Origin of the sequence: Dinghuibacter silviterrae, from assembly GCF_004366355.1 — a bacterium.
Classification (GTDB): Bacteria; Bacteroidota; Bacteroidia; order Chitinophagales; family Chitinophagaceae; genus Dinghuibacter; species Dinghuibacter silviterrae.
The window spans coordinates 2,528,345-2,586,015 of the sequence record NZ_SODV01000001.1 but is presented as its reverse complement, the minus strand read 5'-3'; the positions used below and the strand labels follow the sequence as shown (position 1 = coordinate 2,586,015).

46 protein-coding genes (2 of these 46 running past the window's edge) are annotated in these 57,671 nt (G+C 58.9%); 18 read left to right on the top strand and 28 right to left on the bottom strand.

The annotated features are described in order from the left end of the window. A protein-coding gene (locus EDB95_RS11395; protein ID WP_133993669.1) for a contractile injection system tape measure protein crosses the window boundary here: on the top strand, positions 1-1,542 show its 3' end. Its footprint begins 1,935 nt before the window's first position; only the last 1,542 of its 3,477 coding nucleotides appear in the window; its start codon lies off the left edge, out of view; the stop codon is at positions 1,540-1,542. Further along, positions 1,533-2,885 carry an ATP-binding protein gene (locus EDB95_RS11390; RefSeq protein ID WP_133993668.1) on the top strand — a complete coding sequence of 451 codons (1,353 nt, stop codon included), beginning with the start codon at positions 1,533-1,535 and terminating at the stop codon, positions 2,883-2,885. Before EDB95_RS11395 ends, EDB95_RS11390 begins: the two co-directional genes overlap by 10 nt. 11 nt (positions 2,886-2,896) lie before the next feature. Here EDB95_RS11390 and EDB95_RS11385 read toward each other — a convergent pair whose 3' ends face one another. Further along, positions 2,897-3,475 carry an eCIS core domain-containing protein gene (locus EDB95_RS11385; protein WP_133993667.1) on the bottom strand — a complete coding sequence of 193 codons (579 nt, stop codon included), beginning with the start codon at positions 3,473-3,475 and terminating at the stop codon, positions 2,897-2,899. 62 nt (positions 3,476-3,537) lie between these two features. Between EDB95_RS11385 and EDB95_RS11380 the strand changes: the two genes are divergently transcribed. Beyond that, entirely contained in the window at positions 3,538-3,921 is a 384-nt protein-coding gene (locus EDB95_RS11380; RefSeq protein WP_133993666.1) for a hypothetical protein, read from the top strand. Here EDB95_RS11380 and EDB95_RS11375 read toward each other — a convergent pair. The 6 genes from EDB95_RS11375 to EDB95_RS11350 all read right to left on the bottom strand — a co-directional run bounded on the left by EDB95_RS11375 (position 3,918) and on the right by EDB95_RS11350 (position 13,043). Continuing rightward, positions 3,918-6,689, bottom strand: coding sequence for a glycoside hydrolase family 2 protein (locus EDB95_RS11375; protein ID WP_133993665.1), 2,772 nt, complete (start codon positions 6,687-6,689; stop codon positions 3,918-3,920). The genes EDB95_RS11380 and EDB95_RS11375 overlap by 4 nt on opposite strands. A 165-nt stretch (positions 6,690-6,854) precedes the next feature. After that, positions 6,855-7,181: a hypothetical protein gene (locus tag EDB95_RS11370; protein WP_133993664.1), complete on the bottom strand. Its 327-nt coding sequence runs from the start codon at positions 7,179-7,181 to the stop codon at positions 6,855-6,857. Positions 7,182-7,349: 168 nt separating this feature from the next. Beyond that, positions 7,350-8,477 carry a hypothetical protein gene (locus EDB95_RS11365; protein WP_133993662.1) on the bottom strand — a complete coding sequence of 376 codons (1,128 nt, stop codon included), beginning with the start codon at positions 8,475-8,477 and terminating at the stop codon, positions 7,350-7,352. Positions 8,478-8,614: 137 nt separating this feature from the next. After that, entirely contained in the window at positions 8,615-9,325 is a 711-nt protein-coding gene (locus EDB95_RS11360; protein ID WP_133993660.1) for a LytR/AlgR family response regulator transcription factor, read from the bottom strand. Beyond that, on the bottom strand, positions 9,300-10,406 hold the full coding sequence (locus EDB95_RS11355; protein ID WP_133993658.1) for a sensor histidine kinase: 1,107 nt from the start codon (positions 10,404-10,406) through the stop codon (positions 9,300-9,302). Before EDB95_RS11355 ends, EDB95_RS11360 begins: the two co-directional genes overlap by 26 nt. 6 nt (positions 10,407-10,412) lie before the next feature. Further along, positions 10,413-13,043 carry a TonB-dependent receptor gene (locus EDB95_RS11350; RefSeq protein WP_133993657.1) on the bottom strand — a complete coding sequence of 877 codons (2,631 nt, stop codon included), beginning with the start codon at positions 13,041-13,043 and terminating at the stop codon, positions 10,413-10,415. Between the two features lie 155 nt (positions 13,044-13,198). Between EDB95_RS11350 and EDB95_RS27950 the strand changes: the two genes are divergently transcribed. Continuing rightward, the gene (locus tag EDB95_RS27950) at positions 13,199-17,644 is read left to right on the top strand and encodes a PKD domain-containing protein (RefSeq protein WP_133993656.1); all 4,446 of its coding nucleotides are present in this window, start codon (positions 13,199-13,201) and stop codon (positions 17,642-17,644) included. Here the strand turns inward: EDB95_RS27950 and EDB95_RS11340 are convergent, their stop codons facing one another. The 4 genes from EDB95_RS11340 to prpB form a co-directional block, all read right to left on the bottom strand. Next, positions 17,645-20,008: an ABC transporter permease gene (locus EDB95_RS11340; RefSeq protein WP_133993655.1), complete on the bottom strand. Its 2,364-nt coding sequence runs from the start codon at positions 20,006-20,008 to the stop codon at positions 17,645-17,647. Between the two features lie 98 nt (positions 20,009-20,106). Continuing rightward, positions 20,107-21,540, bottom strand: a complete 1,434-nt coding sequence (locus EDB95_RS11335; protein WP_133993654.1) for a bifunctional 2-methylcitrate dehydratase/aconitate hydratase — start codon at positions 21,538-21,540, stop codon at positions 20,107-20,109. Beyond that, positions 21,537-22,736: a bifunctional 2-methylcitrate synthase/citrate synthase gene (gene prpC, locus EDB95_RS11330; RefSeq protein ID WP_211352082.1), complete on the bottom strand. Its 1,200-nt coding sequence runs from the start codon at positions 22,734-22,736 to the stop codon at positions 21,537-21,539. Before prpC ends, EDB95_RS11335 begins: the two co-directional genes overlap by 4 nt. Continuing rightward, a complete protein-coding gene (gene prpB / locus EDB95_RS11325; RefSeq protein WP_133993653.1) occupies positions 22,684-23,574 on the bottom strand; it encodes a methylisocitrate lyase in 891 nt (296 codons plus the stop codon). The genes prpC and prpB overlap by 53 nt, the downstream gene beginning before the upstream one ends. A gap of 142 nt (positions 23,575-23,716) precedes the next feature. Between prpB and EDB95_RS11320 the strand changes: the two genes are divergently transcribed. Then, positions 23,717-26,077 (top strand): ABC transporter permease, encoded by a 2,361-nt coding sequence (locus tag EDB95_RS11320; protein WP_133993652.1) that lies wholly within the window; start codon positions 23,717-23,719, stop codon positions 26,075-26,077. A gap of 51 nt (positions 26,078-26,128) precedes the next feature. On the opposite strand, the gene EDB95_RS27870 is transcribed toward EDB95_RS11320, so the two are convergent. The 4 genes from EDB95_RS27870 to EDB95_RS11300 all read right to left on the bottom strand — a co-directional run bounded on the left by EDB95_RS27870 (position 26,129) and on the right by EDB95_RS11300 (position 33,340). Next, on the bottom strand, positions 26,129-27,004 hold the full coding sequence (locus EDB95_RS27870) for an RNA recognition motif domain-containing protein (protein WP_262710538.1): 876 nt from the start codon (positions 27,002-27,004) through the stop codon (positions 26,129-26,131). A 231-nt stretch (positions 27,005-27,235) separates the two neighbouring features. Continuing rightward, positions 27,236-29,608 carry a glycoside hydrolase family 127 protein gene (locus tag EDB95_RS11310; RefSeq protein WP_133993650.1) on the bottom strand — a complete coding sequence of 791 codons (2,373 nt, stop codon included), beginning with the start codon at positions 29,606-29,608 and terminating at the stop codon, positions 27,236-27,238. A gap of 17 nt (positions 29,609-29,625) precedes the next feature. Further along, complete coding sequence (locus tag EDB95_RS11305) at positions 29,626-31,008, bottom strand: APC family permease (protein ID WP_133993649.1); 1,383 nt, start codon at positions 31,006-31,008, stop codon at positions 29,626-29,628. Then, on the bottom strand, positions 31,001-33,340 hold the full coding sequence (locus EDB95_RS11300; RefSeq protein WP_133993648.1) for a glycoside hydrolase family 127 protein: 2,340 nt from the start codon (positions 33,338-33,340) through the stop codon (positions 31,001-31,003). Before EDB95_RS11300 ends, EDB95_RS11305 begins: the two co-directional genes overlap by 8 nt. A gap of 111 nt (positions 33,341-33,451) precedes the next feature. Between EDB95_RS11300 and EDB95_RS11295 the strand changes: the two genes are divergently transcribed. Continuing rightward, positions 33,452-34,867: an aldehyde dehydrogenase (NADP(+)) gene (locus tag EDB95_RS11295; protein ID WP_133993646.1), complete on the top strand. Its 1,416-nt coding sequence runs from the start codon at positions 33,452-33,454 to the stop codon at positions 34,865-34,867. A 13-nt stretch (positions 34,868-34,880) separates the two neighbouring features. Here EDB95_RS11295 and EDB95_RS11290 read toward each other — a convergent pair whose 3' ends face one another. From EDB95_RS11290 to EDB95_RS11280, 3 genes are read right to left on the bottom strand one after another with little or no spacing between them, the layout of a single operon-like run. Then, entirely contained in the window at positions 34,881-35,276 is a 396-nt protein-coding gene (locus tag EDB95_RS11290; RefSeq protein WP_133993644.1) for a hypothetical protein, read from the bottom strand. Between the two features lie 3 nt (positions 35,277-35,279). Beyond that, positions 35,280-35,789: a YceI family protein gene (locus EDB95_RS11285; protein ID WP_133993642.1), complete on the bottom strand. Its 510-nt coding sequence runs from the start codon at positions 35,787-35,789 to the stop codon at positions 35,280-35,282. Continuing rightward, on the bottom strand, positions 35,786-36,355 hold the full coding sequence (locus tag EDB95_RS11280; RefSeq protein WP_133993640.1) for a YceI family protein: 570 nt from the start codon (positions 36,353-36,355) through the stop codon (positions 35,786-35,788). The genes EDB95_RS11285 and EDB95_RS11280 overlap by 4 nt, the downstream gene beginning before the upstream one ends. Before the next feature lie 88 nt (positions 36,356-36,443). On the opposite strand from EDB95_RS11280, the gene EDB95_RS11275 reads away from it, so the two are divergent. Both EDB95_RS11275 and EDB95_RS11270 read left to right on the top strand, forming a co-directional pair. Then, the gene (locus EDB95_RS11275) at positions 36,444-36,887 is read left to right on the top strand and encodes a winged helix-turn-helix transcriptional regulator (RefSeq protein WP_133993638.1); all 444 of its coding nucleotides are present in this window, start codon (positions 36,444-36,446) and stop codon (positions 36,885-36,887) included. Between the two features lie 331 nt (positions 36,888-37,218). Continuing rightward, positions 37,219-37,668 carry a helix-turn-helix domain-containing protein gene (locus tag EDB95_RS11270; protein WP_133993636.1) on the top strand — a complete coding sequence of 150 codons (450 nt, stop codon included), beginning with the start codon at positions 37,219-37,221 and terminating at the stop codon, positions 37,666-37,668. A gap of 2 nt (positions 37,669-37,670) precedes the next feature. Here EDB95_RS11270 and EDB95_RS11265 read toward each other — a convergent pair whose 3' ends face one another. Genes EDB95_RS11265 through EDB95_RS11225 form a run of 9 tightly spaced genes read right to left on the bottom strand, consistent with a single transcriptional unit; the run spans position 37,671 to position 45,099 of the window. Then, complete coding sequence (locus tag EDB95_RS11265) at positions 37,671-38,366, bottom strand: SDR family oxidoreductase (RefSeq protein ID WP_133993634.1); 696 nt, start codon at positions 38,364-38,366, stop codon at positions 37,671-37,673. 60 nt (positions 38,367-38,426) lie between these two features. Further along, positions 38,427-39,305, bottom strand: coding sequence for a helix-turn-helix domain-containing protein (locus EDB95_RS11260; protein WP_133993633.1), 879 nt, complete (start codon positions 39,303-39,305; stop codon positions 38,427-38,429). Beyond that, positions 39,302-39,625, bottom strand: coding sequence for a metal-sulfur cluster assembly factor (locus EDB95_RS11255; protein WP_133993631.1), 324 nt, complete (start codon positions 39,623-39,625; stop codon positions 39,302-39,304). Before EDB95_RS11255 ends, EDB95_RS11260 begins: the two co-directional genes overlap by 4 nt. After that, positions 39,622-40,050 (bottom strand): SufE family protein, encoded by a 429-nt coding sequence (locus EDB95_RS11250; RefSeq protein WP_133993629.1) that lies wholly within the window; start codon positions 40,048-40,050, stop codon positions 39,622-39,624. The genes EDB95_RS11255 and EDB95_RS11250 overlap by 4 nt, the downstream gene beginning before the upstream one ends. After that, a complete protein-coding gene (locus EDB95_RS11245) occupies positions 40,047-41,294 on the bottom strand; it encodes an aminotransferase class V-fold PLP-dependent enzyme (protein WP_133993627.1) in 1,248 nt (415 codons plus the stop codon). The genes EDB95_RS11250 and EDB95_RS11245 overlap by 4 nt, the downstream gene beginning before the upstream one ends. Continuing rightward, positions 41,269-42,564, bottom strand: a complete 1,296-nt coding sequence (sufD, locus tag EDB95_RS11240) for a Fe-S cluster assembly protein SufD (protein ID WP_133993625.1) — start codon at positions 42,562-42,564, stop codon at positions 41,269-41,271. The genes EDB95_RS11245 and sufD overlap by 26 nt, the downstream gene beginning before the upstream one ends. Next, positions 42,561-43,313 (bottom strand): Fe-S cluster assembly ATPase SufC, encoded by a 753-nt coding sequence (gene sufC, locus EDB95_RS11235; protein WP_133993623.1) that lies wholly within the window; start codon positions 43,311-43,313, stop codon positions 42,561-42,563. Before sufC ends, sufD begins: the two co-directional genes overlap by 4 nt. 9 nt (positions 43,314-43,322) lie before the next feature. Beyond that, entirely contained in the window at positions 43,323-44,771 is a 1,449-nt protein-coding gene (gene sufB, locus EDB95_RS11230; protein WP_133993621.1) for a Fe-S cluster assembly protein SufB, read from the bottom strand. A gap of 1 nt (position 44,772) precedes the next feature. Further along, positions 44,773-45,099 carry a HesB/IscA family protein gene (locus EDB95_RS11225; protein WP_133993619.1) on the bottom strand — a complete coding sequence of 109 codons (327 nt, stop codon included), beginning with the start codon at positions 45,097-45,099 and terminating at the stop codon, positions 44,773-44,775. A gap of 137 nt (positions 45,100-45,236) precedes the next feature. On the opposite strand from EDB95_RS11225, the gene EDB95_RS11220 reads away from it, so the two are divergent. From EDB95_RS11220 to EDB95_RS11210, 3 genes are all read left to right on the top strand, one after another. After that, positions 45,237-45,626: a BlaI/MecI/CopY family transcriptional regulator gene (locus EDB95_RS11220; RefSeq protein WP_133993617.1), complete on the top strand. Its 390-nt coding sequence runs from the start codon at positions 45,237-45,239 to the stop codon at positions 45,624-45,626. A gap of 10 nt (positions 45,627-45,636) precedes the next feature. Further along, positions 45,637-47,706, top strand: a complete 2,070-nt coding sequence (locus tag EDB95_RS11215) for a M56 family metallopeptidase (RefSeq protein WP_133993615.1) — start codon at positions 45,637-45,639, stop codon at positions 47,704-47,706. Positions 47,707-47,797: 91 nt separating this feature from the next. Next, positions 47,798-49,669, top strand: a complete 1,872-nt coding sequence (locus EDB95_RS11210; RefSeq protein ID WP_133993613.1) for a M1 family metallopeptidase — start codon at positions 47,798-47,800, stop codon at positions 49,667-49,669. Positions 49,670-49,711: 42 nt separating this feature from the next. Here the strand turns inward: EDB95_RS11210 and EDB95_RS11205 are convergent, their stop codons facing one another. Next, positions 49,712-51,850 (bottom strand): S9 family peptidase, encoded by a 2,139-nt coding sequence (locus EDB95_RS11205; protein WP_211352081.1) that lies wholly within the window; start codon positions 51,848-51,850, stop codon positions 49,712-49,714. A gap of 91 nt (positions 51,851-51,941) precedes the next feature. Between EDB95_RS11205 and EDB95_RS11200 the strand changes: the two genes are divergently transcribed. The 7 genes in view from EDB95_RS11200 to moaCB are tightly spaced (at most 17 nt apart) and all read left to right on the top strand, a layout consistent with a single transcriptional unit that may run on beyond the window. Continuing rightward, complete coding sequence (locus EDB95_RS11200) at positions 51,942-53,327, top strand: aminopeptidase P family protein (RefSeq protein ID WP_133993609.1); 1,386 nt, start codon at positions 51,942-51,944, stop codon at positions 53,325-53,327. Positions 53,328-53,344: 17 nt separating this feature from the next. Further along, positions 53,345-54,325, top strand: coding sequence for a GTP 3',8-cyclase MoaA (moaA, locus tag EDB95_RS11195; protein ID WP_133993607.1), 981 nt, complete (start codon positions 53,345-53,347; stop codon positions 54,323-54,325). Positions 54,326-54,329: 4 nt separating this feature from the next. Next, entirely contained in the window at positions 54,330-55,604 is a 1,275-nt protein-coding gene (locus tag EDB95_RS11190; protein WP_133993605.1) for a molybdopterin molybdotransferase MoeA, read from the top strand. A gap of 3 nt (positions 55,605-55,607) precedes the next feature. After that, the gene (locus EDB95_RS11185) at positions 55,608-55,832 is read left to right on the top strand and encodes a MoaD/ThiS family protein (RefSeq protein WP_133993603.1); all 225 of its coding nucleotides are present in this window, start codon (positions 55,608-55,610) and stop codon (positions 55,830-55,832) included. 1 nt (position 55,833) lies between these two features. Beyond that, entirely contained in the window at positions 55,834-56,988 is a 1,155-nt protein-coding gene (locus EDB95_RS11180) for a HesA/MoeB/ThiF family protein (RefSeq protein ID WP_133993602.1), read from the top strand. Further along, the gene (locus EDB95_RS11175; protein ID WP_133993600.1) at positions 56,985-57,407 is read left to right on the top strand and encodes a molybdenum cofactor biosynthesis protein MoaE; all 423 of its coding nucleotides are present in this window, start codon (positions 56,985-56,987) and stop codon (positions 57,405-57,407) included. The genes EDB95_RS11180 and EDB95_RS11175 overlap by 4 nt, the downstream gene beginning before the upstream one ends. Beyond that, a protein-coding gene (moaCB, locus tag EDB95_RS11170) for a bifunctional molybdenum cofactor biosynthesis protein MoaC/MoaB (RefSeq protein ID WP_133993598.1) crosses the window boundary here: on the top strand, positions 57,404-57,671 show its beginning. It continues 647 nt past the right edge of the window; 268 of the gene's 915 nt are visible here — the first part of the coding sequence; its start codon is at positions 57,404-57,406; the stop codon falls past the right edge of the window. The genes EDB95_RS11175 and moaCB overlap by 4 nt, the downstream gene beginning before the upstream one ends.

Genomic DNA, 57,671 nt, shown 5'->3' with positions numbered 1-57,671 from the left:
TTGCAAGGTTTGACACCCCTGGAAGCCACCCTCCCGGGTCCCGGTCCGACGGTGGCCGATTGGGAGCGGGCGCTTCCTTTGCTAAAGGGGTTGGCCATGGAAGAAAAGGGCCCGCTGCCCTCTTGGTGGGATGAACGTCCTTCGTCGGAAGGGGGACACTTCCTGGAGGAAGTCCTTCGCTGGCTGTCGGAGCGGACCGGGCTGGAGACGCGTGCGCTGGTACAGGGGTTGGCGTATGGCGCGATGTTGGGGGGAGCGGGCGAAGCACCGGAAACCACCGGCGCCCGGACCTTACGGTTTTTGTTGGTGGCGGCTTCACCGGCGTTAAGCGGGCCATCCGCACAAAGCGGCACCCCGCAAAGATGGACACCGGGCATTGCACGCCTGATTACGACCTGGATGGACTCCACCCAAACGAGAGGGGTTCCGGATCCGCGCCTGGAGACGGCCCTTCAGACCTGGATGGGCAAACGGCATCCGGGTTGGGACAGGCGTACCCTGGCTTTTATGCAAGACATCCGCAGGCTGTTCCTGTCGGTCATCCGCGGCACGGCGGAGCGCTCCGCGTTCGATACTTTATTCCTGGAATGCGCGTTGCTTTTCCTGGGTGATCGTTACGGTGCCAAGGACCCGCAGACCTTTGCGGTGGCACTGTTGTCCTTCCTGGAAGCGCGACGCAGGGGAGGGATCCCGTTGTACGCCGCCTTGCTAAAGGCGTCGGCCCCGCCCTTTGCGTTTTCATTGGATGGCGCACCCTTCCTGCCGTCGTTCCGCGCACTGCTGAGGCGGCGCCTGCCGGCGGGCGTCGAGGTGAGCACGGAGGCGCAGGGAGGCGCGGAAACGCGAGACAACGAGGAGAAGCGAAGAACCGCGAAAGCGGACGAACGCGCGAACGCAGCCGCACGCGCGCGCGCCGACCGCCTGGAGGCGCAGCGCCGCATCGCCCAGGAACTCGCGGAGCAACGACGGCAAGAGGAACAACGGCGGAAAGAAGAGGAGAAAACCCGCCCGAAGAAAAAACCCGCCCTTGCGGGCCTTTATGTACGCAATGCGGGCCTGGTTTTGCTGCACCCGCTCCTGCCTACGCTTTTCCAGAGGCTGCAGTGGCTGGAGAAGGGGCAGTTTGTCCATGAGGAGGCGCAGCAGCGCGCGGTGCACTTGCTGCAGTACCTGGTGTATGGGCAGGAAATGACGAAAACCGAACCGGTCGAACAGGACCTTGTCCTCAATAAAATTCTTTGTGGTTTGAACCTGGAAGACCCCGTCCCTTTGGAAGTAAACCTGACGGAGGCGGAGACGTCCCTGGGCGAAGAGCTTTTGAGGGTAGTCTTGCAACAATGGACGAAGCTGGGCAAAACGAGCCCGGACGGATTGAGGGTTTCTTTCCTGCAACGGGACGGGTCGCTGGCGGAAACGCAGGAGGCGTGGACCCTGCGCGTGGAACAACGGGGGATCGACGTCCTCTTGCCCTTTCTCCCCTGGGGTTGGGGCCTGATCAAAACCACCTGGATGCATAAAAATCTGCACGTAGAATGGACATAAATGCCATACAACACAATGCCACTGTCCTGGAAAGGGAAATGCAATGGCTCTCCGCCGTCATCGAGACGCGGTTGCAACGCCACTGGGGGCAAGCCGGCATGTATACCGACGTGACCGAAGTGCCGATGCCGGACCTGACGGGCGATCCTTCGTTTTATGCGGAGATCGTCCGCTATTACAACCTGGGACCGGATGAAAGGCTGGTCGTCCTGCTGGCGCTGGCGCCCCATATACAGCCGCATATCCTGGACGTTTTTTTTACCCGCAACGCGGATTATGACCGGGGCTTTACGGAATTCGGGGGGATCAAGGGACACCAGCATGGCGGATTTCTGCCTACCGGTGAAACCGCGGCCTTTTTGCTGGCGGCGGGAAACCTGGAACGGAGGTTCCGGCTGATGGACCTTTTCCGGGAAGACCATTGTTTCCGCAAGTTCAACATCCTCCGGCTGACGGACGCGGCTTCGGATGAGCCCTTTTTGAGCGGGACCATACGGCTTAGCCCGGAGTACCTGAACTATTTCACCACGGGTCTGAGCCACGAACCGGACTTTAGCATGAACTTTCCCGCCAAGCGGTTGCGGACGGGGATGGACTGGGATCACCTGGTGCTGCCGGCGCATTCCCTGGAAGAAGTCGGCGAGATCAGGGACTGGTTGACCTATGGGCAACGACTTCTGGACGAATGGGACCTGCGCAAACAGGTGAAGCCGGGTTACCGGGCGTTGTTCTATGGTCCCCCGGGGACAGGGAAAACACTGACGGCGGCCCTCCTGGGCAAAAGCGCAGGTCTCGCCACCTACCGCATCGACCTTTCGATGGTTGTCTCGAAATACATCGGGGAAACCGAAAAAAACCTTTCCGGTGTTTTCGACCAGGCGGAGCACAAACAGTGGATCCTTTTTTTTGACGAGGCCGATGCTCTTTTTGGCAAAAGAACAGAAACCTCCAGCGCCCACGACCGATACGCCAACCAAGAGGTTTCTTACCTGCTCCAGCGGATTGAGGACTTCCCCGGGGTGGTCATCCTGGCGACAAACCTGAAGGCCAACCTGGACGACGCGTTTAGCCGCCGTTTCCAGTCGATGATCTACTTCCCCATGCCGGGGCCGGACCAGCGGCTCCGGTTATGGAAACAATCCCTTCCGGTCAAGGCGGGACTTGAAGATGGCGTCCGTCTCGAAGACATAGCCGACAAGTATGAAATGACGGGAGGCGCCATCATCAACGTGACGCGTTACTGCGCACTGATGGCCATGAAGCGCGGGAGCAACATTATTTTACAAAAAGACCTCCTCCGCGGGATCCGCAAGGAGTTTGAAAAGGAGGGGAAAAGCGCATGAGCCGGCTCCCCCTACATCCCGAGGCCGAGCGCCTTATTCCCCATCTCGGTGGCTTCCGCCTCCAGGGAAGGGTCGTCGTTGAGGGGAGTGCCTTTCATCAACTGGGCGGTCGGTTGCACACGGCCCTCCCGTTGCTGGACGACATGCCAGGCTTCGTGGGGAACGTGTTTTTCCTGACCGGGTCCGACGTGGATGTCGTTGCCCTGGGCATAAGCGAGGGCCTGGAGTTGGGCCGGCGCGGAAGAATTATAGTGTACGCGTACGTCGGAAAGGTCCTGACCGGAGAGGTTTTCCACACCGCTTTTCAGACCGTCGGGCAAACCGGTGCGGTTGGGTTCTGCCTTGGCTTGCACAGGAGCTGCGCCGGGTGCGGCCATCCTGTTGATAGGCTCTTCATCCTTGAGCGGAGCATCAGCCCGTTGCACGGTGGCGCCGGGCGCCAACATAGCAGACACCGTCGGCTCTTTCTCCAGTTTATCTTCATCGGGATGGCCGGTGGCGCGTTGAACGGCGGTGCCGCGGAACCCGGGGTGCTCGGAGGCAGCGCGGCTATCGTCGGGCTGCCTGGTTTTTTCGTGAGAAGAACGCATATAGAAATGATCCTAAAAAGTACAAAATATTTCCGTTTATGCGCTTAAAATATTTGATATTCTTGGCATTCCTACTCAGCTGCCAGTCCAGGGACCGGTCGGCGAAACTGGTCTTATACAACCGTTCGAACAGGACCATACATTTTTACGTTTCCTGTGATTCGGCGTACACGGACTTCAAATACCAGGACGACAGCAAGCTCCAGCCACACGACAGCATCCGCCCGTACCTTCTTTTCGGGCCGGAAGGAAAAGGGCCGGACAAAAACACGTGGGTCAACGCGATCAACCTGGCGGACGACAGCTGTCTGCACGTGTTTTTTGCCTATATCGACTTCCAGGACGATCCGAACCTCCGGGACAGCCTTTTCTACCTGATTGTCGTGCGCCACGACTATAGCGTCGATTCCCTGAATAAAATGCACTGGAAGATCGAGTACCGCTAGAGCTTCCGCTCCTTGCGCCCCACGTTCCATCCCTCCGTCACGAGCGACAGCGGCCCGTGCACCTTTTCCACCGGCACACTAACGGTGACGGTGGCGCTTGCCCCCGGCTCCAGGGTGAAATAGTTGTCGCTCCAGAAAGACGGCATCACCTCCTCGCCCCCGGCGAAAATCTGCGGATTTAAAAAGAAGGCGAGACCCGTGCCGGGGTTGTGAAAACGCAACATATAAGAGACCGACCGCGCCGAACGCACGGAAGTGATGACCGTGGTTTCCACGGAAGCAGCCGGCATCGACGCCAGCGCGCTGAAGTGATGCGTAGGCGCAAGCCAATACGTATTGCGGGAAAGCACCGCCCCGTGGGCATCGGACAGCTCCAGGCATACAAAGGAAATACCGGGCAAAGAACCCAGCACGGAAGAAAGAGGAAGCACCTCGCGCACATCCGTCGTATCGAGGGACACGGGAACGACGCGCCGGAACAAAGACCGGCCGTCGGGCGAGAACACGGAGGCGCGAACCGAGAGCCCTGGCCTCGCGGTGTACGTCCGGTTGATGACCGCCACGGCCGTGTCGTCGAGGTTGAGCTGGACGTGGACGGGCTCGCAGGCGCGTTGCATGAAGTAGTAACCGGCGTTGGGTTCCAGGTACCAATCGTAAATCTGCCAGACGACGCTGGGGAAGGCGCTGTTGAGTTTCCAAAGCATCACGCCGCCGGTGGTGTTGAGGTGATGGCCGGCGGCTTCGAAAATGCCGCGGTATCCGTCCGCGTTGAGGAACTGCATCTTGGTGGAAAAGTCGCGGATGCTGGTGGGCGCGCCGAATTCATCGACCATGGTGGCGTAGTATTTGGAATAGCGTGCGGCACCCTCGCAGGCGTCGTGGTAGCCCCAGGTATTGTTGAGCGGGAAAGGCAGGCTCGTATCGGGGACGAGGTCGGGGATGATCTTCGAGAGCGTATTGTAGGGCGGCTGGGAGGGCAGACCGGTCTCGTCCTTGAACACCCAGTCTTTGCCTTCGTCTACGAGTTTGTAGTAAAAAGATGCGTCGTTATAGGCATAAGACCCGCCGCTGTACACACCGGACGGCTGGTCGTCGGGCCAGGAACCCTTGAAGTCCTTGGTTTGTTTGGCAAAACCGGAGGAGCTGGGAATAAATGGACGGGTACCGTCGAGTTGGGCGACGTTGTCGCGCATGGCGTTGTACAGCTCCAGACGCGCGTGCCCCTCGTTGCCGCCGGTCCATACCAGGAGGCTGGGGTGGTTGCGGACACGCAGGATGGTGTTGACGATATCCCGGACGAACACGTCGCCCTGCAGGGGCCAGGCGGGTGACCCTTTGAATTCGCCCTGGGTGTCCCCGGTAATCCAGAAGTCTTGCCAGACGAGCAACCCGTAGCGGTCGCAGAGGGTAAAGAAGTCGTCGGTCTCACCAATACCCCCACCCCAAATACGGACGAGGTTGACGTTGGCGTTTTGGCAAAGGTGGAGTTCATAGTCATACCGGACGGAGTCCCGGTTCAGAAGCATGTCGGGTACCCAGGCGCCGCCCACGAGGTGGACGCGGCGTCCGTTGACATAAAAATCGCGGCGCACCCAGCCGTTGACATTAACGGTTTTGGAACCCACGGTCCGGACACCCATCAGGAAAGAGGTGTCATCGGATAATTGTCCGGTAGAAGAGCGAAACTGCAACCTAACCCGGTACAGATCCGGGCGGCCATAACCGTTGGGCCACCAAAGGTGGGGATGGGCCATCACGAAATCGAGGGAGAAATCGCGCGAGCTGTCCACGGAAACGGGCCGGTCGAAAACAAGGGTGGAACCGCTAAAGGTTTCAGGAGTGACCGTCACCCGGAGCGCCCCGGAAGTGGCAGCGCCAAAATCCCGCAAATGCACCGACAGGGCGATGTGCGCGGAGGTCGTGTCCGCGAAGGCGGCGCCGTCGGGGGAGGCGCCGGAGTGAGCGGACGCACCAGAGAACGTGGTCACCACCCGCGGCTGCTCGATGACGACCTGTCCGGTGGTGCGGAGATACACCGGCTGCCAGATCCCGATGTTCCGGTCGTGGACTTCCGGTATCCAGTCCCACCCGATGGAGCAAAGCATGGTGACGTTCTGGCCGATGTCGCCGTTGGGACCACCGTTTAGGAAAAAGTCGCCCATGGCCTTCAGCTGGGGGGGTGCGGGCAGGCCTGGTTGGTCCAGGGGAAAAATTTTTACAGCGAGGACGTTTGCCCCACCGGCCGCGATGGCCTTGCTGACGTCGAGGTGGTATTGGCCGAACATGCCTACCATTTGGCTGGAGTCGGCGATGAGCCGGCGGTTGAGCCAGACCTCGGCCCTGTAGTTGATGCCTTTGAAAACAAGTTCGAAGTGTTTCCCCTTGTCGGCCGCCGGGACCTGGAAGGTGGTCCGGTACCAGTACGGTTTTTTCCAGGGGTTGGGTTCGCCGGGGAGGTGGCTGTATTGATCGAGGTGGTATTGGAGGTTAAAGGTATCGTTGGCGTCGGGGATCTGCATGTTGTTCATCCCCTGGTACGGATCGGGATAGACGTGATTGGCCACCAGGCCGGTCAGGACGGTGGAGGGCACGGTCACCGGGAACCAATAAAGGTCGGAGACAAAGTCGGGGGAGGAAAGGGTGTCGCCTCCCGGGTGGACCACGGCGGAGGACTGCAAAAAGAAGTGGGTGAGCGCCTGCTGCTTAACCGTTTGAGCATTGGCCATAAAGTAAAGGCCGCAGACGGCCGTCAAAAAAACTCGCTTCATTTGCCAAAATTGCAAAAAAAAATCGCAACTAGCCGCGCAAACGCGCGGGGGCGCATAAAATGGTAAAAAAGTACAGGCGCCTGTGGCGCCCGAAGGGGAAGGCAGCCCGCGGCGCCTGAATGGTGAAAGGTAAGCCCCCCGGGGTAGGGCCCCCCCGGAGCGGTCCTATCGCCAAAGTCTCCTCAATTCATCCATATCGAATGAAAAGGGGCAATGTCGTGCAACGCTCCGGGAGATGAACAGGAGGATCGCCACCTCCTGCATGGTCCCTACGAGATGGGGGTATGATCGCAACTTTGCTTGTAAGGAATTTTCGAGCCAGGCTTTGTTGTATCCCTGGATGGCGGTTTTTCGCACCAGGTGCCTGATCGCGGACAACAATTCTTCTTCGCTGGAAACGGGTTCGGGGCGCGAGGTTTGAAACCCACGCACAGGGCCCGGCACCTCGGACGAGGACATGAACACACGCCCCCACCAATCCAGATGGAGCAAAAGCGTTATTTTGACGAATGGGTTATTCACCGTGTTAGCCGTTGAAATTAGTACATCGTATTTACCGATGTCACCGGAACAAAATTGAAGGAATGAGCATCAATTTGCAAACCTGTCTCCTAGTTAGTCCCTAACAAAATGCATCATAAAACATTATAAATCATATCGTTACTTTTTGGTTTTTGCCGGTTTCTTCTGGCGTTGTTCGAGGCGGAGCTTGCCCAACCTGACGAGCATCCGGTTGAGGATGGCATGGACGGAATCCATGGTGGCGTCGTTTATGGAATAGAGGGTGCCGTAGAGGTGGTTGGAGGATACTTCGTCCACGGCTTCTTTTTTGAGCGTCACGACGTTTTTGGCCATAAACCGGGCCAGCCCCTTGCGGTTTCGCGTCCGGAACACCCCGGTTTCCATAAACAGCCGGACGAGAAGGCCCAGCTCGTTTACCGTCAGGGAGGTAATGACCTTTGTAGAGTCGAGCCCGAAACCCGAATCGTCGCCTTTTACCTCATCTCCCGCCGCCTCCTGGGCTTCTTTTTCCGTCAAACGCGCCAGCTCTTCCAGCCAGGTGGATAACATCCGTGTCAGGCTGGTCCGTCCTTCGACATATTGGTATCCCGGCCGGTGTTCCAGCCAGCCGACATAGCGCCGGATGCGGCCGAGCTCGGGGATTTTTTCGGAAACAAAATCCTTTGCTTCCAGCGCTTCGAGCACCTGCGTCTTCATAAAGCGGTAGGTGCTGCTGGTATTGACGTTGAGACAATACATCATTTCGACCAAACGCTGAGCGTCTTTGGGCAATTGCAGGACAAACACCACCAGGTCCTGTAGCGGAAACCATTGTCTGTAGGTCAGACGGCTGTCTTGTTGCGCGTCTTTGAGCAAATCGAGGACAAGGTCTGTCAGCCTGGGGTCCACACCCGCTGCCTGGAGGCGCTCCTTGACGAGCGGGGCGTTTTCCCGCAGGTACCCCTGCATAAACCCGAGGCGAAAAAACGGAAGCGGCAAGTCGGGATCCAGGTATTTAAAAGCCCGCTGCTCCAGGAAAATGCACAGGTGATCCAGGGCGGCCACCATGCCGTCCCTTGGCTTGAGCTCCCTCGATAGGTGAAGAATCCCGGTTTGGTGGAGGCGCACGTAGCGCTCCAAAGCGACTTCCTGTTCGCTGGACAAAAGCACCGACACAAAAGCCGCCTTGATGTTGTCCGTTTCCTTGTTGTATTCCTCCTGAGAAATGCGTTTTCTGTCCGACGGGTCCTTTACCCGGCGTTCCCAGTTGAACAATTCGTACTGCATAGACTTACGTAGTAATTGGGTATAAAGTCTATCAGAGCCAAGGGGTAAAAGGTAGGCACTAAATGATTATCCCGCAAAACTAATGGGGTCGGACAGCCAAAATGGATGAAAAGAACACCTTATTTGTAGCAGGACTCCTACGACAACGTTCTCCCGGTCAAACGGATGACGGTATCCCGGTAGGTGTCGCCCACCGGAATTTCCTGGTCTTTTATAAAAACGCTGTTTTTGCGCACGGCCGTAATGTCTTTGACGGAGACGATATAGGACTTATGCACGCGTATGAAGTCGGCGGGCGGCAATTCCGCCTCCACGCCCTTGACGCTCATCCGTACGACGACGGGACGGGCGTTCCCTTTGAGGTGTATTTTGATATAGTCCCTGAGACCCTCGATCCAGGAGATGTCCTCAAACTGGATTTTGAGCAGGCTGTAGTCGGCATTGACAAAAAAATACCCGGGACCTTTGGTCGCCTGCGCCCCCGCCTGGCGGAGCTGGTGTAACTCCCAGGCCTTGTTACAAGCCTTCAGGAACCGGTCGAGCTCGACGGGTTTGAGGAGGTAGTCGACGACGTCCAGGGTATAGCCTTCGAGGGCAAATTGTTCGTAGGCGGTGACCAGGATGACCATCGGTTTCTGGGCCAGGCTTTCGATAAATTGCAAACCCGTCAGCCCCGGCATTTGAATGTCCAGGAACATCAGGTCGATGGGTTGGCTGCGCAGGATTTTCCCCGCCTCGAAGGCGTCGCTGCACTTGGCCACCAGGCGTATGTCGGGCACCCGCGTCAGGTAGTCCTCCAGCAGGTGCAGGGCCAGGGGTTCGTCATCTACCGCTATGCACTGCAACATATTGTAGGTTTAACTGTAAAGATACCAGGAACCAGTCGTTCTTGGTGGTGATCCAAAGATCGTATTCATTTCCGTAGAGCAGGTTCAGCCGGCGCTTGACATTGGCCAGGCCGATCCCCGAGGTGGCGTCCTTCGTCTCCTGTTGTGGGTTGAAACGATTTCTTACGGTAAAATACAAAAGCCCGTCGGTGACCGACAGGTGGATGTCGATCTGGGGGTGTTCCATGTATCCCGTTCCATGCTTGAACGCATTTTCGATAAACGGGATGAGGAGCATCGGTTCTATGGTAAAGAGATCCGTGCCGGGTTTGATCGATACGTGCAGCCGGACCTTGTCCCCTACCCGCATTTGTTGAAGGTCGATATAGCTTTGCAGGTAATCGGCTTCTTTCTGAAGGGATATCTTCTGGTCGTCCGCCTGGTACAACATGTACCGCATCAGGGAGGACAGCTTGAAGATCGTGGGTTCCAGCTTGTCCGATTTCATCCGGACCAGCGCCACGATATTGTTCAGCACGTTAAACATAAAGTGCGGACTGATCTGTGACCGCAGGAAGGAGAGTTCCGTCTTGAGGTGTTCTTCCTGCCGGTCCTGGGTCAGCTTGTCGGAGCGCACTTTGTCCCCGATCACCTGGTAGGCCGTGCTCAGGGCAAGGAAAAAAAGAAGCACCAGGAAGTTGGAGATCAGGTAGGTCAGGAAACTGGGTTTGAACGCGTCGTGCGCCGCCTGGGAAAGGGGGTAGAACACGAGAACCTTGGCGCAAAGAATACCCAGGACGATCGTGAAGTACAGCCAATACCGCCTCGTGTACAGGAAACGGCGCGTCAGGATGGACCCATTGACATAAAAGAGCCCGATAAAAAATCCGTAAGACAACAACTCCAGGATCGTAGGGAAGACCCCCGTGGGCGTGGGCGGTTCACTGGCTTTCGACACCTCCTTCGTCCCCTGGTAGATCAGCAGGTGCGGCAGCACCATCAACCCCGCCCAAAAGGCGGTATGGAGCCCTACCTGTATCCACCTCCGTTCATACCAGGCCCGCTTCACGGGGGCCTCCCTCTTCGTCCCGTTATCATTCATGGCCTACTATTGCAAACTGGAGCCTGCGTCACCCATACCTTGGTTGTTCATGTCTTTGCGTTTGAAAAGGTTCAGGTCCATCTTCCCAAAACGGTAAGCAAATACCACGCGCACGAGCTGCGGGTCCTTCAACCGGTCGAATTCCTGGGTGAAAAGACCCGGGCTGATGCTATATTGGTCCTGCCAGCGCGTCCGGAAGATGTCCGAGAAATTGACGGTGATGGACCCTGCGTCGTTCTTGAAGAAGGTCCTTTTCACCGCGACGTCCATGCCCCAGAACGGTTTGATATACCCCTGGGCGGATGCCTGGGTGGTCGAGTTCGGGGGGCCGAACTGCTGCTGGTTTTGGTTGACCGGCAGGTTGGTCTTGGACTGGTAGGCGGCCGTCAGTTGTATCGTAAACCGGTAGGGCAGCTTGAAGTTGCTGTTGAACTTACCGAACCAGCTCCAAAGGGCGTTTTGGGACGCCTCGTTGAGGTTGTCGGTATTGATCTGCGCGTTGTATACGTTCAGGTTGAGCGAGAAGTCCCACCATTTGTTGACCGTGGTCGTCGACGTCACTTCCGCCCCGTAGGATTCCGCGCTGTTCGCATTCTGCCAGGTATTGACCAGGACCGAATCCCCCACGGGGTTGACGTCCTTTATCTGGAAGCGGGTGATGAGGTGCTGTGTATTCTTGTAATAGATTGACGCCAGCAGGGTGTTGTTGTGTTTGAAGGTCTTCATGTAGGAGAACTCCACGTTATAGGTGAATTCCGGCACCAGGTCGGGGTTACCCCGCTGGATATTCAGCGAATCCGAATAGTCGGTGTACGGAATGAGCTGGAAGAACGACGGCCGGTTGATCTTCCGGGTGGCGCTTAATTGCAGTTCCTGGTTGTGTTTCAGCTTTTCACTCAGGAAAATCGAGGGGAACAGGCTGATCGGGTAGTTGTGGCTGAAGTGCTCCCCTTTGTTGGTGACGTCCCCGGAATACATGGAGCTCTCTCCCCGCAGGCCAAGCTGGTAGCCGAAGTTGGGACCGATGGCGCTGGTGATGGTGGCATACGCGGCGTAGACCTGGCTCGTACTTTTATAGTTGCTGACGCTTACCGAATCCAGGAAGTCGTGCCCGTTGGTCACATCATAGGTGCTGTTGTCATTTTCCAGGTGTTGGATAGAGGCCCTAAGACCGGCCTCCAGCTTCGTCTTGGCCGTGAACGGGTTCACATAGTCCGTCTGGACGGTCCAGAAATACGGTGCTGCCGTACCCAGGGTTTTTTGCACCGTCTGATACCCGACAGCGGAGCCCGGCAGACCGGTGTAATAGTCCGTGGTATAGGTCGACGTCCCGGAGCTGGTCACCCCGAAGTAGGAACCATCGGCGGTCCAGGATTCCCCGTCCTTGGCAAAGGTATGTTTCATCCCCAGTTGGGCGCCGTTGACGTCAAACCAGCGGTTATTGTCCGTATACCGGGTGCTGTAAAAACTTTGAGGCGTTCCGCTCACCGCACTGTCCGTCTGGATCTGTGAGGTTTCCTTGGGATCGAAGACACCATGGACTTTGATATAAGAACCTGACAACGTGGTCCGGTTGGACACGAAATAGTCCATGCCCACTTGTCCGAACAGGAAATGCGCCTTGGTCCGCGTCAAGTCGTTCTCCCAAAGCTGGGATCCGTTCCCGATATAGGTATCCCGGTAGGTATTCCCGGTGGTCTTGCTGTCCACCCCGTTGTACAACCCCGTGGCGGTGAAGTTCACCTTCCCCTGGCGGATGTTGAAGCTGGCCAGGGCATTCGGCATCCCATGGGAGTCGATCCCCGCGGATACGTTCCCGTTGTAGCCTTGCTTCCGGTTCTTTTTCAGGACGATGTTCAGGATGCCCGAACCGCCCCCGGAGGCGTCGTATTTGGCGCTGGGGTTTGTCATGACCTCCACGCTTTCGATGGCGTCGGCGGGGATTTCGTCTAAGGTAAGCGTGGTCGGACGACCGTCGACAAAAATAGTCGGCGACGCTCCCCTCAGGGTTACATTCCCGTCAATATCGACGTTCACGGAGGGTACGTTCCGCATGACGTCGACGGCGGTGCCGCCTGCAGAGGTTATATTTTTTTCTACATTAAAAACCTTTTTATCGAGCTCCAGCTTCATTGGGGGCGGCGTGGCGTTGATCACGACTCCGCTGAGTTCCTTGACGTCGCTGGACAGCGCAATCGCGCCCAGATCCTTCTCGAACGAAGGCATGTTCCCGAAAGGATTGCTGTTGTTCTGGCCGGCGGGCGCCGGCGCAGCGGGCTTCGCAGGAGTCATGACCATGAACGGGACGTCCTTGCTTTTATAACCCGAGGCGGAGACCCTCAGGACCAGTTGCCCGACGATGGGCAGGTCTTCAAAGTTGAACTGGCCGTTTGCTTTGGTATCCATCCCTTTGAACAGGATCAGTTTTTTCTTTTTGGTCGTGGGGTCAATGCTTGGTTTCAGCAGCAACACGGAGGCCTGCTCGATGGGCTTGCCGCTGGTATCTGTGACCGTCCCGAATGCCCGCCCTAGTGTGGGCGGACCCGCCGGCGCCCCCTTTCCAGGCGCAGGCGCCTGAGCGACAGCGGAAAAGGCGAACAACAGTGAGCTGGCGAGGATAAATAAAATTTTTCTCACAAAAGTTAAATTTGGTACGAAAGTAGTGCGGCTTTACCGGCGGAGGTAGCCCGTTGCTGCAAACGGAGGAAAAGGTGCGGCAAACGGTTGCTGGTCTCCCCAATTTGTGCTAGTTTTACTGCACATCCAACGATCCGTAAAAAACCGTCGACCCCATGTCCCCTCGTACCCTGGCGTTCCTGCCCCTATTGTGCGCGTCCATTACGCTACGGGCCCAGCTCAAGGCTGGTTTCACGGTGAGTGTGAACGCTGGATGTTCCCCATTACTGGTTACGTTTACCAATACGACCACCGGTGCGTCGGCTGCCGCCCAGTATACCTGGGACTTCGGTAACGGGAACTCGGTGGGTCCCAACTCCTTCCAGGCCACCCAGGCGGCCACGTACAGTACGCCCCAGGTCTATTTCGCCACCCTGACGGTCACCGACGGGGGTGTGACGTCCACCGCCAACGTCTCCATCACGGTCTATCCAAAACCCACCGTCAGTTTCACCCTCACCAATGCCCAGGGGTGTATTCCACTGACCACTTCTTTTACCAGCACTTCCAGCGCCGGGGCCGGTAGCATTACCAACTATTTCTGGGACTTCGGGGATGGAAATACCCTCAGTACGACTTCGCCCACCGCCACCAATACGTATAATTTTGCACAGACCTATTCGCCGGGGCTGACCGTGACCAACAGCTTTGGGTGTACCAGCAGCATGACCCTGAACAACGCGGTGACGGTGTATCCGCCCGTCTCGCCCAGCTTCACCGTAGACTCCGCCATCCTTTGCAACATCGCCGACCCGGTGAAGTTCACCAGTACCTCCACCGGGCCCGGTACGCTGAGCTACCTCTGGAACTTCGGGGACGGGACGACCTCCACCGCCGCCAACCCGGCCCACGTCTACCCCGCCAAGGGCTTATACACCGTATCCCTGACCGTGACGAGTTCCGACGGTTGCACCGCCACCACGGTCAAACAGGAAGTCGTCAACGCCCAGGATTTTAACCCTGCTTTTACCTCGCCGCTCAACGCGTGTTCCAATACACCGGCGCTTTTTACAGACCAAACCAACCCGCCCGGTACCGGTACACCCACCTGGACATTTGGAGACGGGGGTTCGGCCAGCGGTGCCAGCGTTTCCCACGACTTTACCGCCCCGGGTACATATACCGTCACCCTAACCGAGTTGTTCGGCACCTGTCCGGCCAGCGTCAGCCATCCCGTTACCGTCAAGGGGGGCATCAACCCTTCGGGCTTTGTGATCACCCTGGACTCCGTTTGCGGCGCGCCCGCCCTGGTGACTTTCAAGGACACCAGCGCCGCCGCCGTGGCCTGGCTGTGGAACTTTGACGGCAAGCCGGGGGATACGTCCACCGCGCGGACCGCGTCCTTTACCTATCCCGCGGACGGGACCTATACACCCACGCTGACGATCACCAACGCCAACGGGTGTACCGGCACCATCGGGTTGCCGGTGACCATCACGCCCCCTTCGGCGATCATCAGCAATACACAGACCCTGACCCCTTCGGACAGCGTCTGCGCCATCCTGAACGAAACCTTTACCGCCACCTCTCCGGATACCCTGACCCAATACCTTTGGACGTTCGGGGACGGGACGAGCTCCACCGGCGCCAACCCGACGCATACCTATGACACACCCGGGGTGTACAACATCAGCCTTTCTTTTATTACCAACCATGGGTGTCGCGGGGTATCCAACACCATCACCGTGATTGTGTACCGGAAGCCCATCGCAGCCTTTATGGCGCCCGATACGCTGATATGCGGGAACACACCCGTCGAATTCATCAACCAGTCCACGGGAAACGCCAATACCTATACCTGGACCTGGGGGGACGGCGGCACCAATGTCGATGACGGCAACCCCGTGTACCACACCTACACCGACTCGGGCACGTATACCGTCACGCTCGTGGCCTCCAACCCCGGGTGCGCCGATACCGCCGTGCGTGTCGATTATATCCATGTCAAAGTCCCCTTCCCCAACATCCAGGTGTTTAACACCTGCGACAGCACCAGGGGCACGGTGACCTTTGTCGACACCGCCACCAAGGCCACCACCTGGAGCTGGAATTTCGGAGACGGGAGCGCGCCCCTGAACCTGGCGACGGAAACCGATACCGTAAAACATACCTATACCAAATCCGGCTTCTACAAGGTCGCGCTGACCTGTTCGAACGGAGGGTGTACGGTGACCGACACCGCCGACGTCTTCGTCCTCCTCAAACAACAACCCCTGTTATCATCGACCCTGACCACCGTCTGCGGAGGCTCGCCGCTTCCGGTAAAAATCAAGGACCTCGACACCAACTACTATGTATCCACCGGGGGCGGGGCCACCAACGGCCTCGGGGGCACCTACTACAACATCAACGGCTGGCAATACGGCGACAGCACCGCCCTCAACGGCAACGGCGGTTTGTCTGTTCAGTATTCCGGCAATGTGGGCGGCCTGACCAGCGGCAAAGACTCCCTGAGGGTCATCCTCAAGTCCGCCTGGTTTGCGTGCTACGACACCAGCAACTATATCCCCATAAAGATCGACGGCCCCACCCCCGGTTTTGGGGTCCAGGGCGTGCCCTGTTATAAAGACCCGGTCATCTTCAGCGACAGCACCAAGGACAGCGTCCCCATCGTCAAATGGGTCTGGAACCTCGGTGACACTACGATCACCCGGGCAAACGGAGACACCGTCATGCACGTCTATGCCGCACCCGGGACCTACACCCCCACCCTGACCGTGACCGACTCCCTGGGTTGCAGCGCGACCACGTCCCTGTCCTATACCAGCGTCAATGTCGGCGGGCCGCAAGCCAACTTTTATTGGACACCCTCCAACATTCTTCCCGGGACCACCGCCACCTTCTACAACAGCACCACCGGTGGCGGGGGCGCGACCTACTACTGGCACTTCCAAAGCGACGGGTCCACGTCCGCCAACCCCGTGTCCGTGACCCATACCTACCCCGTCACCACCATCGACTCTGTCGAGCTCATCGCCACCGGGGCCGGTTCGGGCGCCTGCGTGGACACGATCATCAAGGCCGTACCCGTCTCCAACCTCACTGCCAGCTTTACGTATACCACGCAATACATCAACAGCGCCAACTGTCCACCCATGGTCGCCTATTTTGTCGCCACCACCTTTGGCGCCGACAGCCTCCACTGGGACTTCGGCGACGGCTCCACCGCCGACAACAACCCCAAACCCAGCCATACCTATCAGCAACCCGGCGTATACATCGTTACCCTGACCGCCTTTGACGCGGGGGGTACCAACGTCGTTACTTCCGACTCCGTCACCGTCAAGGGTCCCCGGGCCTCACTCCGCGCCAACATTCTCGTGGGCTGTGTCCCCCAGGCCGTGATCCTGTCCGCAACCGTGAGCTATGCCTCCGCTTACTTCTGGGACTTTGGCGACGGGACCGTCATCCCCTCCAACGACACCACCCAGACCCATACCTATATCGTACCGGGGATCTACACCCCCAACCTGATCTTAACCGACTCCACCGGTTGCCAGGCCTCCTTTGGCACCAAGCAACCGATCCTCATGGATACCCTCCACCTCCAGCTCGGTACGCAACACGTATGCGACCCGTCCTGGGTACAATTTTCTCCCCAGATCGTCAGCTTTGACTACGACAGCCTCCACAAGCCGCTCACCTGGCAGTGGTCGCTTCCCGGCGGCGCCACGTCCGCTTTACCCAACCCCGGGTATGACTTTACCCAACCCGGCATCTTTTACATCCAGGCCACCGCCCACTCCACCCCCGGTTGTACCGCCAAGGCCACCGACACCGTCCAGGTCATCCCCACCTTTATCGTCAGGGCACCCGCCGACACCTTTATCTGTCTCGGCCAGACCGTGCAAATCGACGCTACCGGTGCCGACACCTATATCTGGTCCCCCACCGGCACCCTGTCAAAAATCGCGGGCGGCACCGCCTGGGCAGACCCCACTGTGACGACCCAATATACCGTCGTCGGTCAGGACTTCTATCATTGTTTTGCCGACACCAACCTCATCACCGTCAATGTAGAGCCCATCCCCACGGTCAGCCTTCCTTCTTCCGCCACCACCCTCGCGGGGGTCGGATATAAGCTTTCGCCCTCCGTCAGTAGCGATGTGACCGGGTATGCCTGGACGCCCCCGGCCGGGCTCACCTGCGCCGACTGCGCCGACCCGGAGGCCTACCCCAACTCGTCCAATACCGAATACACCGTGACCGTGACCACCGCCTACGGTTGTACCGCCACCGCGAACATCGTCATCAACCTGTTGTGCAACAAGGACGCCGTTTATGTGCCCAGCGCCTTTACCCCCAACCATGACGGTCATAACGACGTCTTCTATCCCATGGGCAAAGGCATCCGGGCCATCACCCACTTCTCGGTCTGGGATCGTTGGGGACGGCCGGTCTACCAGCGGGACAATATCCCCATCAATTCGGAGGACTTTGGCTGGGACGGGACCTGCAACGGGCGGGACATGCCGCCGGGGGCGTATGTGTACTTAATGGACGTCGTGTGTGAGACGGGGGAGGTGTTTGAGAAGCATGGGTTGGTGACGCTGATCCGCTGATTATTCCGTGCGCAGGCTCCGCACCGGATTCGCGAGCGCCGCCCGGACCGATTGCACGCTGACTGTAACCACCGTGATGACCAGGGCGCCCAGCGCCGCGATCCCGAATACCCAACCCGGAAGCGGGGTATGGTACGCATAGCCTTCTAGCCATCGTTGCAGGTAAAAGCCCGCCAGCGGCATGGCGATCAGACAGGACAGGAGCACCAGGAAAATAAATTCCGACGACTGGAGTTTCCAAAGGTGGAAAACCGAAGCACCCAACACTTTGCGGACACCCATTTCCTTGGTGCGTTGCTCCGCCACAAAACCCGCCAGTCCAAATAAGCCCAGACAGGAAATAAAGATGGCCAGGGCGGCGAATACGCACGCCAGGTTCCCGATGCGTTTCTCGTCGGAGAACTTGAGCGCATAGTCGTCGTCCACCAGGTGGTAGTCGAAAGGAGCGCCCGGGTTATAGCGCGCCAACACGGCCGCGACCCGCGGCAGGGCCTCGGGGAGCGGTTTGTCCAGCCGCAGCAACAGGGACTCGGTCCAGTCGTAGTCAAGGAAATAGACCGTCGGCGCCACGGGGGTGTACGGGGATCCCATGACCATGTCCCGGACAATACCGATGACCCTGTGGTCTTGCCCATCTTTATGAAGCGTCATGCCCAACCGGAGCCCCATTTGTTTTACGGCCGACTCGTTCAGGATCATGGCGCCCGTGTCCGTGGGAAAAGACCGGGAGAAATCCCTGCCTTCCGCGATCTGCCATTGTACCGTGTGCCCGTAGTCATGCGTCACGGACACATAGGCGAGTTCGGGTTTTGTATGGGGATCCATCCCCTCCCATGTAAAACCGCTCTGGCTGCTGACGATATGGGTCGTGGAGCTGTTCGATTCCGCCATATCTGCGACCACGCCTGTCCGGATCAGGTCCGACCTGAGCGCGTCGTAGCGGCCGTGTATATCGGGGGTGCTCATTTTGATGACGATCAGCCCCGCCTGCTCATACCCTGTGGACCGGTTCCTGGCGTATTGGATCTGCCGGAAAACGATGATCGTGCCGATGATGAGCGCCACCGAGACCGTGAACTGGACGACCACCAGCACTTTTCTTGGAAGAGCCGCCCCGCGGCCCGTTTTGAAGGTCCCCTTGAGCACCCGGATGGGTTTGAACGAAGAAAGATACAAGGCCGGATAAGAACCCGACACCAGCCCCGTAAACAAGGCGAAACCCAGCGTCAGCGCCCAGAACCGGGCGTCGCCGAAAGGAAGGGTCATGGCTTTGCCCGAAAGCGTGTTGAAAAAGGGAAGGCTCAGACGAACGAACACAAATGCGAACGCCAGGGCGATGAAGGCCACGAGGATGGACTCGGTATATAACTGGGCCACCAGTTGCGACCTGAGCGAGCCCAGCGTTTTGCGGACGCCGACTTCGCGGGCCCGCCTTTCACTGCGGGCCGTGCTCAGGTTCATAAAGTTGATACAGGCCAACAACAACACGAATCCACCGATGAGACCGAACATCCGCACAAACTCGATCCGGCCGCCCACGATCACGCCGTTTTTGAACTCGTTGTACAAATGCCAGTTGTCCATGGGTTGCAACAACAGGTCTTCTTTGAGGTCTGCACGGTGCTGACGGACCACCGGGCCCAGGGCGGCGCTCGTCCTGGCCATGTCCACACCGGGATTCAATTCCGCAAACACCTGCCAGGAATGGTTGTCCCACTGGGTTTGCCAACGGGCGAACCCGTCCGGTTCCAGGGCGACGTACCTGGCCCAGGGCATCAGCAAATGCGTCCGGGCGAAGGTGGTGTTCACCGGGAAATCCTCGAACACACCGGCCACTTTCATATCATACTGGTTGTCGACCCGCACCGTTTTCCCCAGCGGATCTTGCCCGCCGAACAAGGCCTTGGCCGTGGAGGCATTGAGCAAAAGGGAGGACGGATCGTTCAACGTGCCCCGGTCGCCTTCGATCATCTTCAGGCTGAAGATGTCGGCAAAAGCCGGTTGGACAAACATCCCCTCCTGGGTGATCTTCACCTCCCCCTGGCCCAGGATGTGGGTCAGGTTCCAACTGGCCAGCGACACGGAGCGAAACTCGGCCGTCCATTTATCGCGCATTTCCAGACCGGCCGCCAGCGACATGGTGTTGCCGGTCTTTACCTCCCCGTTGATCGTCTGTGTGTTCATCGCCTGCGCGATGCGCTGGTGGCGGGGAAAATAATGATCGAAGGACAGCTCGTCCGCCATCCACAAACCGATCAGCAAGGCGACCGCCATGCCGGCGGCGAGGCCGAGGATATTGATCAGCGAATAGACCCTGTTCTTGGTCAGGTTTCTCCAGGAAGTGACAAGGAAGTTGCGCAGCATAGCGTCTCCGGCGCGAAAACGGCGCCAGCTTTTCAACCAACTGGCAACCAAAGGATTGCCAGAATTTTCCGGGTGGTCACTGTATCGATACCGGACACTCAGGCGTGCGCCAGCGCGTCGACCCACTCGTGCACCGGCAGCTCGATCAACCGCGGGAAGTCGAGGGAGAGCGCGAGCACGTTCTCCTGCTGCTTGCGCGCATACACGCGTGCCAGGTTGACGCGGAACTTTTTCAACAGCTCGGGGATGCCCTCGTCCCGCCGGCGTTTGTGGCCGATGGGGTATTCGACGACGACTTCGTCCCATACGGTGCCGTCGTTAAACTCCACAGTAAGCGCATTGGCGATGGACCGCTTTTCGGGGTCGTGATAGTCCGCGGTAAACTGGGGGTCTTCCACGCATTCCATCTTGGCGCGGAGCGGGTCTATCCGGGGATCGGCGGCAACCGTGTCTTCGTAGTCCGCGGCGGTCAGCCGGCCGAACAGGAGGGGGACGGCGATCATGTACTGGATACAATGGTCACGGTCGGCGGGGTTGTTCAACGGCCCCTTCTTGTCGATGATCCGGATGGCGGCCTCGTGGGTGCGGATGCGGATGTGCCGGATGTCCCCGGCGCTGCGGCCTTCGGCTTTTAATCGGGCGTGCAGGGTCATCGCGGCTTCCACGGCGGTTTGGGAATGGAACTCGGCGGGGAAGGATATTTTGAAAAGGACGTTTTCCATCACATAGCTCCCGTACGGGCGCTGGAACTTAAACGCCTGTCCCTTGAAGGAGACGTCATAAAAACCCCAGGTCGGGGCCGTCAGCACGGAGGGATACCCCATTTCCCCGGTACGTGCGATCAGGGCGAGGCGCACGGCCCGGGCGGTGGCGTCACCCGCGGCCCAGGACTTGCGGCTCCCGGTGTTGGGTGCGTGACGGTAGGTCCGGAGCGCCTGCCCGTCCACAAACACCAGCGACAGGGCGTTGATGAGCTCGTCCCGGTTGAGGCCGAGCAGGCGGCCAACGACGGCGGTGGACGCGAGCTTGACCAGGAGGACGTGGTCCAGCCCCACCTTGTTGAACGAATTCTCCAGGGCGATGACCCCCTGGACCTCGTGGGCGCGGATCATCGCGTCCAGGACAGCCTTCATCTTCAGGGGCGGTTTGCCCGCGGCGACGGCTGTCCGCGAAAGCCAGTCTGCTGTGGCCAGGATGCCGCCCAGGTTGTCGGAAGGATGGCCCCATTCGGCGGCCAGCCAGGTATCGTTAAAGTCCAGCCAGCGGATAATAGCGCCGATGTTAAAAGCCGCCTGTACGGGGTCCAGTTGATAGGACGTACCGGGCACCTTGGCGCCGTTGGGTACGATCGTGCCGGGGACCACCGGGCCCAGGAGCTTGGTACAGGCGGGATAGGTCAGGGCCTCCAGGCCGCAACCGATCGTGTCGAGCAAACAGTAGTGCGCCGTGCTCCAGGCCAGGTCGGAAGTTATATCGTAGTTCAGGACGTAGTCGGCAATATCAATAAGAACTTTATCAGGTTGAGGGCTCATGCGGGTCTTTTTTCTAAAGGAATGAATGGTCTGTTATCGGGGCCGGTGTAATTCGCGCTGGGGCGGATGATCTTGCCGTCCTGGCGTTGTTCGATGACGTGAGCGCTCCAGCCGGTGACGCGGGCAATCACGAAGAGCGGCGTAAAGAAGGCCGTGGGTACACCCATCAGGTGATAGGAGACGGCGGAGAACCAGTCCAGGTTGGGGAACATTTTTTTCTCGTTCCACATCAGCGTTTCCAGGGCCTCGGCTACGTTGAAAAGCAACATATCCCCGGATTCCCTGGACAGGCCGCGGGCCACTTCCCGGATGATGGGGTTGCGGGGGTCGGACACGGTATACACCGGATGCCCGAAACCGATGATCACTTCCTTTTTCTCCAGGCGGGAGCGGATATCCGCTTCCGCCTCGGCCACGGAGCCATAACGGCTTTGGATGTCAAAGGCCACTTCGTTGGCGCCCCCGTGTTTGGGACCCCGGAGTGCCCCGATGGCGCCGGTGATCGCGGAGTACATGTCGGAGCCCGTGCCGGCGATGACACGCGCGGTAAAGGTGGACGCGTTGAACTCGTGCTCCGCGTACAGGTTTAGGGAAACATGCATGGCCTTCTCCCAGGTGGCCGGGGCCTTTTTCCCGTGAAGGAGGTGCAGGAAGTGGGCGGCGATCGTGTCGTCGTGCGTCTCCACATCTATGACGGTCCCGTTGTGGGAGAAGTGATACCAGTAGAGCAAGGCGGACGCGTAGCTCGCCAGAAGCTTGTCGGCGATGTGCCGGGCACCCGCCACGGGATGGTCCTCTCTCTCCGGAAGCAGCGTCCCCAGGACGGAGGTATATGTACGCAGGACGTCCATCGGGTGCGCCGATGGCGGCAGTTGCTCCAACGCGAGCCTGGCCGCCGCGGGGAGACCTCGTAAGGATTGCAGATGGGTTTTATAGGCCTTTAGCCGGGCGGCGCCGGGCAACTCACCATAGATCAGCAGGTAGGCGGTCTCCTCGAAGGTGGCGCCTTCGGCCAGCTCCTGGATGTCATAACCGCGGTAGTGGAGATCGTTACCGGTATGGCCGACCGTGCTAAGCGCGGTGTTACCGGCGGGGACGCCCGAGAGGGCGACGCTTTTTTTAGGTTTGAAGCCAGGGGTGGTGCTATCCATGATGTTGTTGTTTGAAAAGTTCGTCGAGCTTCCGCTCGTAATCATAGTACCCGATGCTATCGTACAACTCAGCCCGGGTCTGCATCGTATCCACCACGCCCTTCTGGCTGCCGTCGCGGCGGATGGCCTGGAAGACGTTGAGCGCCGCCTTGTTGGCCGCACGGAAGGCGGACAATGGATACAGCACCAGCCCTACGCCCGCGGCCCGGAGCTCGTCCACCGTGTAGAGCGGTGTCATCCCGAACTCGGTGATGTTGGCCAGCACGGGTATCCCCGTGGCTTCCTCGAACTTACGGTATAATCCCAGCTCCGGAACGGCCTCTGCAAAAATAAAATCCGCCCCGGCCTCTTTATAGGCCACGGCCCGCTCCAGGGCCTTGTCCATTCCTTCCACGGCAATGGCGTCGGTGCGGGCGCCGATGACAAAACCCGGGTCTGTACGCGCGTCAACGGCGGCTTTGATGCGGTCGACCATTTCCTCGCGGGTCACGACTTCTTTGCCGGGCCGGTGTCCGCACCGTTTGGCGCCAACCTGGTCCTCGATGTGCAGGGCGGCGGCGCCGGCCTTGATCAGGGCCTTGACGGTCCGGGCGACGTTAAAGGCCGAAGGGCCGAAACCCGTGTCCACGTCTACCAGCAAAGGGGTATTCGTCACATTGGTGATCCGGTCGATGTCTACCAAAACATCCTCCAGGTTCGTGATCCCCAGGTCGGGGATACCCAGGGAACCGGCGGCGACACCGCCCCCGGACAGGTAAATGGCTTTGAACCCTGCCTGTGTCGCGAGCAGGGCGTGGTTGGCGTTGATCGTCCCTACGACCTGCAGGGGTTTTTCATGGGCCATGGCCTCGCGGAAACGCGTTCCGGGGGAAACATCGGGCATCGACAAATCGTTTAGGCCGCAAATGTATCGAAACCGGACGTCGTTTTATATCAAAAGCGAACAGTTGTTTTTATACCGCCCTCTAACCGTCTCATAGCCAACACAATATAATAGCGGCATCTTTTTTTCTGCAAACCTTCCGATGCTGAGAAATTATATCGCTACCGCCTGGAGAGGGCTTTTGAAAAACCCCGTCTACAGCGCGATCAATATCGGCGGTCTGGGTACGGCCCTTTGTGCCTGTCTGCTCATCCTGCTTTACCTCGTCCACGAGTACAGCTACGACCTGTTCCAGGCAAACCGGGACCGGACCTTTTCCATATATTCAGTGTCCCCTGCCGACAAGGCGTCCTTCTCGGAATCGATGTCCTTTATGACAGGCCCGCGGCTGGCCCAGGCGGCGCCAGGGGTGGTGCGTTATACCCGCGTCGACATGTTTCCCGGTAAGTTCCGTCTCGGTGATGTCGTTCCGCGAAAGCCGTTGTTCGTGGACGACAATTTCTTCCAGCAGTTTTCGTTCCGCCTCGACAAGGGCGACCCGGCGACGGTGCTCAACCGGCCTTTTACCATCGTCCTCAGCCGGACCCTTGCCCAAAAACTCTACGGGAGCGAAGACCCCGTAGGGAAACGACTGTCGTACAACGGCAAATACACCTTCGAAGTAACCGGTGTCGCCGCGGATCCGCCCAGCAACGCGTACCTGGACTTCGACGCGCTTTGTTCCCTGTCCAGCTTTGCCTTCATGGAAGACAAGCAGTGGACGATCAAAATGGAGCAAAACGTCGAACCCGGCAACTTCAAAACATACATACAGCTCCGGAGCGCAGCGGACACGGCCTCGGTCCTGCACGTCCTCCGCCAGCTGGCGGCTCACCACCTAGACACGACCTATTACCACACCACCGGGTCTTACCGTTATGCCCTGGAGCCCATGCAACAGGAGCACCTGGAGATGCACGTCGGCCGGGCCACCGAACACGAATACCTTCGCATCTTCTCCATTGTGGCCGGTCTGATCCTGGCGCTGGCCCTGATCAACTATATGAGCCTGGCGACCGCCCGGGCGTCTGTCCGTGCCCGCGAGATCGGGGTCCGTAAGACGCTGGGGGCAGGCAAGGGAAACCTGGCGACACAATTTTACGTGGAATCGGCCCTTTACGCCGGTCTGGCTTTCGCCCTCGGGTTGTTGTTGTTCGGGTTGTTCAAAGAACCCTTTCTCGAACTCCTGCGATTGCACATCGACGACGCATTCACCGGCTCGCCCCGTTTTATCGCCGCCGCCGCCCTGTTGATGGCTGTCACCATCCTCCTTGCCGGGAGCTATCCTGCCCTGGTGATGTCCGCCTTTAATCCCATGGACAATATCAGCGCGCCGTCAAGAGGCAGGGCCGTCCGGCGGGTATTGACCGTACTCCAGTTCACGGTCGCTACGGCCATGATCATTTCGCTGACCGTGATGAAAAAGCAGATCTATTTTTTCCTTCATAAAGACATCGGTCTGAACCGGGAACACCTTTTGATGGTCCGGTTTGACCGGACGATGGCACCGCATTATCAGGCCTTTCAGGCTGAAGTCGCCGCCCTGCCGGCGGTGACCGCCACCAGCGTCTCCCTCAACGGTCTTTTCGGTGGCATCGGCATGATTACCATCCAGGACGGCGCCTTTGCCGCCAACCCCCTTATGGTAACCGATATGGAGACGGACAGCGCCTTTATCGACGCCCTTCAGATCCGCTGGCGGCTTCGTCCCACCGACCCCTTCTGGTCAGCGGATCCCCGGAATGTCGTCCTTAATGAAACCGCCGTCAAGGCGCTCGGTCTCCCTGCGGATCCCCGTGGCCTCCGGGCGCCGGGCATGCGTGTGTCAAAGATCGCCGGCGTCGTCAAAGACTTTGTCTTCGAGTCGCTGATCCGGAAACCGGACCCCGTCTATATCACCGCGAGCAACGGCTCCTTTGGCGGGGGAGGCACCCTGCTGATACGTACCAGGCCGGACGCCGACACTCATGCCCTGCTAGCTTCCCTGGAAAAAATCTACCGCCGCTACCCTTCCCTTTTCCCCTTTTCCTATCAGTTCGCCGATGACGCCTTTGAACAGTTGTATACTACCCAGATCCGCATGGCGGGACTCTTGGGCGCCTTTACCCTGCTCACCATCGGGATCGCCTGTCTGGGGTTGTTCGGGCTCTCGACCTTTGCCACCCTTCAGCGGACCAAAGAAGTGGGTATTCGGAAAGTACTGGGCGCGGGCGTGGGCACCCTGGTGGGGCTGCTGACCAGGGACTTCCTGGCACTGGTGGGGCTGGCGGTGGTTATCGCCGCCCCCCTGGCCTGGTGGGTGATGCAGGGGTGGCTTCGGCAGTTTGCCTATCGCGTTACGGTCAGCCCGTGGATACTGATCGTTTCGGGTCTGGGTGTCGCCCTGTTGGCCATCCTTACGGTCAGCCTTCAGGCGTTGCGCACGGCCCGGGCCAATCCTGTCGACAGCTTGCGGAATGAATAAAAAAAACCCTCACCTTTTCCGGTGAGGGCCTTACTATCGTTGAGCGCCAGGCTATGCTTCCTCTGCGCCGCTTTCGTTTTGATCGTTGTCGTTGTTGCGCGGACGGTCTTCCCGGGGTCCGTCATTGTCTTTGTTATAATCGCGGTTGTAGGAGCCGCCGCGGTCGCCGCTCCGGTCATTGTAGCCGCCACGGTCCCTGTTAAAGTCCCGGTCGCCGTAACTGCCGCGGTCGCGGTTGAAATCGCCGCCACCGCTGCTTCGATCGCCATAGCCACCGCGATCGCCGCCGTAGCCGCCACGGTCGCTGCTGCGGTCACGGTTGTAACCGCCGCCGCCGTAACCACCGCGGTCGCCGCCACGATCGCTGGAACCACCACGGTCGCTGCCGTATCCGCCGCGGTCACGATTGTAACCACCGCCGCCGCCATAACCGCCACGGTCTCCACCGCCGCCGCCATAGCCACCACGATCGCCGCCGCGGTCTCCACCACCACCGTAACCACCGCGGTCCCCGCCGCGATCACGATTGTAGCCGCCACCGCCTCCGTAACCACCACGGTCTCCACCGCCGCCATAGCCACCACGATCGCCGCCACGGTTATAACCACCGCCGCCGCCACCGCCATAGCCACCGCGGTCTCCGCCACGGTTGTATCCACCGCCGCCACCGCCACGATTATATCCACCACCACCGCCGCCGCCGTAGCCGCCGCGGTCTCCACCGCCGCCACCGGCGCCGCCCATGCTGGCATCGGCTTCTTTTACGGACATTTTCTTACCCTTCAGGCCTACTCCATCCAAGGTTTCGATGGCCCCGCGGGCCTCATTGTCATCGGGCATATCAACAAACCCGAATCCACGGCTCTTCCCCGTCATGCGGTCTACGATCACCTTGGCGGATCTTACTTCACCGTATAGTTCAAACATTTCTTTCAGGTCAACATCATCCAGGTCAGCAAAAAGGCCTGCTACAAAAAGCTTCATGATAACTAAATTATAGGGTAAATTTTGGTGTAAAGGTACAAGGCAACGACTAATTTCTATGACTAATATTCGTTCATTTTTTTGACTATACGGGGCTTTCTCTGTCTTTCAGCCCTTAAATTAGCGCGTTTTAGCCGGAATTTCCTAAAAATTTCTCCCCAAAATCGTCGTGGGCTACTCCAGGCTCCACTCGTGGATGCCAGACGAGTTATCTACAGGCAGTTGCACCACCATCCGCATGGCCGTGGTGACGACCGGGTCGAAAGACACCCGGCAATAGCGGTCCTTGGCGACCTCGTAAGGGCTTGTATTGTGGACGGGGACCCAGTTGCCGTCCTTCAGGTACAAAAGCTGCCAGGAGGCCGGGATGCGGCAACCACCCCAGGGACCGTCGTCAAACCAATACACCGCCGACGAGGACACTGTGTCCGTCCCCTTGAAATCGTATTCCACCCATTGGGTATCGTTTTTACGGGGCCACCAGTGAAAATACGGCATCGAATGGTCGTTGGAATTTTTGGGATCGTATTGGTCGTTGATCGACCGGAGCATCCGTGGTGACCCGATGGAGGAACGCACTTTGCTGGTGGAGGCAATGGTGGGAAACGGTTCGGGTACGGCCGCGGAGCGTTCGTACGGCACCCAAACCGTCATTTCGGAAGCGCCCCGGTTGGCCCAGGCATAGTAGGGAATGGCCGTGACCGTGGCCGGGACGTCCGCGGAGGAACGCTTGAGCGCCACGCCTTGCACGGTCAGCTCGTCAATGCCCCCCAGGACGGTCTTCGCGTAGGATACCGAAACGGCTGCCCCCGTATCCACGAAGAGGTTACGGACCACGCTGTCCCGGTTATCGGGTCCTTCCAGGCAATACACGACCGGCCCTTTCTGGAACGCAAAACGTCCCTGGTCATCCGCCACCTTTTCGCTGGCCAGTACTTTTTGAACCGGCATGGGGAGAAGGATGTTCACCTCGTCTCCGGGCTTCCAGGTCCGGTCCAGGACCGCGTATCCGCTTTCTTCCTTATATGTAACCGGGGCGCCGTTTACCCGGATCGTCACCGGCGTGGTGCTTGCATGGACATCATAATACAGGTCCCCGGGAATTGGCTTTCCCACCGCCCAGCCAGGGATACGGATCCTCAGGTCCGCCTTCAGGGGTGCCGAAGGATGTACCTCCATCGTGACCTGCCCATCCCAGGGATAATCGGTGCGCTGGTGCAACACCAGGTTGCCGCCGGGGAGGTGGAGGTGTACCTCGCTGCCGACAAAAAGGTTTACATATAACGAATTACCCCGATGGGCATAGATGTACCCCGGCATGGACGGCAGGAAGCGCGCCATGTTGGTGATACAGCAGGCACAGTCAAACCACGCGCTGCGCTCGTTCTGACCCATGGACGCCAGGGGATTGGGGTAAAAAAAACGGGTTCCGTCCAGCGACACCCCGCTCAGGAGGCCGTTATACAAGGTCCTTTCCAGCACGTCGATGTACTTGGAGTCCCCGTGCAGCAGGAACATGCGGCTGTTCCAGTACACATTGGCGATGGAAGCGCAGGTCTCGGCATACGCCGACATATTGGGTAATTCGTAGGGCGCCCCGAATGCCTCCCCGGAGGCTGTAGCCCCGATGCCGCCCGTAATGTACAGCTTGTCATTGGTGACGTCATTCCAGATGGCGTCGATGGTTTTTTCATAAGGGGTATACCCCGTCATGGCCGCCACGTCCGCGATCCCCGTATACATATAGGCCGCGCGCACCGCGTGCCCTTCCGCGGAATCCTGGTCCACTACGCGTTTGTCGGCCTGATTGTAGGCCTCCCCGCCCCCGCGGGCCTCCAGGAAGAACTTCGCCAGGTCCAGGTACTCTTTTTTCCCCGTTACCCGGTACAACTTGACCAGTCCGATCTCCACGATCTGGTGACCGGGATATTTGACCTCCTTCCCGGGGCCAAAGGTCCGTACCAGGAGGTCGGCGTTTTTGAGGGCAATGTTCAGCAGCGTCTTTTTCCCCGTGGCCTGGTAGTGCGCCACGGCCGCTTCATAAAGGTGCCCGCAATTGTACAGCTCATGGCTCAGGATCTCCTCGTTCTGCCAGCGTTTGGCCCCGATCCATTCGTGCGGCTGCGCCTCGTCCGCGCTCCGAAAAGTATACAGGTAGCCGTCCGGCTCCTGCGCCGCGCCGATGATTTGGATCAACGTATCCAGGTACCGTTCCAGCTCGGGGTTACGCTTCACCTGCAGCCCATAACTTGCCCCTTCGATCGCCTTGTACAGGTCCGTATCGTCAAAGGGGTATACCGTCAGTTTTCCTCCACTGTGCTTTGCCGCGATGATAAAGTTGTCGATCCGTCCGTGTTCCTTACACATCCTTAATACGTACGGGATCGTGACTTCCCTGTTGACCTCGATCTTTGGGGCCCAAAAGGCGTCGTCCACCTTGACTTGGGTGAAGGGGACGGGTTGGATGGGATAGTCCTTCGGCTGGGCGCTCGCGCCAAATGCGGCGATGGCCGCGGCAATCGTTATTGTAAACGCAAGGGGTTTCATAATTGTCAAATGTACATTTAATTCGCAGCCGCCGGTGCGACACCTTCGGCACCTTTGGCCTGCCGCCGGACAAAGTAATATACGGGTATTCCCAATAAAGTGATAATCAACCCCGGCCAGGTAAACCGCGGCTTATACACGATCAATAAACCGCAGAAGGTGAGCCCCATGAGAATATACAGGACCGGCAGCACGGGGTACCCCACCGCCCTGACCGGCCGCTCGGCGTCCGGGCGTTTCCGCCGGAGGATAAAGATCCCTGCGATCGTGAGCATATAAAAACCGACGACCACAAAGGAGATCATGTCCAGGAGGTCGCCGTATTTGCCGCTCAGGCACCAGGCGGAGGCGAAGATACACTGGAGCCAAAGGGCGAACTCCGGCACGGAATGCCGGTTGAGCTCTCCCGTGCGGCGAAAGAACAAGCCGTCTTTTGCCATCGTGTAATAAACCCTTGCCCCGGCCAGGATCAGGCCGTTGTTGCACCCGAAGGTGGACACCATGATCAGCAAAGCGATGATCATCGTGCCCCCCGGGCCGAAGATGACCTGGGCCGCGGTGACCGCCACCCGGTCTTTTTCCGCCGAGGCGATGCCCTGGAGGGGCAGGACGGCGGTGTACATGACGTTGGCGCTGAGGTAGACAAGGGTCACGATAGCGGTACCTAACCCAAGGGCCAGCGCGATGTTGCGTTTCGGATTTTTAATCTCCCCCGCGATAAACGTGACGTTGTGCCAGGAATCGCTGCTAAAGATGGAGCCCACCATGGCCGCGGCCACCGCGCCCAACGCCGCGATCGGCAGGTACCCGGTGACCTGGCCCGTGGCAGACAACCCGTGAAGGTGCCAGGCGCCCGTCCAGTTGGCTTTCCAGATCGCACCGTTGGCGGCCGCGAGGCCAAAGGCGATCAGCCCGAAAAGACTGAGGAGTTTGGTAATCGTGATGGTGGTTTGTAAGAGCTTCCCGCTGCGAACGCCCCGTGTATTGATGAAGGTAAGCAAAACGATAACGGCGATGGCGAGCGTTTTGCTTTCGCCAAGGCCGGGGAAAAGATACGCGGTGAATTTGGCAAAAGCCACCCCCACGGCCGCGATGGTCGCGGTTTGGATGACGGTAAAAAAGCTCCACCCGTACAAAAAACCAAGCAGGGGATTATAGGCCTCCTTCAGGTACACATACTGTCCGCCGGCCTTTGGGAAAAGGCCCCCCAGCTCTCCATAACTCAGGGCCGCGGTAAGGGTCATAAAACCCGTGATCAGCCATACCAGCAGCAGCCAGCCGATACTGCCCACGTTGCGGGTGATGTCCGCGCTGACGATAAAAATGCCGGATCCGATCATGTTCCCCGCCACGATCATGGTGGCGTCAAGAAGCCCGAGGCTGGGTTTGAACTCACTCATGGACGGCGGCTTTTAGGGTTCGTACGCCAAAGATACTACCGGAAGACTTCCCGACAGGGGCCTGGAACTTCACGCGGATAATGGTTTTGTCTTTGACGAGGTCGGCCGGGATCGGGTAGACCAGGTCGACAAACTGGTTGGGTTTGGGGTGCACCAGCGCCTGGGTGGCGATCTTGACGTCGTCCACGTAAATATCCACCACGCGGCCGTTGTCCCCGCCCCAGGCCGTGACGAACAGGCTGTCGCCGGGCTTCATGTCAAAGGTGAAAAAGCCCCCGTTGCGGCAGTCCCGGGAACGCCGGGCGCTTTCATCCCCCACGTAGGAAATCTTTGAATCGAGGTGGTGATCCCGTTCGGGTTGCATTTCCCCCAGCCGCATGATGTCGATGGTCCGGTCGTCGATGTCCTTCCGACGGGCCTTTTCCGCTTCATATTCGGCTTCCCGGTTGGTCCAGTCCTGGGGTGTAAAAAAGTCCCAATAAACGCTATAATAGTCGTCGTAGTTCTTATAGAAGGGCGTCAGGGTAATGTCGAACGGCTTGCCCACGCCCTGAGTGTGGAACGTCAGCGGACCGGTTTGCTGGATCCAGTTGCCCACCTGATGGTCGCTGGTCAGGAGGACGGGTACCCCGTGCAGGTCCGTGGAGGGGTCCTTGTCGCCCAGGTTCCCCGCCAGGACGACCGGCCCGTATAACAGGGCCACCCGGTTGGTGTCGTCGGGCATCGATTCGGTGTAGAGGTGCATGGGCATCGTGAGCTGGACGCGGTCGCCTTTGTGCCAGGCGCGTTTGATCACGAGGTAGCCGTCGGCTTCGGGGGCGGTTTGTACCGGCTGGCCGTTGACCAGGACGGTGATGCCGTTCGTGGCCCACCAGGGGTGACGGAGGCGCAAGGCAAAAGCCGCGTTGCCATCGATCGTCAGCGTCGTCGTGTCGCTATACGGATAATTCGTGGTCTGCGTGACGGTGACCCCGCGGTCTTTCCAATGCAACACGGACGGAATAAAAAGATTCACGTACAGGCCCCCGTCGGCGCCCTCGTAATAGATCCCTTCCGCGTACTTGGAATGGTTCTCCATCCCGCTCCCCACGCAACAGGTAAACGTATCGGTGGAGTCGCTGAACTGTTTGCGTCCGCCCATCTTCAACGGGACGAAGTACGTCATCATCGCGTTCTCGGGGTTTTGGGATGCGAGGATGTGGTTGTAGAGCGCCCGCTCATAGTAATCGCCCAGCCGGCTGTCCGGATTCCAGGCAAACAGGTGCCGGGTCAGCTTGAGCATGTTATACGTATTGCAGGACTCGCAGGTACTTTCGCTCAAGTAGTCGCTGAGGTGGTCGGCTTCTCCCAGGTATTCGTGATCGCTGTTCCCCCCGATCACATACGTATGGTGCCCCACGACGATGTCCCAGAAGTTGCGCGCGATGCCGGCGTCACTGCTGTCCCCCTCGACCTCGTAGCGCCGGGCGCAGCCGATGATCTTCGGGATTTGCGTATTGGAATGCTTCCCGGGCAACGGGTCGTGCCCGGCAGCCAGCGGATCCATGATCGCTTTGTGCTGAAACTTATAGGAAAGGTCCAGGTATTTTTTATCCGCAGTCAGGGAATACAGGTTGGTGAGTGCCTCGTTCATCCCCCCGAACTCACAGGCCAGCATGTGCTGGATCTGCGCGTCATTCAAGCCGCCGAGCTCCTTCCCGGTCCAGTCCGCCAGCTTCTTTGCCACGTCCAGGGCTTGCTGGTCGCCTACATATAAATAAGCGTCGAGCAGACCGGCCATCACTTTGTGGACCGTATACCAGGGCGACCAGCCCCCATTGAGGTCAAAACCGGAAGAATGGATATCCCCCCTGGCGACCTGGGCCCAAAGCGTGTCCTCGTTGGGGATGGCGCCCACATAGCCGGTCTTCCGGGCGTCCTGGCAACGGGCCAGTTCCCCGACGATATAGCGCACGCGCTCCGCAAAGGCCGGTTCACCGGTCGAAGCGTACATCATCGAACACGCGGAGAGGTAGTGCCCCAGCGTATGCCCCGACAAACCGGAGCTTTCCCAGCCGCCATAGACGGGCGCTTTGGGCGGAAGACCCGCGTTGGCATAAAACCGGTGGAGAAGGCGGTCCGCCGACAGGCTCAACAGGTAACCCGAGTCGCGGACCATGGCGTCCCGGAAGGGGCTGTTCAGCAAACGGACGTCTTTCAGGTCGAAAGCATAGGCCTTTGGCCGGATCACCGGCTTCACCAGTATCTTGGGGTTGTTTTTTTCCGGCACATAAGACTGCGCCTGGAGAGACCCGGCGCCCAGCAGTACCATGGCAAGGAGTGTAACACGCATATCGCCAAAAGTAGCATTCCACCCGCGGAGAAAAGCGGCAGGAATTAATAAGTTATTATCGCATCTTAACCGCCGGCGTCAAGTCTTCTCCGCCCTCTGTAGTTTTGCGCCATGACAACAACACTACAACTCGCCCACGAGGCTTTCCCTATTTATTCCCAATTGTCTCCCTCAAAAAGAGCCGGTTTCCTGGACGCCATCAGCGAGGAGATCATGGCCATCGGAGATCAACTGATCGAAACCTGCTGTGCCGAGTCCGGTCTGCCGGCCGCCCGTATCACCGGCGAACGCGCCCGGACCTGCGGACAGCTCCAGCTCTTTGCCCGCCTGCTCCGCGAAGGGTCGTGGGTAGACGCGCGCATCGACGCCCTCCCCGCCCCCCGGCCGGTCATCCGCCGGATGCTCATCCCCCTCGGGCCCGTTGCCGTGTTTGGCGCCAGCAACTTCCCCCTTGCGTTTTCCACCGCCGGCGGTGACACCGCTTCCGCCCTGGCCGCGGGCTGTCCAGTCGTCGTCAAGGCACACTCCTCCCACCTCCGTACCCACGCCCTGGTTGCCGCCGCTATCGACAAGGCGGCCACCCGTACCGGGATGCCCAAGGGCGTTTTCGGTGGTCTTCAATTGTCGCATGAGGAGGCCGTCGCCCTTGTAGAAAATCCCATCATCCAGGCCGTTGGCTTTACGGGTTCCCGTCGCGTCGGGATGTTGTTGTACCGCGCCGCGACGCAGCGCCCCCAGCCCATCCCGGTATTTGCAGAAATGAGCTCTATCAACCCCGTGGTGCTTTTGGAAAGCGCCCTGACTCAAAAAACCGCCCAGGGCCTGGCGGCCTCCGTCACGCTGGGTGTCGGCCAGTTCTGCACCAACCCCGGGCTCGTCCTTTTTATCGATAGCGCCGCCGCTTCGGCGTTTGTGAACGCTTTTGGGGAAGCCATGTCCAACGCGCTCCCCGGCCGTATGCTCAACGCCGGGATACAAAAAGCCTATGATTCCGGCGTGGAAGCCCTGCAAAAGGCCTCCGGCGTCACAGAGATCGCCCGTTCCTCCAAGGAAGGCGAAGGACGGCCCTTTGCCTTTAGCGTCAGCGCCGACCTGTTCCTGGCGGACGCCCACCTCTCCGACGAGGTCTTCGGGCCCGCCACGCTGCTCGTCCGCTGTAAGGACGAGGCCCAGCTTCTGGAAGTATTGCAGTCCCTCGAAGGACAGCTCACTGCAACCGTTCACGGTGAGGGACCTTTGCTGGCGCGCGTAACCGATGTGCTCGTCCAAAAAGCGGGGCGCGTCATCTACGGCGGTTATCCCACCGGCGTCGAAGTGTGCGATTCCATGCAACACGGGGGGCCTTTCCCGTCGACGACCGATCCGCGGTTTACTTCGGTAGGGACGGCGGCAATTCTGCGTTTCGTTCGCCCGGTTGCCTACCAGGATTTTCCGGCGGAGCTTCTGCCGGAGGCGCTGCAGGATGGCAATCCGCTGGGGATCATGCGGACCGTCAATGGGAAATTAACAAGAGAGGCTGTCCAGTAGGACAGCCTCTTTCTTATGCTTTCGGCGGGAAAAATAGAGGCTTTAGCGTCAGCCACCCCAGCACCGGGAAAAGGTGCATCGGCATGACCAGCCAGGGAAACAACTCCGGGCTTTGCAGTTCGAGGGGCAGCTTGGTGGCGATGGGCCCCAGGATGCTCGCAAAACTCAGGATCGTAAAGATCAGGTTGAACACTGCGTCTGTCTTCAGCCCCAGCAACCGCTGGAGCAAAGCGTATCCCAGCGAAGCGATGAGGCCGCCGATAACGCAGGCCACGATCATCTTTACAGGAGTGGCGATCGTGCTGAAGTCTACACCCAGGTAATGGGAATATACCTTCGAGTACGTCCAGGACAAGATCCCGGCCAGCAGACCCGACACGGCGCCGAGTAACAAAAGTCTTTTCAGCATGGGTTATTGTTTTGTGACCGGCACCGACAGCTCGATGGAAATATTGTCGTCCACATCCCCGGGTTTACCGACACCGAACTGGGTCCGGTTGACGGTAAAAGTAGCGTGGAACAATCCACCGGAGCCCGTGTGCTGAAAGGTAAACGGAAGCGTCAGCGGCTTGGTGGCCCCGTGCATCGTCAGGTTGCCGATGGCCTGGTAACCCGCGCCCGCCTTGACGACTTTGGCGGAGACGAAGGAGATCTTCGGATATTTCGTCGCGTCCAGCCATTCGGCGCTTTTGGCGTGCGTATTCATCAGGCCGTTGCCCGTGTTCAGCGAGGCTACGTCGATGGAAACGTTGAAAGACGCCGTGTTCAGGTTGGCTTCGTCGAAATGGATCGTCCCGGCCAGCCCTTTGAAGATACCCGCCGCGTCACCGGTGGTGGACCATTTCACCGAGTAACCCGGTGCAATGGCCCAATCCCCGGCCGCACTGGCGAGCATTGCTGCTGCAAGTATTAAGATCCTCATCCTTTTACAAATTCTGTGTTGGCATCCAGGTTCACGTCATTGCTCAGCATGTTGTCGGGGAACTTCGTACCGATGCCGAAGTCTGCACGATTGATCACGCCGGAGATGTGGAAACCTGCGGAAGTTTTCTTGTTCATGGGGTTGGTGGCCGTACCGTTGAACGTGACATTCAGGGTGACAGGCTTGGTGACACCATGGAGGGTCAGGTTGCCCGTTACTTGATACGTCTTGTCACCGGTCTTCGTGAAAGAGGTGCTTTTGAACGTAAACGTAGGAAAGGTGGCGGCGTCAAAGAAATCCGGGCTTTTGAGGTGGTTGTCCCGGGGATCGACACCCGTGTTGATGCTACCGACATCCGCCTTCAGTTCTACGACGGCGTCGGACAGGTCGTCCTTGGAAGAAGTGATGGTGGCGTCAAAGCTCCTGAACCCACCTTCAACCGTGTTGATCCCCATATGGGTGACCCCGAAGTTCAGTTGAGAGTGCATTTTGTCCAGGGTCCAGGTTTGTGCGAAAACGCCAACGGACAGCAACAGGCCAAGGGCCAGAAACGTGATTTTTTGCATGAGGAGTTTTTTTAGTTACCTTTAGTAACTCAAATGTATTTAGTAACTGGATAACTGCCAAGAAGGCACGTCCTTTAACCCTAGGCACATGAGTGTAACCATTATTGACAACCAACAACTTACGGTCGAAAAAAGGGCGAAAAATATTTTAGGCCCCGCCGAGCAACACCCACCGGAAATGTGCCCCATCCGGGATATCCTCGGGCACTTCGGGGACAAGTGGTCCATCTTTACCATCCTCTCCCTCGGCCAAAAAGACCGGGTCCGCTTCAACGAACTCAAATCCATGGTCCATGGTATCTCGCAACGCATGCTCACGGTAACGCTTCGTTCCCTGGAAGAAAACGGGGTGGTGGAAAGGCATTGGTATCCCGAGATCCCGCCCCGGGTCGAGTATTGCCTGACCCCCCTGGGCCGGAGCCTCCTCACCAAGATGGTGGAGCTCTGGGAATGGGCCAGCACGCATATGGACGACGTCCATGATGCGCGCCGGCGCTTTCAGCGTGCGCCCAAGAGCGTGGAGCCGGCGTGAGCCTCGCGGCGGGCTCCTCGCGCAACGCAACCCGTCGAGCCGCGAGTTCCGGCGCAAACACACCACCCACTCCCTGTTTCGCGCCCTTTAAATTGGCGTCAAGCTAAAACTTGACTTCCACACCTTATGTAAACCTATAGCTTGACGCCAATTTAAGGCGCTGTTTACCCTCACCCTGGCGCCCCGCGCAAAAGTCGAACAGCCCCGATATAACAGGATGTTCCCCCTGCAAACCCGGTGAAGCAATGACCGGGAAACACGGAGCAGATAAGCAATAGCATTGCCCGAAAAAAGCCGGGCACGAACGATGGGATAATTTTAGGAAAAAAAGATGAGCCCATCAGAAAAACCCTACCGGCTCCTCCGCCAACAGATGGATCAGCAGTTGAAACCACTCATAGCAGCGGGCCCCAACCTTATTCCCCCGGGAGGTTGGATACGCCCGCTGCGGATGGCGATCCGTATGACGCAACAACAACTGGCGGATCGGATGTCTATCAGCAGGCAGGCGGCGCGACAGATCGAACAACGCGAGCAGACCGGCGCCTTGTCGCTCGCTACGATGAAGGCCGTGGCGCAGGCGATGGACATGGAATTCATTTATGGTTTTATCCCAAAAGAAGGAAACCTTGAAGACCATCTGGACAGGCAAGCGTTGAAAGCGGCGCGGGCACAGGCGCCGAGCTACACGGATATGATGGTGCGCAAGCTGGCCAACAGTATGAAGGAAAAGCCTCTGCCGAGTATTTGGGGAGGCAGGAGATACTGGTTTCGGAGGTAGCGCTACCCCAGCCCACCGTCCGCCACGATGACCCTTCCCGTCACATAGGTCGCTCCGACGAGAGAGCGTACGACGTCGGCGATCTCCTCTGCGCGTCCCACGCGCTTCAAGGGAATCTGCAAAGAATATTGCGCAAACGCCGCCGCGCGATCAGCAGCCGGCAGGAAGTCCCACCAGGGCGTATCGATCACGCCGGGCGACACGGCATTGACGCGGACGGGTGCGAGTTCGCGGGCCCAGATGGGTACCATGATCTCCAGGGCGCCGTTGACGGCGGCGATGCCGGAGGTGCCGGGCATGCGGGCGCTGGCGGAGACGGCGCTCAGCACGGTGATGCTGCCGGTGACGTATGGAAGGGCGGCCTGGACCGTGTGGGCGACGGCAAAAAACTTTTCCTCAAAACCTTCACGCACGTCGGCTAAAGACAATTGTGCCAGGGGGCCCAGCCCGCGACGGGAGGCCAGCGATACGACGAGGTGGTCGAAAGAACCAATGCCCGCAAAAAACGCGTCGAGTTCCTCCCGGTTGCGGCTGTCGACGACGGCCGAAGAAAGACCCGAAGCGGCGAGCTTTTGGGGGTCGCGGCCGGTGATGGTGACGTCAGCGCCTTCCGAAGCAAGGAGGCGGGCAGAGGCGAGTCCGATGCCGGAAGAGGCACCGGCAAGGACGATCTTTTGGTTGGAAAGTGTGTTGTTCATGACCCAAAGGTCGCGCGGGAGCACCCGACGATGGAAGGCCGTACCCTGCAAAGGATGTGCTTAATCCTGCATCTCGCGGTAGTCGAGGGGTGTCATCCCGGTTTCTTTCCGGAAAAACCGCCCGAAGGTGGCGGGGTCGCTGAATTCAAGCTGATAGGCGATCTCGGACACGGACTGACCGGTCAGCCGCAGGAGCGACTTGGCTTCGAGGAGCAGCAGGTCGCGGATGAGGTCGGAAGGCGTGCGGCCGGTGGCTTCCCGGACGACGCGGCCGAGGTGGTTGGGGGTAACGGCAAGCAGGGAGGCGTAGTCGGCTACCTGGCGTTTTTCCCGGTAGTGTTGGCCGACCAGGCGGCGGAAACGAGCCACGAGGTCGCCGACCACGGGCGAAACACCGAGTTGCTGGCGTTCATAGCTTCGCTTGGCTTCGAGCAGGAGCAGGTACAGGTGCATCTGCGCCGCTTTCACCCTGCCGGGGCGGTCTTCCTGCATTTCCTGCTGAATCCGGAGGATGTGCCCGGTAAAGACGTCGACGTCTTCCAATTGGAACAGGGGGTGGCCATCCGGGTTAAAAAATGGGAATTCAGAAGGCATCCTTACGGAAGGGACGAGTTCATCCAAAAAGTTTTCGGTGAACAGGATATAATATCCCTGGGTGCCCTCGCTAAAACCGCGTTTGAAAAAAACCTGGTTGGGATAGGTGAAGCATACAGAAGGTGCGCGGTGTTGGTGGATATCCAGTCCGATCTGTATCTCCACCTCTCCGACAAGGACGAGGCTTACCCGGTAAAAGGCACAACGCGCAGGCACCATGGGTGGTGGTGTCAATCCCTTGCTGGAATAGAGTTCGAGACCAGGAATGGGGTAAGGAATATGATCGTTCCCCGCCCGGTGCAGGGGGCGGTATTCCTCCAGCTGGTAACGGGGTATATCGGTCATAAAAAGCCGAGTTCGAGCTTCGCTTCCTCGCTCATCATGTCTTTTGTCCAGGGGGGATCGAAGGTCAGGTTCATGTGCACGTCGGCGACGCCTTCCACCTCCCTGATCTTGCTTTCGGCGTCAAAAAGGATTTCGGGGGCGGCGGGACAGGCGGGGGCCGTCAGGGTCATGGTGACCTTTACGTTGCCCTCGTCCGATATATCGATGCCATATACCAGTCCAAGGTCGAATACGTTCACGGGGATCTCGGGATCGAACACCGTGCGCAGGGCCGCTTCTATCCGCTCCCGCAGGATCAGGGATTGGGCCGTTTCACTCATGACGTCTGGTTTTTGAGGGTATAGGCGAGCGCGTAGGCTTTGATCTGTTTGAGCATCGACAACAACCCGTTGGACCGCGTGGGCGACAAATGGCTGCGGAGCCCGATGGCGTCGATGAAGAAGATGTCGGCGTCCACGATTTCCTTGGGGGTGTGCCCGGTAAGTACCCGCACGACCATGGATACGAGTCCCTTGGTGATCAAGGCGTCGCTGTCGGCGGTGAACCACAGCTTACCGTCTTCCACCGATGCATGAAGCCATACGCGCGACTGGCACCCACGGATCAGGTTTTCGTCCACTTTGTACTGGGGATCAATCATCGGCAAGCCTTTACCCAAGTCAATAATGAACTGATACTTATCGTCCCAACTATCGAAGTAAGAAAACTCTTCGACGATGGCGTCTTGTTCCTCTTGTATGGTCATCCCAGCATCCTCCCGGATTTAACCAGCGCGGCCACCAGGCGATCGACGTCGGACGGGGTATTGTACACGCTGAAGGAAGCCCTTACCGTCCCGGGGATGTCCAGGCGGTCCATCACCGGCTGACAGCAGTGGTGACCCGTGCGGACGGCGATGCCCTGTTTGTCCAGGAGCTCGCCCACGTCGAAGGGATGGTGCTTCCCCAATAAAAATGAAATGGCACCTGCACGGTGTTCGGCTTCGCCGACAAAACGGATACCGGGCACGGTGGACAGCGCATCGAGGGCATAGGTAAGCAGGGCCTCTTCCGCGAGCTGGATGCGGTCGATACCGATCGAATCCACGTAGTCGAGCGCCGCCTTTAGCCCAATGGCACCGGACATGTCCGGGGTACCGGCTTCGAATTTGAAGGGCAGGTCGTTGTAAGTCGTTTTCCCAAAGGAAACCGTTTTGATCATTTCGCCACCGCCCTCGTGCGGGGGCAGCTTGTTCAACCAGGCTTCTTTGCCATAGAGCACCCCGATCCCGGTGGGACCATAGATCTTATGGCTGGAGAAAACCAGGAAGTCGGCGTCCAGGTCCTGGACGTCTATCAGTATATGTTGTACCGCCTGGGCGGCGTCCACCAATACAGGTATACCGGCGGCGTGCGCCTGGCGGATCATATCCCGCACGGGATTGACAGTACCCAGGCTGTTGGACACGTAGGTCACGGCGACGATTTTCACGCGGCCGCTGTTGAGCAAGCGGCTATATTCGTCCAGTTCGAGCTCTCCCCTATCGGTCATGGGGATCACCTTCAGCTTCGCCCCGTAATACTCACAGGCCATTTGCCAGGGCACGATGTTGGAGTGGTGCTCCATCGCGGAAATCAACACTTCGTCGCCCGGCTTTAAAAATGCACGGCCAAAGGTGGAGGAAATCGTATTGATCCCGTTGGTGGTCCCCCGGGTAAAAATAATTTCGTAATCGTGGGCGGCGTTGATAAACGCGGCCACCTTGCGCCTGGCCTCTTCAAAGGCGTCGGTCGCCAGCTGGCTGAGGTGGTGTACACCCCGGTGCACGTTGGCGTTGATCGTCTTGTAGTATTCGTCCAGGGCTTCCAGGACGACCGAGGGTTTTTGCGTGCTGGCCGCATTGTCCAGGTATACCAGCGGATACCCGTAGACGGTCGTTTGCAGGATCGGGAATTCGGCCCTGATGGCCTCTATCGACAAGGGCTCATATATGTTCAACGTGTGGGACATCTTGCGCGTGGATTACGGGTCTCTCCTTCACCAAATATTTTGCCAGGTGCCTTTGCACCGCTTCGGAGGAGACCCTATCCGTAATGTCGGCGCCAAAAGCCTGTACCAGGAGTTCCTTTGCCATTTCTTCGCCGATGCCCCTGGCCCTGAGGTAAAACAGGGACTCGGGGTTGAACTGCCCGATCGTCGAGCCGTGGCTGCACTTGACGTCGTCGGCGAAGATTTCCAGTTGGGGTTTGGAATGCACGAGGGCCTTGTCCCCCAGCAAAAGGTTGTTGTTTTGCTGGAAGGCGTTGGTCTTTTGCGCGGGCCTCCGGACAAAGATCTTGCCGTTGAAGACCGCTTTGGCATTCCCTTGCAGAACCCCTTTATACAATTCGTTGCTTTCGCAGTTGGGTTGACGGTGATCCACCACGGTGTGGTTGTCGACCACCTGGTTGTCACCAGGGAGGTAGAGCCCATAGAGGTGGCACTCGGAACCCGTGCCGTTCAGGACGACATTCAGCTGGTTCCGCAACAGGTCGGCCTCGGGCAGACAGAGCTTGACGTTGTCATAGCGGCTGTCGCGGCCCTGGGTAACCTGGGTGTGGCTGATCATGCGTTCCCCGGTGCGGCCGCTTTGCAGGACGTAGTGGGTCAGTTGCGCGCCGTCTTCCAGGGTGCATTCGAGCACGTCGTTGACCAGGACCGGGGCGCTTCCGTTCGTACAGGCGGAAGACTCCATGAAATGGAGCTCGGCCTGGCGATGGAGCACCACCAAATGCCTCGGCATATAGAAGGCGGGTGTATCTGCCGAATATAAATGGATCACGTGGAGGGGCTTGGAAGGCCGGCTCCCCGCTCGCACTTCGATGAACAAACCGTTCTTATACAGCGCGGCGTTTAGGTCCGCAAACGGGTAGGTCCCCGTCTCGATCGTGTGAAAACCATCCGGGGCCTTCGAGAGCGGCATCACCGTCACGTCCTCGGGCAACACGCTCAGCGTCGCGTCCAGGCATCCATTGACCAGGACCACCTGGTAGGCGTCCCAGCCCTCGACCTTGCAGCGGTCGAGACATTCGCGCAAGGCATCCTTGTCGGCCCCGTGACACGGCACATCGGTCCGGTAAGCGTCCTTCAGGTAAGGCGCGGGATTGGTAAAACGCCAGTCCTCATCCTTTATCGTGGGTAGCCCCTTGGCCTTGAACGCGGCAAAGGCCTTATCCCTCGCCTCGCTCCGCCCCGGTTCGTACTGCGCGATCAATTGGTCATATAACACGCTTGCGCTCATACAACCGCCTCCTCTTTCAACCAATCGTAGCCTTTTTCTTCGAGTTCGAGGGCCAGCTCCTTGGTACCGGAACGAACGATCCGGCCGTCATACAATACGTGCACGAAGTCCGGAACGATATAATCCAGCAGCCGCTGGTAGTGCGTGATGATGATAAATGCGTTGTCGGAAGAACGCAGCTTGTTGACCCCGGCGCTGACGATGCGGAGGGCGTCGATGTCCAGACCGGAATCGGTTTCGTCAAGGATGGCCAGCTTCGGTTCGAGCATCGCCAGCTGGAAGATTTCGTTGCGTTTCTTTTCCCCCCCGCTAAAGCCTTCATTGAGCGAACGGTTGACGAGCTTGGCGTCAAACTCCACCAGGGCCTGGCGCTCTTTGGACAAACGGAGGAACTCCCGGGCGTCCAGCGCAGGCTGTCCGCGATAGGCACGGATCTCCCCCAGGGCCGTTTTCAGGAAGTTGATATTGGACACCCCGGGGATTTCCACGGGGTATTGGAATGCAAGGAAAACACCTTCCCGGGCCCTGATTTCGGGCGCCATATCCAACAGGTCCTTGCCGTCCAGGGTGACTTCCCCTTCGGTGACGTGATAGTTTTCGCGACCGGCCAGGACAGAGGCCAGGGAACTTTTGCCGGAGCCGTTGGGCCCCATGATGGCGTGCACTTCCCCTGCATTGACCTGCAGGTTGATGCCTTTTAAGATCTGCTTTTCTTCTACTTCTGCGTGTAAATTCTTAATACTGAGCATGATACTGGTTTAACCCACACTTCCTTCCAGTGTGATCGACAATAATTTCTGGGCTTCTACGGCAAACTCCATGGGGAGCTGGTTCAGGACTTCCTTGGCGTAACCGTTGATGATCAGCGCCACCGCCTTCTCCGTATCGATCCCCCTTTGATTCAGATAGAACAGCTGGTCCTCCCCGATCTTCGACGTGGTGGCTTCGTGTTCCACCATGGCGGAAGGATTGCGTGATTCTATATAAGGAAAAGTATGGGCCCCGCAGCGATCCCCGATCAAAAGCGAGTCGCACTGCGTGAAGTTGCGCGCATTGTCGGCCTTACCCCCTACCTGGACCAGGCCCCGGTAGCTGTTCTGGCCTTCGCCGGCGGAAATCCCCTTGGAGATGATCCGGCTTTTGGTATCCTTTCCGATGTGGTGCATTTTGGTCCCGGTGTCGGCAATCTGTTTGCCCTTCGTCACCGCGACCGAATAAAATTCACCGGTGCTCCGGTCTCCCTGGAGGATCACGCTGGGATATTTCCAGGTGATGGCGCTCCCGGTTTCGACCTGGGTCCAGGATATCTTGGAGCGGGCGCCTTTACAGATGCCGCGCTTGGTCACGAAGTTGTAGATCCCGCCCTTGCCGTCTTTGTCTCCCGGGTACCAGTTCTGGACCGTGGAATATTTGATCTCGGCGTTTTCCAGGGCGATCAGTTCCACCACGGCGGCGTGGAGCTGGCTGGTGTCGCGGCGCGGAGCCGTGCACCCTTCCAGGTAGCTCACATAGCTGCCTTCGTCGGCAATGATCAGGGTGCGCTCGAACTGACCCGTATTTTCCGCGTTGATCCGGAAATACGTGGACAATTCCATGGGACAGCGGACGCCCTTGGGTATGTACACAAAAGAACCGTCGGAAAAAACGCCCCCGTTGAGGGCGGCAAAAACGTTGTCCGAGTGCGGCACGACCGACCCCAGGTATTGACGCACCAGGTCCGGGTGCTCCTGAACGGCTTCGCCCAGGGAGCAAAAGATGATCCCCAGATCGGCCAGCTGCTTTTTATAGGTCGTTGCTACCGACACACTGTCGAAGATAGCGTCCACGGCTACCCCTGCCAGCATCTTCTGCTCGGTCAGCGGTATACCCAGCTTTTCAAAGGTCGCCAGCAGCTCCGGGTCAACTTCCTCCAGGCTTTGGTACTTGGCCTTTTGACGGGGGGCGGCGTAATAAGACGCCTCCTGGAAATCGATGTCCGGGAGCGTGAAGTTCTGCCAGGCCGGCATGGGTGACTTCAGAAAGGCGTGGTAGGCCTTCAGACGCCATTCCAGCAACCATTCCGGTTCACCTTTTTTGGCGGAAATAAAACGCACCGTATCCTCGCTGAGCCCTAAGGGAGCCACCTCCATGTCGATATCGGTCACAAAACCGAACTCGTACTCCCGGTTGGCCAGCTCCTCTAATAATATATCGTTCTCATTGCTCATCTTACACTGCAAAGCTTTCCCCGCAGCTACACGTCCGTGTCGCGTTGGGATTATTGAAAACAAACCCTTTTCCGTTCAGGCCCCCGGCATAGTCCAGCTCCGTCCCGTAGAGATACAGCAGGCTTTTCATGTCGACGACCACTTTTACCCCCTTGTCTTCGAACACCTGGTCACCCTCCTTTTCTGTATTGTCAAAGGACAGCTGGTACTCCAAACCGGAACAACCGCCACCCTTCACCCCTACCCGGACGAATGAATCCGCTCCCTTGTGCTCTGTCTCCATCAATTCGTGGATATATGCTTTTGCGTTAGGCGATACCGTGATCATAACCTATTCATTTATTCCGCAAAATTACATGATTTTGGTCGTACTCCCTTCGTGAAGGGGGCATAAGGACAAAACCATGACAGTCAGGTGACCGAGGTACTATTTGGTTCGTACGAAATTTTTCCTACCTTAGGGGCATGAAAGGCAAACTCACCCCCGAGCCCACGAAGGCGGAGCTGGAAATCCTCCAGGTCCTGTGGCAACACGGCCCCTCTACCGTCCGCTTTGTCAACGACACCCTCAACGAGCAGAAACGGAGCGTGCAATACACGTCCACGCTCAAACAGATGCAGATTATGGTAGAAAAGGGCCTGCTCGGACGGGATGAGAGCAACATGAAACACGTCTACCGTCCCCTGGAAGAAGAACAAAAAACAAAGGGTGCCCTCCTGGAACGCTTTGTGGATTCCATGTACAACGGGTCCCCGTCCAGCCTGCTCATCCAGCTGCTGGGTAACAAAAAGGCGTCCAAAAAGGAGCTCCAGGCCATCAAAGACTTTATCAACCAGCTCGACAAAGAGCTTTAACGCTTACGCTATGTTGTTGAACTCCCTTTGCTGGACACTCGTCCACTCCCTTTGGGAAGGGCTCCTCGCCGCCCTTTTTGCAGGCGCCGTCTTGTTGCTGACCCGCCGGTCCAGTGCGGCGATCCGTTATCGACTGCTGACGTGGATCTTTTTCGCCTTCGTGGCGGGGGTGGGGATCACCCTGGCGTGGGAGCTTTCCCGGACGGAAGCCGGCGCCTTTGCGTCCGTCGCCGTGGCCACCGTCCCCCCCGGACACGTCGGCCCGACCGCATCTTCTGCTGCGTCCTCCGCGGCCTCCTTTGCGGCGGCTGCCCGCGCGACGCAGCCTGCAGCCCATACCCCGGCCGCCGTCGAGGCAATGATCCGGGCCTTTTCCGCATTTTGCGACACCCATGCCCTCCTCATCGTCTCCATCTGGTTCGTCATCCTGTTGGGAAAGCTCCTGCAGACCGGTTGGTCGCTCACCTATGTACGGCGCATCCGGCGCAACAACGTCCGTCCCCCGAAGGCTCCCTGGCCCGGGCGGCTCCGGGAACTGGCGGAACTGCTGGGGCTCCGGCGACCGGTTACCCTCCTGGAATCCGGGCTTGTCCGGGTTCCCATGGTCGTGGGTCATCTAAAGCCCATCATCCTCGTCCCCATGGGGATCCTGACCCGGTTGCCGCAGGACCAATTGGAAGCCGTCCTCCTACACGAACTGGCCCACATCCACCGGAGGGACTACCTCGTCAACCTCCTGCAAGGTGTGGTAGAGGCTTTTCTTTTCTTCAATCCTTTTGTCTGGTGGCTATCCGCCCTCATCCGGGAAGAACGCGAACATTGTTGTGACGACATCGCCATCGCCGCCACCCGGAACAAAACCCAGTTCATCAACGCCCTCGTCGCCTTCCAGGAATACAGCCTGTCGGCGCCGGCCTACGCCGTTGCCTTCCCCGGCCGCCGCTACTACCTGCTGGACCGCGTGAAACGCATTGTCAACAACCGCAATAAAACGTTAAATGCCATGGAAAAACTTTTCTTATCCGGCTGTCTTGTCGTGGCGGCCTGCCTGACCCTCGCGTTTACGCCGCTGGGGCATCACTTCAGTACCCGGTCGTCGAGGGATACCGTGCCGCCCACGGCACCGGTACCCCCGGCCGCCGTGCCCAACCCGCCGGCGGCGGCGCCCGTTCCGCCGACGGTGGCGCCTGTTCCGTCGCTGGGTGCGCCGGCCCCGCCGGTCGAGCCTCCGATTCCACCTGCCGGGGCACCGATCGCCGCCGCGCCCGCGGCTCCGGCTCCGCCCGCCGGGGTCCTGACGCCCGCGCCGCCACTGCACCCTGCCGTCGACACTACACCCGGATGGACGGCCTTCCCACCCTTATCCTCCGATGAATTTCAAGGCGGCTCCTTCCGCGGCAGCATGCAATCGCAAGACAACAGGATCACCTTCGTACGCGGCATCTGGAACAACGGCGACACTTACAAATACTACATGGGCAACAAAAAAATCGTCCGCGAAAACGGGGTCACCACGGCCTTCTACATCGACGGCCAAAAGGTTCCGGATAACGAGCTGGACCAGCATAAAGAAGAAATCGACCGTATAATCGCTACCCTGGAAGCGGAGGCAAAAAAAGGCGCCAGTCTGTCCATCAACAATAACCAGGCTGACCAGACCGTGCTCACCGCGGACCGCATCAGCATGGCCGGCACCGGGCAAAACATGTCCGGCAGCGGGGTCAGCATGTCCGGCAACTGGGTCAGCACGTCGGGAACCGGGGTTACCACCCGCGGCAACTTTTCTGAAAACACGAATAAAACAGAGGCCGTCATGCATCTCGACAACCAGGACGACAGGATCAACATTGCCACCCAACCCATCATCCAGGATATCCTCGATCAAAAATTGGCGACCGACCCAAAGAACCTTTCTTTTACCCTGGACCATGAACGGCTGCGCATCAACGGCGTCACCCAACCGAAGCCGGTTTTTGAATACTTCCGCAACAAATACATACAGGATAAAGGAGACAGCTACACCTACAGCCGCAAGGGGCACAGCATCTCCAGCATGGTCAGCCGGAACAGCAGCAATTGACCTTCATCCTCGATTCCGTCCATCCATACGGATGCAAACGGTGCATAGATAGAAACCTTGGTATCTTGAGCGATCACCATCGACACTATCTATGCACCGTTTGCTGTTTTTGAGCGCTTGTCTGTCGGCCTGCGCCCTGCAACTTTCCGCCCAGTCCCTGTACATTCCGAGGGACGTCGCCCGCGCTTATAAAAAGGGGACCCGGTCCATGGACGGGAAACCCGGGGCAAATTACTGGCAAAATACCGGGCACTACGACATTACGGTGACGGCTATGCCGCCCGACCGCACGGTCCACGGCACCGAGCAGATCACCTATACCAACAACAGCCCGGACACCCTGCACGCCCTGGTCTGGAGACTCGTCCTGAACATCCATAAACCGGGTGTGGCCCGCTACGGGGACGCCGGAAAGGACTACCTGACGGACGGTCTTCACATCGACCGGTACGTAGAGAACGGGGTGGAACGCACCTGGCAGGAACCCACCGCCCACGCCACCTGGCAGGGCATGCCGCTGGCCGCGCCTTTGCTGCCCCACGCCAGCGTACAGCTGTCGGTGGACTGGCATTATGAAATATCCCTGGAAAGCGGACGGGAGGGCATGCTCGATTCCACGACCTATTACCTGGCCTATTTTTATCCCCGCGTATCCGTGTTTGACGACTATAACGGCTGGGACCGGTTGAACTTTATCGACGGCCAGGAATTCTACAACGACTTCAACGACTATAGTCTCCAGGTGAAGGTGCCCGCGAATTATATCGTTTGGGCCACGGGGACGCTCCAGAATCCCGGTGACGTACTCCAGCCCACCTATGCCCAGCGGCTGGCGCAATCCATGACGTCGGATGACGTCAGCCACATCGCGACCCTGGACGAGGTCGTGGGTGGAAAAGTTACCACACAGAACCCGGTCAATACGTGGAAGTGGACCGCCGACCATATCACCGATATGACCGTGGCCCTCAGCAATCACTATGTCTGGGACGGTACCAGCGTCAAGGTCGACCCCAGCCGTCGGACAAGCGTTCAGGCAGCATTCAACGACAAGGCCGCCGACTTTCATCATGCCGCAGCATTCGGAAGCCACGCCATTGGCTGGTTCTCTCATCACTGGCCGGGCGTCGCGTTCCCTTTTCCCAAGATGACGCTGGTCCAGGGCTTCGCGGACATGGAATACCCTATGATGGTGAATGACGGATCCTCTGATAACCTCGGTTTCGCCCAACTCGTGGCCGACCACGAGATCGCCCACAGCTATTTCCCCTTTTACATGGGCATCAACGAAAGCCGCTATGCCTTTATGGACGAAGGCTGGGCGACCACCCTGGAGCTTCTGATCGGACGCACCGAAACCACGCTGGACTCAGCCGAGACCTTTTACAAAAACTTCCGCGTGCGGGGCTGGATCGGGGATCCTTCCCAGAATGAAGACCTGCCCATCGTCACGCCCTCCAACAACCTCAGCGGCGTGGCCTATGGCAACAACTCCTACGGCAAGCCTTCCTTAGGCTACCTCGCGATAAAAGACTACTTGGGCGACGACCTTTTCCGCAAGTGTCTACACGGTTATATGGACCGCTGGAACGGCAAACACCCCATCCCCTGGGACTTCTTCTTTTCCTTCAACGACGTCTCCGGGGAGAACCTGAACTGGTTCTGGAACAACTGGTATTTTTCTAATGGATATATCGACCTCGCCCTCCGGCGCGTGCAGGCTGGCGCTTCCGGCTCGGTGCTCACGATCGAAAACGTAGGCGGCTACGACGCCCCCTTCGATGTCATCGTGCACTATTCGGATGGCTCCACACAGACCTGGCACAAGACCCCCGCCGTTTGGAAAACCGGCGAGAAGACGATACACGTCACAGTGCCCACCACCAAAAAGGTGCAATCGGTGACCCTCGACGGCGGCATCTGGATGGATGCGACGCCCGCGGATAATACCTGGAAGGCCTAGTACGCCGCAGGGCCCATCGTGGATGCGGTGGGCCCTGTGCGCTTAGGAGCGGTTACGGTCCGGAGGATCGACGCCGAGTAGGTGCTTGACAAAGAAGTCGCGTTTCTTTTTACGGCCGTACGGTCCTCCGTCGCTGTGGCCCATCCCGGGCACGACCAGGAGGTCGAAATATTTGTCGTGTTTGATCAGTTGATCGACGACGCGATAGGTCGACTCCGGGGGAACGTTTTCGTCGGCCTCGCCCACGATCAGGAGCAGGTTGCCCTGGAGGCGCCAGGCGTTGGTGACGTTGGATTGCTCCGCGTACCAGTCTCCGACAGGGTAACCCATCCACTGTTCATTCCACCATTGTTTGTCGACGCGATTGTCGTGACAACCGCAGGCGGCGACGGCGGCTTTATAAAAGTCCGGGTGAAATAGAAGGGCGCCCAGCGCGTTCTGTCCGCCTGCGGAGGTGCCGTACACGCCCACCCTGGACGTGTCGACGAAGGGATATTTTGCGGCCAGGGCCTTGATCCACGCGATCCGATCCGGGAAACCCGCGTCCTCCAGGTTGCGCCAGCAGACGTCGTGAAAGGCCTTCGAGCGGTTGGCGGTCCCCATCCCGTCCATTTGTACCACGATAAAACCCAGTTGCGCCAGGCTTATCATCTCGCTGTACGGCATAAAGGACTTCGGCACGAATGCATCCTGGGGGCCCGCATAGATATTCTCGATCACGGGGTATTTCCTCTGTGGATCCAGGTCTGCCGGGAAACAAGCAATGCCGTAAATATCGGTTTGTCCGTCCCTGGCCTTGGCGACAAAGGGCACGGGCAGTTTGATGCCTGTGGCCAAGTATGCCTGGATGTCGGCCGCGCCTACATCAGCGATCTTCGATCCGTCTGCGGTCCGGTGAAGCTCGAAAACGGGCGGCTGGTCGACGGTGGAATACGTATCGATGTATACGCTCCGGTCCGGCGAGTACGACAATTGGTGATTGGCTTTTGCCGGTGTCAGGCTGACCAGGTGACGTCCGTCAAAACCGATGCGGTAGTAGTGGATGTTGTAAGGGTCTTCTCCCTCGTTCATCCCGCTGGCACGGAACCAAACCTCGCGTTTCTTCTCGTCTATGCTGTCTACGTCCCTGACCACCCAGTTCCCGGGGGTGATGACGTTTTTGATCATCCCCTTGAGGCCGTCCACTAAGTATAGGTGGTACCAACCGTCTTTTTCGGATGACCAGATGATCTCGCCCGTGGAAGGGATGTAATGTGTATAGATCCGGTTCTCGTATATAAATGTCTTGGTTTGTTCGTCGATCAGGGCCCGGCTTTGCCCGGTGCGTGCGTCGGCTTCCAGGATGCGGAAGCGTTGGTGGCCCCGTTCCACTTTTTCAAAAGTGAACAGCGCATTGGACCGCTGCTGCCAGTGGAGCCTGGGCGGCCCGAAAAAGTCGATGAGCCCGTTCTCCACGTCCGCGGCCGAGCCTTCCTGTACGCCGAATACCCTCATCCGGTAGGTTGTCATCGAATCCCCGGGTTGCAGGTATTCCCTGCTTTTGACGACACCCCGGGTCGTTCCGGGTAGAGAGGTCAGGATATAAGAGACCTTTTTGGTTTCCGCGGGATGAATGTGGTAAGCCACGAGGAAGCGGCTGTCCGGCGACCAGGACCAGGCGCCGTAGGGCTCGGCGTCCGTACCGTCCTGGGTCAGAACCCGCGCGGCCCAGGTCGTGTTGGCGCCGGGCGGCGCGGGCGCGGGCGCGGGCGGCGCAGGCGTTGGCGCGGTCGGCATCAGGCCCAGGTTCCCATCATGGACCACGACTTTCCATTTCCCATCCGGCGAGACGGTATCCACCTCCGGATCTTCCCAGCGGGACGGCGTTTGATGAAAGTTGGTATTGTCGACAAAATTGCCTTTTGGCTCGGCGGCCCCCACCTGACGCGTACCGGTATTTACCTCCACATTCACGTAGGACGCAATGCTGTCTTTCCCGTAATCCTTATACCAAAAGGAACGGCTGTCGGGCGCCCAGTGGGGATGTATATTTAGATGCAAGACGGTACCCCGGACGGCGGAGTCGATATGGGCGGCCCGGCGATAGGCCGCAGCGATGTCGTCAGGACTGGGTCGATAGGGCGTCTGGGCCCGGAGGATCAGCGGCATGCCAAAGACGCACAACAAGACAAATTGTTTCATGACCATAATGTTAGGCTGAAACCACCGGGTGCCCTACACCGATTTTAGCTTTTCGTTGCCCGATCTTACCTTAGCGCCAAATTCCAGGACTATGTTTGCAACCGAAGTATATGCCGAAAGAAGAAACCGTTTGCGTGCCCAGGTGGGCAAAGGACTCATCCTGTTACCCGGCAATGTGGACAGCAGCATGGGCTACAAAGCCAATGTGTATCCATTTCGCCAGGACAGCACCTTTCTGTATTTCCTTGGATTGGACAGACCGGGTTTGGTGGGGATCCTTGACGTGGACAAAGGGGAAGAAACCCTTTTTGGAGATGACATAGACATCGAGGACCTGGTCTGGACCGGCCCGGTGGAAGCCCTGGCCAGCCAGGCATCGCGCGTCGGGATCAAGCGCGTGAAACCCCTCCGGGATTTGAGGGCTGCCCTGGATGACGCCCGCCGCCTCGGACAACCCATCCATTTCCTGCCCCCTTACAGGCCCGAACATACCCTTCAGCTACACCACTGGCTGGACATTCCCCTGGAAACCGTCGACGCCACCGCCTCCCTGCCCCTGATCCGGGCCGTGGTGGCGCTGCGGTCCATCAAAAGCCCGGAGGAAGTCCTGGAGATCGAAAAAGGCGTCAACACCACCAACGCCATGCAACTGGCGGCCATACAACACGCCCGGGAAGGCATGACCGAAGCCCGGCTGGCCGGCATCCTCCAGGGGATTGCGATCGGGGACGGCGGTAACCTTGCTTTTCCTACCATCCTTACGGTCGATGGGCAAATCCTGCACAACCACTATGGCCAGCACCTTTTGAAAAAAGGCAAGATGGTCCTTTGCGATTGCGGGGCGGAAACCGCGATGCACTACGGTGGCGACCTCACGCGGACCTTCCCCGTGGACAAACAGTTCACCACCCGTCAGCGCGAAGTCTACCAGATCGTCCTGGACGCCCACCTGGCAGCCGTTGCCGCCTTGAAACCCGGTGTCCCCTACCGGGACATTTACTTCCTCGCCTGCGCCACCCTTGTCCGCGGTTTGCAATCCCTTGGGCTGATGCAAGGTGACGTGGCCGAAGCCGTACGCGAAGGGGCCCATGCCCTTTTCTTCCAGTGTGGCCTCGGTCACATGCTGGGTTTGGATACCCACGACATGGAAAACCTGGGCGAGGCCTACGTCGGCTACACCGACACGCTCACCAAAAGCACCCAGTTCGGTCTTAAATCGCTCCGCCTGGGACGCGCGCTGGATGAGGGCTTTGTCGTTACCGTCGAGCCCGGGCTGTATTTCATCCCCGAACTCATCGACACCTGGGCTGCAGACCGCAAGCTGGAACGGTTTATCCGCTACGACAAAGTCGAGGCCTTTAAAGACTTTGGCGGCATCCGCATCGAAGAGGATTTCCTGATCACCTCGTCGGGGTCCCGTCTCCTCGGAGACGCGTTGCCGAAGACAATCGCGGAGATCGAGGCGCTGCGGAGTTAATATCGTACCTTCAGGTTGTGATTGTCGACAAATTTCATCGTGTACACGACTACCTGAGGATCTCGCTCACGGATAATTGCAATCTTCGTTGTTTCTATTGCATGCCGGAAGAGGAATATGCCTTTACACCACCCTCCCGGCTGATGCAGCCGGATGAGATCCTGGGTCTGGCTCGCGTTTTCACCGATATGGGTGTCCGCAAGATCCGGTTAACCGGTGGAGAACCCCTGGTTCGTAAGGACGCCGCGGAAATCATCGAAGCCCTGGCCACCCTCCCGGTACAGCTCACGATGACGACCAACGGTACACGCCTGCATCATTTTACCGACGTACTCGACCGGGCCGGTGTCCGGGCACTCAACGTCAGCCTTGATACCCTCCGTGAAGACCGTTTCCGGCTCATCACGCGCCGGGACCAATTCTCCACGGTGATGGGCAACATACGGCTGCTCCTCGACCGCGGCATCCAGGTTAAGGTCAACGCGGTGATCATGAAGGACCTCAACGACGCAGAGCTTAACGACTTCGTCGCCTGGACACGGGACACACCCGTACACGTCCGGTTTATAGAGTTCATGCCCTTTAGCGGCAACCACTGGAGCAGCAACCAGGTCGTCCCCTGGACCGATATGCTGGACGCCATCCAGACCCGGTATCCCGTAGAACGGCTCCAGGACGAACCACACGACACGTCCAAACGCTACAAGGTCCCCGGCAACGCGGGTACTTTTGCCTTTATTTCGACAATGAGCGCGCCTTTTTGCGAGACCTGCAACCGGATCCGTCTTACCGCGGACGGCAAGATGAAAAACTGTCTGTTCTCCGAAGAAGAAATGGACCTGCTGAGCGCCTGGAGAAACGGCGGGGACGTCCGCGCCCTCATCCAGGCCTCCATCCTCCAAAAAGCAGAACGCCTGGGCGGGCAGATGCCCGACTCCTTTCGCCAGCTCGAAGCGGATACCTTGCACAACCGGAGTATGATTACCATCGGAGGGTAACCTTATGATCAGCGTAGACGAAGCCATCGAACTTATTGCTCAAAACGTTTATCGCCTTCCCGCAACAGCGTTGCCTTTGACCGCCGCCGCCGGAAAAGTGCTGGCGTCTGACATTCATGCCACCGCTGATATGCCGGCCTGGCCGCAGGCGGCCATGGATGGGTACGCGTTTGCGTGGGGCGAGCCGGTCCACGACGTGGTGGGCACGACGGGCGTGGCACCGCAAGACGCGGTGGGCGCGGCACGCCGCGACACGGCGGGCGCCGCCAGCGGCGCCGCGCGCGACCTCCTCCTCTCCGGCGAAGTCCCCGCGGGCACCGTGCCCGCCTTCCCCCTCCTCCCCGGTCAGGCCGCGCGCATCTTTACCGGCGCCATGTTGCCCACCGGCGCGGACACCATTGTGATCCAGGAAAAGGTCACCCTCACCGGGAACCGCGTCCGCTTTGACGACCCGGCCCTGCGACCCGGCGCCAACGTCCGCCCGCGCGGTTCCGAGATCCCTGCCGGCGCCCTGGCCCTGTCCATGGGCACCCTGCTCAGCCCGGCTTCGGTGGGTTTTTTGGCCAGCCTTGGTCTCGACCACCTCCCCGTGACACCCCATCCCAGGATCGGTCTCGTCACGACCGGTAACGAATTACAAACCCCCGGGAGGCCCCTGGGCCCCGGCCAGGTATATGAGTCGAACAGCTTTGCACTGCGCGCGGCGCTGGAACAATGCGGTCTCCGGTTGGATACCCACCGGCTCGCCCCGGACGATCCGGCGGAGCTACGCCAGATCATCCGCGAGACCCTGGATGCCTCGGATATGTTGCTCCTCACCGGCGGTGTCAGCGTCGGCGCTTACGACTTTGTCTCCGCAGCACTGGCAGCCTGCGGCGTCCGCCCCGTCTTCCATAAGGTGAGGCAGCGGCCGGGCAAGCCGCTGTACTTTGGGGAAGCGGAGGGCAAGCCCGTCTTTGGACTGCCGGGCAATCCGTCCAGCGTGCTCACCTGTTTTTATATCTACGTCCTACCGGCCATCGAGCGCATGAGCGGGCGCCCCCAAAGCCGTGTCACCCGTACGCGTCTGCCGCTGGAGGCGGGTTACAGGAAGGCGGCGGGGCTTACGCACTTTCTGAAGGGTGCGGTCGGCGCGACGGGAGTCACCCCCCTAGGTGCTCAGGAATCCTACCGGATGAGCACCTACGCCCTGGCAAACAGCCTCATCCGTCTCCCGGAGGAGGGCACCGCGTTTGACGCGGGGGACCTGGTGGATGTCTATCTCTTGCCGTACCTTTGAGCCATGACAGTACTCGTCTTTGGACAGATCGCGGAACTTTGCGGAAGCCCCACCCTCACGGCGGAGGCGCCGGATACGGATACCCTGGACACCGTCCTTAAAAGTCGCTACCCGGGCCTGGCAGGTCTGACCTACGTCATCGCGGTCGATCAAAAGACGGTCAGGGCCAATACCCCGCTCCATTCTTCATCGGTGGTGGCGCTTTTGCCGCCCTTTTCCGGAGGTTAATATGAGCCGTTATCAACGACAACTCCTGCTCCCCGGCTGGGGACCCGACACACAGGCGGCCGTTGGCCGTGCCCGCGTGGTCGTGATCGGCGCGGGTGGGTTGGGTTGTCCCGCCCTTCAATATTTGGCGGCGGCCGGGGTGGGCACCCTGGGTATCGTGGATGATGACCGGGTGGCGATGACGGACCTGCACCGGCAGATTCTCTACACGGAAGCGGACGTGGGTGCGCCAAAAGCCCTGACGGCTGCGGCGGCCCTTCACCGGCTCAATCCGGAGGTGCGCATCGATACCCATGCAGTGCGGCTGACCACCGCAAACGCGCTCGAAATGCTGCAGCGCTATGACCTTGTGCTGGATGCTTCCGACAATTTCGGGACACGGTACCTGGTCAACGACGCCTGCGCCTTACTCGGGCGGCCGCTGGTGTACGGGAGTGTGTCGCGCTTTGAGGGGCAGGTGGCCGTGTTTCACTGGAGCGGCCCGAAAAATGGGCCCGACGGGCAAAATGGGTCCGCCGCGCGAACACCCGGCGCGCAAATCACGCGTCCGGGCGGCGCCGACTACCGCGACCTCTTCCCCCACCCCCCTGCCCCCGGCGAAGTCCCCTCCTGCGAAGAAGCCGGCGTGCTGGGCGTCGTCGCGGGCATTATCGGCAACCTCCAAGCCCTGGAAGCAATAAAACTTATCACGGGTCTGGGGCGACCCCTCGACGGCCGGTTATTGACCTACCGGGCGCTGGACCAGGCGTTCTACGAAGTCGGCATCACAAAAACCGAAGAAAGAGGCCCCCAAACCCGCGAAGCATTTGAAACCTGGCCCTACCCCGACGGGTGCGGCGCGATAAAAAACGCGACAACGTATACCACCGTGGACAACGCCACCTTTGACGCGCTCCGCGCCAGCGCGGACGTCCTGGTCCTCGACGTGCGCGAATGGGGAGAACAACCGCCGGTCCATACTTTTCCTCACGAACAATACCCGCTTAGTCAATTGAGGAATTCCCCGGGCATATATACCGGTCGCACCATTGTCGTATTTTGCCAGTCCGGTTTGCGCAGCCGCGAGGCCGCGACCCTTTTGGCCAAAGAGAATACCGTCTTCCAGTTGGAGGGCGGCATCCTCGGCTGGATGAACCACCAAAACACGACAAGATGAAGAACATCTTTACCAACGGACCCATTGCCCCCTCCTTTGTTGCGGACAGCATCGCCAAACACAGCAGCCAGACCGTCATCGGGGCGCACAGCATTTTCCTGGGACAGGTCCGGGCCGACGACGGTGTGGTCGCCATAGAGTATACGGCGTATGAGGCCATGGCCCTGGAAAAAATGCACGAGATCCGGGAAGGCATTTTCGCGCGTTATCCGCTGACGTGTATGCACGTTCACCATAGCCTGGGAGAGGTAAAGACGGGGGAGATTTCGCTTTTTGTGTTTACGTCCTCTCCCCACCGGAGGGCGGCCATCGACGCGTGCAACGAAGTGGTGGAAGCCATCAAACACGAGCTCCCTATCTGGGGGAAGGAAAGATTCGATAACGACGGCAGCCGCTGGAAAGAAAACCAATCGCAATGAACGACATCACCCAAAAAGTCAGCTCCCTGCGCAAGGCCATTGCGTTGGCCACGCTTACCGTATCCAGTCCGGACACCATTGCGGCCGTCGAGGAGCGGCGCGTGCCGAAGGGGGACGTATTTGAGTTTTCCAGGGCCGCGGGGTTGCTGGCGATCAAACGCACCAGCGACGTCATCCCCGACTGTCATCCCCTGCCCGTGGAATACGCCGCCATCACCCACCGGATCGAGGGCTTACACATCCACGTCCGGGTAGAAGTCCATA

Bases quoted from the DNA above. Each gene is read 5' to 3' on its own strand.
- sufC (WP_133993623.1), bottom strand. From the start codon at position 43,313: ATGCTCAGTATTAAGAATTTACACGCAGAAGTAGAAGAAAAGCAGATC.
- EDB95_RS11335 (WP_133993654.1), bottom strand. From the start codon at position 21,540: ATGAGCCCTCAACCTGATAAAGTTCTTATTGATATTGCCGACTACGTC.
- EDB95_RS11295 (WP_133993646.1), top strand. From the start codon at position 33,452: ATGACAACAACACTACAACTCGCCCACGAGGCTTTCCCTATTTATTCC.
- EDB95_RS11275 (WP_133993638.1), top strand. From the start codon at position 36,444: ATGAGTGTAACCATTATTGACAACCAACAACTTACGGTCGAAAAAAGG.
- EDB95_RS11175 (WP_133993600.1), top strand. From the start codon at position 56,985: ATGAAGAACATCTTTACCAACGGACCCATTGCCCCCTCCTTTGTTGCG.
- EDB95_RS11225 (WP_133993619.1), bottom strand. From the start codon at position 45,099: ATGATCACGGTATCGCCTAACGCAAAAGCATATATCCACGAATTGATG.
- EDB95_RS11190 (WP_133993605.1), top strand. From the start codon at position 54,330: ATGATCAGCGTAGACGAAGCCATCGAACTTATTGCTCAAAACGTTTAT.
- EDB95_RS11300 (WP_133993648.1), bottom strand. From the start codon at position 33,340: ATGCGTGTTACACTCCTTGCCATGGTACTGCTGGGCGCCGGGTCTCTC.
- EDB95_RS11385 (WP_133993667.1), bottom strand. From the start codon at position 3,475: ATGCGTTCTTCTCACGAAAAAACCAGGCAGCCCGACGATAGCCGCGCT.
- EDB95_RS11340 (WP_133993655.1), bottom strand. From the start codon at position 20,008: ATGCTGCGCAACTTCCTTGTCACTTCCTGGAGAAACCTGACCAAGAAC.
- EDB95_RS27950 (WP_133993656.1), top strand. From the start codon at position 13,199: ATGTCCCCTCGTACCCTGGCGTTCCTGCCCCTATTGTGCGCGTCCATT.
- EDB95_RS11360 (WP_133993660.1), bottom strand. From the start codon at position 9,325: ATGTTGCAGTGCATAGCGGTAGATGACGAACCCCTGGCCCTGCACCTG.
- EDB95_RS11265 (WP_133993634.1), bottom strand. From the start codon at position 38,366: ATGAACAACACACTTTCCAACCAAAAGATCGTCCTTGCCGGTGCCTCT.
- EDB95_RS11390 (WP_133993668.1), top strand. From the start codon at position 1,533: ATGGACATAAATGCCATACAACACAATGCCACTGTCCTGGAAAGGGAA.
- EDB95_RS11200 (WP_133993609.1), top strand. From the start codon at position 51,942: ATGTTTGCAACCGAAGTATATGCCGAAAGAAGAAACCGTTTGCGTGCC.
- EDB95_RS11375 (WP_133993665.1), bottom strand. From the start codon at position 6,689: ATGAAGCGAGTTTTTTTGACGGCCGTCTGCGGCCTTTACTTTATGGCC.
- EDB95_RS11320 (WP_133993652.1), top strand. From the start codon at position 23,717: ATGCTGAGAAATTATATCGCTACCGCCTGGAGAGGGCTTTTGAAAAAC.
- EDB95_RS11220 (WP_133993617.1), top strand. From the start codon at position 45,237: ATGAAAGGCAAACTCACCCCCGAGCCCACGAAGGCGGAGCTGGAAATC.
- EDB95_RS11290 (WP_133993644.1), bottom strand. From the start codon at position 35,276: ATGCTGAAAAGACTTTTGTTACTCGGCGCCGTGTCGGGTCTGCTGGCC.
- EDB95_RS11355 (WP_133993658.1), bottom strand. From the start codon at position 10,406: ATGAATGATAACGGGACGAAGAGGGAGGCCCCCGTGAAGCGGGCCTGG.
- EDB95_RS11310 (WP_133993650.1), bottom strand. From the start codon at position 29,608: ATGAAACCCCTTGCGTTTACAATAACGATTGCCGCGGCCATCGCCGCA.
- sufB (WP_133993621.1), bottom strand. From the start codon at position 44,771: ATGAGCAATGAGAACGATATATTATTAGAGGAGCTGGCCAACCGGGAG.
- EDB95_RS11280 (WP_133993640.1), bottom strand. From the start codon at position 36,355: ATGCAAAAAATCACGTTTCTGGCCCTTGGCCTGTTGCTGTCCGTTGGC.
- EDB95_RS11245 (WP_133993627.1), bottom strand. From the start codon at position 41,294: ATGTCCCACACGTTGAACATATATGAGCCCTTGTCGATAGAGGCCATC.
- EDB95_RS11180 (WP_133993602.1), top strand. From the start codon at position 55,834: ATGAGCCGTTATCAACGACAACTCCTGCTCCCCGGCTGGGGACCCGAC.
- EDB95_RS11365 (WP_133993662.1), bottom strand. From the start codon at position 8,477: ATGCAGTACGAATTGTTCAACTGGGAACGCCGGGTAAAGGACCCGTCG.
- EDB95_RS11260 (WP_133993633.1), bottom strand. From the start codon at position 39,305: ATGACCGATATACCCCGTTACCAGCTGGAGGAATACCGCCCCCTGCAC.
- EDB95_RS11255 (WP_133993631.1), bottom strand. From the start codon at position 39,625: ATGAGTGAAACGGCCCAATCCCTGATCCTGCGGGAGCGGATAGAAGCG.
- EDB95_RS11185 (WP_133993603.1), top strand. From the start codon at position 55,608: ATGACAGTACTCGTCTTTGGACAGATCGCGGAACTTTGCGGAAGCCCC.
- EDB95_RS27870 (WP_262710538.1), bottom strand. From the start codon at position 27,004: ATGTTTGAACTATACGGTGAAGTAAGATCCGCCAAGGTGATCGTAGAC.
- EDB95_RS11250 (WP_133993629.1), bottom strand. From the start codon at position 40,050: ATGACCATACAAGAGGAACAAGACGCCATCGTCGAAGAGTTTTCTTAC.
- EDB95_RS11215 (WP_133993615.1), top strand. From the start codon at position 45,637: ATGTTGTTGAACTCCCTTTGCTGGACACTCGTCCACTCCCTTTGGGAA.
- EDB95_RS11270 (WP_133993636.1), top strand. From the start codon at position 37,219: ATGAGCCCATCAGAAAAACCCTACCGGCTCCTCCGCCAACAGATGGAT.
- EDB95_RS11305 (WP_133993649.1), bottom strand. From the start codon at position 31,008: ATGAGTGAGTTCAAACCCAGCCTCGGGCTTCTTGACGCCACCATGATC.
- EDB95_RS11210 (WP_133993613.1), top strand. From the start codon at position 47,798: ATGCACCGTTTGCTGTTTTTGAGCGCTTGTCTGTCGGCCTGCGCCCTG.
- EDB95_RS11285 (WP_133993642.1), bottom strand. From the start codon at position 35,789: ATGAGGATCTTAATACTTGCAGCAGCAATGCTCGCCAGTGCGGCCGGG.
- prpC (WP_211352082.1), bottom strand. From the start codon at position 22,736: ATGATTACGAGCGGAAGCTCGACGAACTTTTCAAACAACAACATCATG.
- sufD (WP_133993625.1), bottom strand. From the start codon at position 42,564: ATGAGCGCAAGCGTGTTATATGACCAATTGATCGCGCAGTACGAACCG.
- prpB (WP_133993653.1), bottom strand. From the start codon at position 23,574: ATGCCCGATGTTTCCCCCGGAACGCGTTTCCGCGAGGCCATGGCCCAT.
- EDB95_RS11205 (WP_211352081.1), bottom strand. From the start codon at position 51,850: ATGAAACAATTTGTCTTGTTGTGCGTCTTTGGCATGCCGCTGATCCTC.